Source organism: Martinezella miluonensis (genome assembly GCF_900094545.1).
Classification (GTDB): Bacteria; Pseudomonadota; Alphaproteobacteria; order Rhizobiales; family Rhizobiaceae; genus Rhizobium; species Rhizobium miluonense.
Genome location: NZ_FMAH01000051.1, coordinates 1 through 45,695 on the forward strand (window position 1 = coordinate 1; position 45,695 = coordinate 45,695).

The 45,695-nt window shown below is 59.2% G+C and carries 38 protein-coding genes and 4 pseudogenes; 21 read left to right on the forward strand and 21 right to left on the reverse strand.

What is annotated here, in order from left to right; translation table 11 throughout:
* Positions 1-949: pseudogene (locus tag GA0061102_RS27965) on the reverse strand (IS3 family transposase); the annotation flags it as partial.
* Positions 950-1,178: 229 nt separating this feature from the next.
* Here GA0061102_RS27965 and GA0061102_RS32735 point away from each other — a divergent pair.
* Positions 1,179-1,451 carry a hypothetical protein gene (locus tag GA0061102_RS32735; protein ID WP_139115114.1) on the forward strand — a complete coding sequence of 91 codons (273 nt, stop codon included), beginning with the start codon at positions 1,179-1,181 and terminating at the stop codon, positions 1,449-1,451.
* Here GA0061102_RS32735 and GA0061102_RS27975 read toward each other — a convergent pair.
* The 7 genes from GA0061102_RS27975 to tssH form a co-directional block, all read right to left on the reverse strand.
* On the reverse strand, positions 1,448-1,918 hold the full coding sequence (locus tag GA0061102_RS27975) for an SMI1/KNR4 family protein (protein WP_092855309.1): 471 nt from the start codon (positions 1,916-1,918) through the stop codon (positions 1,448-1,450). The genes GA0061102_RS32735 and GA0061102_RS27975 overlap by 4 nt on opposite strands.
* 9 nt (positions 1,919-1,927) lie before the next feature.
* Positions 1,928-3,508: a PAAR-like domain-containing protein gene (locus GA0061102_RS27980; RefSeq protein WP_092855311.1), complete on the reverse strand. Its 1,581-nt coding sequence runs from the start codon at positions 3,506-3,508 to the stop codon at positions 1,928-1,930.
* Positions 3,508-4,569: a DUF2169 family type VI secretion system accessory protein gene (locus GA0061102_RS27985; RefSeq protein WP_092855313.1), complete on the reverse strand. Its 1,062-nt coding sequence runs from the start codon at positions 4,567-4,569 to the stop codon at positions 3,508-3,510. The genes GA0061102_RS27980 and GA0061102_RS27985 overlap by 1 nt, the downstream gene beginning before the upstream one ends.
* Positions 4,570-4,575: 6 nt before the next feature.
* Entirely contained in the window at positions 4,576-6,900 is a 2,325-nt protein-coding gene (tssI, locus tag GA0061102_RS27990; RefSeq protein ID WP_092855315.1) for a type VI secretion system tip protein TssI/VgrG, read from the reverse strand.
* Between the two features lie 7 nt (positions 6,901-6,907).
* Entirely contained in the window at positions 6,908-7,456 is a 549-nt protein-coding gene (locus GA0061102_RS27995) for a hypothetical protein (protein WP_092855317.1), read from the reverse strand.
* A gap of 117 nt (positions 7,457-7,573) precedes the next feature.
* Positions 7,574-8,050 carry an Hcp family type VI secretion system effector gene (locus tag GA0061102_RS28000; RefSeq protein WP_034477906.1) on the reverse strand — a complete coding sequence of 159 codons (477 nt, stop codon included), beginning with the start codon at positions 8,048-8,050 and terminating at the stop codon, positions 7,574-7,576.
* 63 nt (positions 8,051-8,113) lie between these two features.
* The gene (gene tssH / locus GA0061102_RS28005) at positions 8,114-10,855 is read right to left on the reverse strand and encodes a type VI secretion system ATPase TssH (protein WP_092855319.1); all 2,742 of its coding nucleotides are present in this window, start codon (positions 10,853-10,855) and stop codon (positions 8,114-8,116) included.
* Between the two features lie 228 nt (positions 10,856-11,083).
* Here tssH and tssA point away from each other — a divergent pair, with 228 nt between their 5' ends.
* The 14 genes from tssA (at position 11,084) to GA0061102_RS28075 (ending at position 29,755) form a co-directional block, all read left to right on the forward strand.
* Positions 11,084-12,130 (forward strand): type VI secretion system protein TssA, encoded by a 1,047-nt coding sequence (gene tssA, locus GA0061102_RS28010; RefSeq protein ID WP_092855321.1) that lies wholly within the window; start codon positions 11,084-11,086, stop codon positions 12,128-12,130.
* Between the two features lie 104 nt (positions 12,131-12,234).
* On the forward strand, positions 12,235-12,747 hold the full coding sequence (tssB, locus tag GA0061102_RS28015; RefSeq protein ID WP_092855323.1) for a type VI secretion system contractile sheath small subunit: 513 nt from the start codon (positions 12,235-12,237) through the stop codon (positions 12,745-12,747).
* Positions 12,748-12,859: 112 nt separating this feature from the next.
* Complete coding sequence (gene tssC, locus GA0061102_RS28020) at positions 12,860-14,338, forward strand: type VI secretion system contractile sheath large subunit (RefSeq protein ID WP_092855325.1); 1,479 nt, start codon at positions 12,860-12,862, stop codon at positions 14,336-14,338.
* 47 nt (positions 14,339-14,385) lie between these two features.
* Positions 14,386-15,789: a type VI secretion system contractile sheath large subunit gene (tssC, locus tag GA0061102_RS28025; protein ID WP_092855328.1), complete on the forward strand. Its 1,404-nt coding sequence runs from the start codon at positions 14,386-14,388 to the stop codon at positions 15,787-15,789.
* Positions 15,786-16,610 (forward strand): type VI secretion system accessory protein TagJ, encoded by an 825-nt coding sequence (locus GA0061102_RS28030; protein ID WP_092855330.1) that lies wholly within the window; start codon positions 15,786-15,788, stop codon positions 16,608-16,610. Before tssC (GA0061102_RS28025) ends, GA0061102_RS28030 begins: the two co-directional genes overlap by 4 nt.
* Positions 16,603-17,112 carry a type VI secretion system baseplate subunit TssE gene (tssE, locus tag GA0061102_RS28035; RefSeq protein ID WP_092855332.1) on the forward strand — a complete coding sequence of 170 codons (510 nt, stop codon included), beginning with the start codon at positions 16,603-16,605 and terminating at the stop codon, positions 17,110-17,112. Before GA0061102_RS28030 ends, tssE begins: the two co-directional genes overlap by 8 nt.
* On the forward strand, positions 17,105-18,886 hold the full coding sequence (gene tssF, locus GA0061102_RS28040; RefSeq protein WP_092855334.1) for a type VI secretion system baseplate subunit TssF: 1,782 nt from the start codon (positions 17,105-17,107) through the stop codon (positions 18,884-18,886). The genes tssE and tssF overlap by 8 nt, the downstream gene beginning before the upstream one ends.
* Before the next feature lie 20 nt (positions 18,887-18,906).
* Positions 18,907-19,932, forward strand: a complete 1,026-nt coding sequence (gene tssG / locus GA0061102_RS28045) for a type VI secretion system baseplate subunit TssG (RefSeq protein ID WP_092855336.1) — start codon at positions 18,907-18,909, stop codon at positions 19,930-19,932.
* Entirely contained in the window at positions 19,922-21,115 is a 1,194-nt protein-coding gene (locus tag GA0061102_RS28050; RefSeq protein ID WP_159432220.1) for an FHA domain-containing protein, read from the forward strand. The genes tssG and GA0061102_RS28050 overlap by 11 nt, the downstream gene beginning before the upstream one ends.
* Positions 21,112-22,452, forward strand: coding sequence for a type VI secretion system baseplate subunit TssK (gene tssK, locus GA0061102_RS28055; RefSeq protein WP_092855340.1), 1,341 nt, complete (start codon positions 21,112-21,114; stop codon positions 22,450-22,452). Before GA0061102_RS28050 ends, tssK begins: the two co-directional genes overlap by 4 nt.
* Entirely contained in the window at positions 22,449-23,972 is a 1,524-nt protein-coding gene (tssL, locus tag GA0061102_RS28060) for a type VI secretion system protein TssL, long form (RefSeq protein ID WP_092855342.1), read from the forward strand. The genes tssK and tssL overlap by 4 nt, the downstream gene beginning before the upstream one ends.
* The gene (gene tssM, locus GA0061102_RS28065) at positions 23,969-27,451 is read left to right on the forward strand and encodes a type VI secretion system membrane subunit TssM (protein ID WP_092855344.1); all 3,483 of its coding nucleotides are present in this window, start codon (positions 23,969-23,971) and stop codon (positions 27,449-27,451) included. Before tssL ends, tssM begins: the two co-directional genes overlap by 4 nt.
* 10 nt (positions 27,452-27,461) lie before the next feature.
* The gene (gene tagF / locus GA0061102_RS28070) at positions 27,462-28,847 is read left to right on the forward strand and encodes a type VI secretion system-associated protein TagF (protein ID WP_092855346.1); all 1,386 of its coding nucleotides are present in this window, start codon (positions 27,462-27,464) and stop codon (positions 28,845-28,847) included.
* A gap of 23 nt (positions 28,848-28,870) precedes the next feature.
* Entirely contained in the window at positions 28,871-29,755 is an 885-nt protein-coding gene (locus GA0061102_RS28075; RefSeq protein ID WP_159432221.1) for a protein kinase domain-containing protein, read from the forward strand.
* Between the two features lie 11 nt (positions 29,756-29,766).
* On the opposite strand, the gene GA0061102_RS28080 is transcribed toward GA0061102_RS28075, so the two are convergent.
* Positions 29,767-30,909, reverse strand: a complete 1,143-nt coding sequence (locus GA0061102_RS28080) for a polysaccharide biosynthesis/export family protein (RefSeq protein WP_092855350.1) — start codon at positions 30,907-30,909, stop codon at positions 29,767-29,769.
* A gap of 969 nt (positions 30,910-31,878) precedes the next feature.
* On the opposite strand from GA0061102_RS28080, the gene GA0061102_RS28090 reads away from it, so the two are divergent.
* Complete coding sequence (locus GA0061102_RS28090) at positions 31,879-32,757, forward strand: MBL fold metallo-hydrolase (RefSeq protein WP_092855354.1); 879 nt, start codon at positions 31,879-31,881, stop codon at positions 32,755-32,757.
* Positions 32,758-33,362: 605 nt separating this feature from the next.
* On the opposite strand, the gene GA0061102_RS28100 is transcribed toward GA0061102_RS28090, so the two are convergent.
* Positions 33,363-34,253 (reverse strand): RNA polymerase sigma factor, encoded by an 891-nt coding sequence (locus tag GA0061102_RS28100; protein WP_092855358.1) that lies wholly within the window; start codon positions 34,251-34,253, stop codon positions 33,363-33,365.
* 20 nt (positions 34,254-34,273) lie between these two features.
* The gene (locus GA0061102_RS28105; RefSeq protein ID WP_092855360.1) at positions 34,274-34,582 is read right to left on the reverse strand and encodes a hypothetical protein; all 309 of its coding nucleotides are present in this window, start codon (positions 34,580-34,582) and stop codon (positions 34,274-34,276) included.
* 159 nt (positions 34,583-34,741) lie between these two features.
* Between GA0061102_RS28105 and GA0061102_RS28110 the strand changes: the two genes are divergently transcribed.
* A complete protein-coding gene (locus tag GA0061102_RS28110) occupies positions 34,742-36,148 on the forward strand; it encodes a DHA2 family efflux MFS transporter permease subunit (RefSeq protein WP_092855362.1) in 1,407 nt (468 codons plus the stop codon).
* A 141-nt stretch (positions 36,149-36,289) separates the two neighbouring features.
* Here GA0061102_RS28110 and GA0061102_RS34110 read toward each other — a convergent pair whose 3' ends face one another.
* Positions 36,290-36,658: a DUF4189 domain-containing protein gene (locus GA0061102_RS34110; protein WP_092855364.1), complete on the reverse strand. Its 369-nt coding sequence runs from the start codon at positions 36,656-36,658 to the stop codon at positions 36,290-36,292.
* Between the two features lie 92 nt (positions 36,659-36,750).
* Positions 36,751-37,218 (reverse strand): hypothetical protein, encoded by a 468-nt coding sequence (locus GA0061102_RS28120; RefSeq protein WP_092855365.1) that lies wholly within the window; start codon positions 37,216-37,218, stop codon positions 36,751-36,753.
* Between the two features lie 747 nt (positions 37,219-37,965).
* On the opposite strand from GA0061102_RS28120, the gene GA0061102_RS28125 reads away from it, so the two are divergent.
* A complete protein-coding gene (locus GA0061102_RS28125) occupies positions 37,966-38,514 on the forward strand; it encodes a class I SAM-dependent methyltransferase (RefSeq protein WP_092855367.1) in 549 nt (182 codons plus the stop codon).
* A 78-nt stretch (positions 38,515-38,592) separates the two neighbouring features.
* Here GA0061102_RS28125 and GA0061102_RS34005 read toward each other — a convergent pair whose 3' ends face one another.
* From GA0061102_RS34005 to GA0061102_RS34115, 7 genes and pseudogenes are all read right to left on the reverse strand, one after another.
* On the reverse strand, positions 38,593-38,970 hold the full coding sequence (locus GA0061102_RS34005; RefSeq protein ID WP_342588048.1) for an SDR family oxidoreductase: 378 nt from the start codon (positions 38,968-38,970) through the stop codon (positions 38,593-38,595).
* 3 nt (positions 38,971-38,973) lie between these two features.
* Positions 38,974-39,444, reverse strand: a complete 471-nt coding sequence (locus GA0061102_RS34010) for an SDR family NAD(P)-dependent oxidoreductase (RefSeq protein WP_342588049.1) — start codon at positions 39,442-39,444, stop codon at positions 38,974-38,976.
* Between the two features lie 188 nt (positions 39,445-39,632).
* Positions 39,633-40,667, reverse strand: coding sequence for an AraC family transcriptional regulator (locus tag GA0061102_RS28135; protein ID WP_092855369.1), 1,035 nt, complete (start codon positions 40,665-40,667; stop codon positions 39,633-39,635).
* Between the two features lie 59 nt (positions 40,668-40,726).
* Positions 40,727-41,557 (reverse strand): oxidoreductase, encoded by an 831-nt coding sequence (locus GA0061102_RS28140; RefSeq protein WP_092855371.1) that lies wholly within the window; start codon positions 41,555-41,557, stop codon positions 40,727-40,729.
* Positions 41,558-41,910: 353 nt separating this feature from the next.
* Entirely contained in the window at positions 41,911-42,384 is a 474-nt protein-coding gene (locus GA0061102_RS28145) for a DUF2147 domain-containing protein (RefSeq protein ID WP_092855373.1), read from the reverse strand.
* Between the two features lie 718 nt (positions 42,385-43,102).
* On the reverse strand, positions 43,103-43,360 hold the full coding sequence (locus GA0061102_RS28155; protein WP_092855375.1) for a hypothetical protein: 258 nt from the start codon (positions 43,358-43,360) through the stop codon (positions 43,103-43,105).
* A 173-nt stretch (positions 43,361-43,533) separates the two neighbouring features.
* A pseudogene (locus tag GA0061102_RS34115) lies at positions 43,534-43,734 on the reverse strand (polymorphic toxin type 37 domain-containing protein); the annotation flags it as partial.
* 377 nt (positions 43,735-44,111) lie between these two features.
* Here GA0061102_RS34115 and GA0061102_RS33705 point away from each other — a divergent pair.
* A pseudogene (locus tag GA0061102_RS33705) lies at positions 44,112-44,279 on the forward strand (ISL3 family transposase); the annotation flags it as partial.
* 41 nt (positions 44,280-44,320) lie between these two features.
* Here GA0061102_RS33705 and GA0061102_RS28170 read toward each other — a convergent pair.
* The gene (locus GA0061102_RS28170) at positions 44,321-44,791 is read right to left on the reverse strand and encodes a helix-turn-helix domain-containing protein (RefSeq protein WP_092855381.1); all 471 of its coding nucleotides are present in this window, start codon (positions 44,789-44,791) and stop codon (positions 44,321-44,323) included.
* A gap of 130 nt (positions 44,792-44,921) precedes the next feature.
* Here GA0061102_RS28170 and GA0061102_RS28175 point away from each other — a divergent pair, with 130 nt between their 5' ends.
* Together GA0061102_RS28175 and GA0061102_RS32740 are read left to right on the forward strand one after the other, a co-directional pair.
* Positions 44,922-45,197 carry a helix-turn-helix domain-containing protein gene (locus GA0061102_RS28175; RefSeq protein WP_245298164.1) on the forward strand — a complete coding sequence of 92 codons (276 nt, stop codon included), beginning with the start codon at positions 44,922-44,924 and terminating at the stop codon, positions 45,195-45,197.
* 345 nt (positions 45,198-45,542) lie between these two features.
* Positions 45,543-45,695 (forward strand): annotated as a pseudogene (locus GA0061102_RS32740) (IS256 family transposase); the annotation flags it as partial.

A 45,695-nucleotide genomic window follows, 5' to 3' on the forward strand; every position in this document is an offset into this window, starting at 1 on the left:
GACATAGCCATTCTGCATCGGCTTTCCTGGCGCGATGTAGTGCCATTCGACCTTGTGATCTTTCGACCAGGCGAGGATGGCATTCGACGTGAGTTCGGTGCCGTTGTCGGAGACAATCATTTTTGGCTTACAGCGTCGTTCAATCAGCGTCGTCAGTTCTCGAGCAACACGTCGACCGGAGATAGATGTGTCCGGGATTGCCGCCAGGCATTCGCGCGTCACATCATCGACAATGTTGAGAACGCGGAAGCGTCTGCCGCAGGCAAACTGATCATGGACGAAATCCAGCGATCCCCTTGCCCGGCAGGCGTTGCTTACAACGCCGAGAGGGAGCGGGCATTGGCCTTCGCTTCAACCAGGATCGGCGCACGCGTGCCGACCGCACGCCGCCGTGCTTTCCGCTTGCGAACCGAAAGACCTTCCTCGCGATAGAGCCGGTAGATGCGATTGACCCCGGACGCTTCTCCATCCCGACGAAGCAGGATGAACAGCCGTCGGTATCCGAAACGCCGACGCTCATTGGCGAGGTCACGCAGTTTCGCCCGCAATTCTATCTCCGGCGGTCGACTTGACCGATAACGGATCGTCGTGCGGTCGGCAGATATGATCTGGCAGGCCCGTCGCTCCGAGAGACCCATCACGGCCTTCAGATGCGCAACGGCGTCACGCTTGGCGGCAGGCCCTACCATTTTTTTGAAAGAAGCTCGCGAAGTGCGGCTGCATCCAGCATCTGCTCAGCCAGCAGTTTCTTTAGCCTGGCATTCTCGTCTTCAAGCGCCTTCAGACGCTTCGCCTCGGAGACTTCCATCCCACCATATTTGGCTTTCCAATTGTAAAACGTTGCTTCTGAAATCCCGTGCTTGCGGCAAAGATCAGCGGCCTTTGCGCCTGCCTCCTGCTCCTTCAGTACCGCAATGATCTGCTCTTCTGTAAATCTCTGCTTCTTCATTCGTCCGTCCTCAATGGCCGGACTCTAATTCATTCTGGAGGAAATTCTCAGTGGCAGGTCATCATCACAATAATGTCCTCGTTTGAGCACGACTTCGGCGGCACCGCTTGGCAATGGCCGCTCCCTCGTTCTTCCCGGTGCCGCAAAGCTGGTCTTGGAGCCAACCTGGGCTGTGGCCAGGGAAGCAGCAAGCGCCTTGCATTCCGGAGGACAGTCCGGAATTTCTTGAATGACGCTGAGACTCTCAGCCAGAATAAGCCCCATCGGAGCAATCCCAGGCACAGGGTTTGCAAGGTCCGAGAATCGCTGCCGCAAGACACCGTGCAAGCCATCGCTGTTAATTTTGCGAGGTTTTGACCCTAACGGTGATTTTACGCTGATCCGTCTGGATGAATTTAACGCCTTGAAAAGGTCGGGCTTCGAATTTCTGGTCGGGTCAACGCGACGCGAAAAGCTTGGTCAAATTACCACGCAAATCAACAACCTCAAATTTCAGCGCTAGATCCGCTTACTAACCTCGTCCAAGAAGAACGTGCCAAAACTATCTGCCAGGCGTTCACCCGGATTTGCGACGCTGGTGGCCGGAGTCCATTCAACGACAGGGTACTCGTCTTCCGAGCTCACGACAGAACCATCCAGACAGAAAATGGGACCGTAACCACTGCTCATGATCGTGATATGGGTCTTGGGGTAGCCGGCAAGTTTGCGATCCTCCAAAGTCCGCCAAATCATACTAGGGACCGAACTGCCCGGTATCTTGTTCGCAACGATCCCATAGAATTCGGCATCTTCAAAAGAACCAACGCCCAACGTCGTAAGAAACCTGCGATAGCTAGGAGGAATTCGAACGCCCAGCATCTGTTCTGCCGCGTCGACATTATCGTCCGGTGCCGGACCGAAAAAATCAGAACTCGACGGATTGGCTTGTACGGTCGCAAGTGCACTTTCAAAATCAGTTATCGCTGTCATTCCGCGCTCCTAAAAATCCTTTGCTCTCGTCCGCCAGTAATCGGACTTCCATTGATTGAAGGGGCCTCTGTCCATAGATGGCGGTGCACTACTGTATCTGTGCCAATTGCCAGCACTATCCCGATACATCTTATCATATTGATTTGAATACATATGTAGTACGCGATCATTCTCAGAATGAAAAGTACTCTTCACTTCAGCCATCGCACCCGGCTCATCTTGAGTTAGATGATGCAGGTTAATTTCTTTTCCATCATCGCCAAGGGGTGCGAGCCCTTTTTCCATACGTTGCTTATTAGTCCTGCCCAAATCATCAACCCTGTTCGGATCAATTAAGTCATCGCGTTGATAGACTCTTCGACCATTGACATCTTTTCTCACCCACCGACTAAGGCGAGTGCTGCGTGCGCCTTCCCCGCCGTTTTCAACCGCCCTCCCGACATTGGCTCCTTCTTCGACAATGCCATCGCCGACTTTGGCCGTCTTAGCGATCGTCCCAGCCTTGCCGATCCCGACGGCAATTGTACCTGCACCGCCGCCAACAGCCTGGGTCATTCCGACGACATTCTCAACGGTCTGCGCTGTCTGAGGCGATCCTCCAAGTGCAGTTGTTATTTGCCCGGCGGCCTGGGCGATCGCAGTTGTTTGAGTTTCCCCCGTCCACAGCTGCTTTAGGCCGGTTGAGAAATTGTCGTAGCCGTTGACCGCGAGTGCGGCCCCTCCAATCATGGCAGGAACACCCGGCGCGGCTCCGACGCCGGTAGCAGACGCCGCGCCGCCGACACCGGCTAGACCGGCGCCCGCGACACTCTCCGCAGCACCACCTATGGCCTGCAGCCCGCCCATGCCGCGTGTTATGACGCGACCGTGACTCTCATCAAACTCATGAATGGCCTGCCCGGCGTCATGAAACTTCTCGCCAGTCCAATCCCAAGCCTTTTCGTACCAAGCCCGGTCGTCCTTGTCCTTGCCGTCGGGTGCCTTATTTGCATCGGTCGACTGAACATAGACATATTCACCGTCGGTATTGCCGTTATTCAATGTGCAACGATCATTGTGGCGTTGAACCCAAACACCGTTTGCTCGCACTATTGTCGAGGATGTAACCGGCTCGACGACATCACCAACCGTGCCGGATTTGCATCCCAATCCCACGCCGGGTTCATCGCCGTAGCAGCGTGAAAACTTCGAGTCCTGGCGCTTGATAGCCATACCATTCGAACGAACGTCTAGCGAATAATTCAGATCATCCGAGGCTTTGCCCCAAGACATGTAGGGAACCGGCTTATCCGGTGATTTGCATACGTCCGGCGACAGGCAGACGGCGATTGCCTTGCTATCGTCAGGAATGAGCTCGGGCGGGGCGGGATCGGCAGCAGTGGGACGTGGTTGCTCCGCCGCCTTGGTAGCCTCCTTCTTGGGAGGCGGCCAAGGTCCATCATATTTGAGCAAGGGATTGCTGCCATCCGGCGTCTTAGTAAGCAACGTGCCAGACATCGGCGGACCGATGATTTTGGTGTCTGCAGGGAGCCCGTAATGAGCAGCGAAATCCCCGTCATAGATCGGGTCGGGAAATTGCCTCTCGCCCATTAAGCCACTCCCAGAGTGGAACTTGCAAAATCAAGGCGCGGCAATCCACGGCGCTCCGGCCAAGGAAAGCCAGCCCGCCAGGTCAGGAAAACGCGCCCCACACCGGGCCGCATGTCGAAATGAACGCCGTCGAGCACCATGAGGCCCTGCGCTGGGCCTATACCCCGATCAATTTCGATCTGAAGACGAACGCCAGGGAGGCAGCCGTGGAGCATTCCTAACCCCGGCAGTAGGTGATTCAGCTCGAAGGTTTCATCTCCCTGCAGCCAAGGGTTTGCCACCAGGTCCGGATGCGCTGCTTGCCAGAAGGAGAAATCGAAGTCGCGGGGAAGGAGCGGATGCCTTTCGTTCAGCCAAGCGTCGTCGTAGGTCCCGGCTTTCCGTATCCGATCCTCCCAGAATGGCGAAAGCGGACCAAGACCTGCAGGCGCCGGCCTGTCGCCGACAGAGCGGACTGGTTCGTCCGCATCCTCGATCTGCGGTGCCGGCCATTCCGGTCTTTCACGGAACTGGTCCTGACCGACAAGCCCGATCCCGAGCGGGTTCCGTTCGAATACCTCGCCGCTCTCGATCCTGCCACCGAAGGCAAATCGCCAGTCGATGGGCACGTAGGTCGCCGGCTTTCCAGTGGTCAGCTCCCAACCGTCAAGCGCGTCTTCTTTTTCCCTGTCGATTAGTCCGCGCCACGTCTTGCGGGTCTTCGCCCGCCAGACACGCGGCCCATGAACGCGCAGCCGCTTTTGAACAGGTCCAACTCTCAGACCGCAGGTCCAGGATGGCGCCGCGATACCATCAGGCGCAAAGGCAGCGCCGATAAAGGTTACATCCGTACCCGGTTTGAATGGCGCCAGATCCGTGCAAGCCATCTGAGGCGTCTCGTGCGGATTGCCGTCATAGACATCCGACATGACCAACGGTTGCTGGATGTCAGCCACGACAAGCGGACCGCCGTTCGCGAGCTTGAACGTCCCTCTGGCGACAACGACCCCCAGCAAATCGCCCGCGAGGTTGTATTGCCGGAAGGCAAGCGCCGCAAACGGTGTGCGATTGTCAACCGACATGGCGCCTCAGCCCTGCGCCGTCGTGTCTGACGATGTCGGCGAAGCCTCGGCAAAGCCGCCTCCCGGCTTGTTGAGATCGACGACCTTGCCGTTGATCTGCGTCGGCCCGGATGCGGTGAAGTTGAAATGTGTCCCCAGAATGATAACGGTGCCGTCCTGGCGCATGATGAATTTAGAGGCGCCGCATTCGATGACGAACTCGTCGCCCACGATCACTTTCTTGAACTTTCCGACCTTTTCGAGGGAGGTTTGGCCGACATGCGTGACCTTGCTTACACCGATCTGTTCTGCTCTTGCGATGCCGATAGTGTCTGATTTGAACGACCCGACAACCGTGTTCATGATGCCGGGAAGAGGAAAAAGGCCGCCAGCCGCCTCGCCCAGGCCGCTGCCAGAACCGGAAAGGTTCGTTCCGGCGTCTGCTCTCGGATTTGGCCCGGAGACCACGCCTTCGCGGCTGCCAAGTCCCCCCAATCCAAGGAAACCGAGGGCTGAAGATGCGATCGTGCCCGCGAACGCGGCAAGCCCCTCGCCGCCTCCGCCGGCGATCTGGCCTGCCTGGGAGAGCAATCCGGCCGTCTGTCCCGAAAGCCCCTGCACCGTCCCCATCAGCGCCATCGCCATCGGCCCCGTGCCGCCAACGACAGTATTTACCGACCCACCAATCTCATGCTTCTGGTTGCCGCTCACCTCCACGGCGCGGTTACCGCCGATGGAGGCGACCTCGTGGCGGTCGACGCGTTTGGTGCGGTCGTTGCGGATGCGCGTCGTCTGGTCCTTCTGCGCGTGGAAGAACATGTTTTCGCGGCCAGCATCGTCTTCGAAGGTCATTTCGTTGAAACCTGTACCCTTATGGGTATTGGAGCGCATGACCATGCGGGTCTTGTTGCCGGGTAGGTCGTAGGGCACGCCATTGCTTGGGTTCGGCACCACGCCTGTTACCAATGGACGATCCGGGTCGCCGTCGATGAAGGCGACCATGACTTCCATGCCGATGCGGGGGATGACCTGGCCGCCCCAGGTGCCACCGGCCCAGCTTTGGGCGACACGCACCCAGCACGTATCCGACCCATCCTTCTTGGCGCGGCGATCCCAGGGATACCAGAGCTTGATGCGGCCATACTGGTCGGGATGGATTTCCTCTCCTGGGGGCCCAGCGACGATTGCGACCTGCGTGCCGCGAATGCGTGGCCGCTCGGTGCTGCGATGCGGCGTCATCGGCACGCGCGATGGCATAGCCTCGAATTCGTTGGAGTATTCCGGCTGATCGGTGTTGGTTTCGTAGGATGGATCGACCGCGGAATGGGTCGCACGCACGATGACGTGCTCTTCGTAGACATGGTCAGGATGAGCTATTTCGTAAGGCGTGAAACGGCGGCCGGCCTCAAGGATACGCGATGTCGATTGGCCGACGACGCGATTGTGGTCGGCTTCACTTGCCTGCATGCGCAGCTTCTGCGCCCTTTCCGCCTCCGCGACGGATGAGATGCGGGCTGGGTATTCATAGAGTTCGCGTTTCATCGCTCCCGGCATCTGTACCAGCGAAGGCGTGGTCGTGCCCGGCACCATCTGTGGCGTCTCAAAATTCCAGTCGGCGCCGGCCCGCTGCCCGGGGATGTAGGCGTAGTGCTTCATCCATTCGTTGATATGGTTGCGGTCCGTCGAGCCCTGGGCAAGACGTACCCTGCCCTCACCCTGGGCGGAGGGAGACGGCCCCGCCCAGGAATTGGCGCCGTCGGCAAGGTGCAGCCGATGGCTGCCTTCCTCATGGGAAAACCAGTAGAAAAGCCCATCTTCCTCGAAGCGGCGAGTAAGATAGTCCAGATCCGTTTCGTTCCATTGCACCGAATAGTGCTGCGGCGGAGGCGCCGTCACGACGCCGGAAACATCTGGAGCGGGAATCCCGTGTTCGGAAAAGAGCGTCTCGACGATATCGATGCTGGTCTTGTCCATCCATATGCGGCAGTCCGACCGCTGCGACAAAAGCCACATTTGCGGCTTCAGCACCATCGAATAGGAGCGCAGGCCGCGCGTGATCGGAGGGCCTTCCTGAAGGGAGGTTACAAGAGCGTTGAAGGGGCGGCGAACGCCGTCGTTCCCGTCCTCGGCCTGCTGAACCTCCAATGAAATATCGACCAGGCGACCGATCAGCTCCTCCGGCTTGATGACTTCGCGCTTGGCGCGCACGGAAAGCCGGATGTCGAAGAGCGAAGACACACCTTCGGTGATTGTCACTCGCTCCGGCAGGAGCTGATCCGTGCCAAGCGGCGAGACGACCCGAAGATTTCGGGTCGCCTGGATGAAATCATTGGCCGAAGGCTGGTCGTTCATCGGCGCCTTATCCTACCAGTGAACTTGTCGAGCCAGTCTTGCCGGTGCTGCCGACCGCCTGACTGCGGCCGCCGACGAGATAGGCGATCTGGTACAAGGTACCATTCGGCACCGTTTCGCGTATGCTGGGACCATAGAGCACTTCCGGCGTCAGGATCTTGCCAATGTCGGCGCGCGAAACGACCGTACCTAGCAAATAGGCACCTCGGACCATATACGTCCGGACCTGGCCATCAGTTACCGTATAGTTGAACTGAGCCACGAAGACCGAATGATGATTGATGTCCATCTCCCGGATGATGTGGGGCTCGTTGTTTCGCAGCCACACCTTTAGCCAGTGCGTCAACGACATCTCATTCGCTTTTTCCATAACTGATTGGAGACCAGATGCGAAAGCGCCCGCGGCCTGGTTGCGAGCGGCTAATTCGCGCGGGCCGCTCGGCCACAAGAAGTAATCATAGGAAGGACCGCGCCCTGCGCGCCGCATCGGCGGAAGGTCGGTCTGCTTCACCGGCTCCATTTGCAGCGCCGGTGACGAAACGGAAAAATCTACCATGGCGACCTCGATGAGAAACGTTGTAGAAAACGTGCAGATAGCCGCCACAGCGGCGATCTGGCATCGAACACGGTTCCGGCGCGCCTAACTGCAACGCGCCGGAAAACAGTGTTATCCTCAGGCAGCCTTGGTCGTTGCCAGATCGTAAGAGGCGATCATCGGCGACTGCGGCGCTTGCGAGTCGTCGTAAGGCGTGTACTTCACTTCCATCTTGGTGAAGTTGAGCTTGATCGTCTCGACCGGACGGTCGCCGTTAGAGTCGACCGAATAGCTCGCGATCAGCGTGTTGGTGAGCGTGTATTCGATATAGGTATCGCCCGGATTGCCGGTCGTAACCAGGTGGATGACCGCCTGCTTGCCGGTGCGGCCCGAGCATGCTTCCTGGAACAGCTTGGTCGACGAGGAATCGCTGACCTTCGTCAGGATGACTTCCGAAACGGTAGGCTCGGAAGCTTCGCGGTTCGCTGCGGAACCGGCCGACGTCTTCATGTTGCGCGAGACGTTCCAGTGGATGACTTCAATGTCCATCCACTTCTTGTGCTGCTCGTGAGTGGCGTCGCCCTGAATTCCGTCGATTTGCAGATAAATCGGCATGCTCTCAACTCTCCTGTTGGGATTGAATTCGCCTTGTCGCTGCAAGGCGGTTTACCTTTCCGTCTAATGCCGCATCCGGGCGTTGTGTTCGTCCGGGGCTGCTTCATTCGCCGTGCCATGTTGGTTGAGGCCGGAGAATTCATTGCCGTCCACCGGCCTCTCAGCGATGAGGAACCGGTGATCGTGAAAACTAATAGTAATGCCGGCGACCTTGCGTCCCTCGGCGACAGCGTTGAGGAAGAAGGTCGACAATTCGGGCAGAAGATCGCGCCCGATCATGGCTTCGATGGCGCGCGCGCCCATTTCGCTCGCCTTGGCGCGGCCGACCAATGCTTCGCGGGCCTCCGAAGCGAGCGAAATAGTTGTCCCATATGAGGCTACGACGCGGTCACGTATACGGCCGATCTGGATATCGACGATACCGCTCAGCGTCTCGCCGTTCAGCGGCATGAACGGCAAAACGGTCGTGCGGCCGATGAAGGCGGGCTTGAAGTGCTTATGCAATTCGGGAAGCAGCAATGCTTCCAGCGCTTCGCCCTCGGGCACCGTCTCCGGATCGGCCGCCAGCGCCGCCAGCAGCTCGGAGCCAGTATTGGCGGTCATGACGATGGTCGTGTTTTTGAAGTCGATGTCGCGGCCTTCGCCGTCGCGCAGCGTTCCCTTGTCGAAGACCTGGTAGAATACTTCCTGAACGCCGGGATGCGCCTTATCGATCTCGTCCAGCAGCAGGACGCCGTAGGGGCGGCGGCGGACTGCCTCGGTCAAGACGCCACCCTCGCCATAGCCGACATAGCCGGGCGGAGATCCGAGCAGCAGGGAAACCTTATGCTCCTCCTTGAACTCGGACATGTTGATGGTCGTCAGATATTGGCTACCGCCATAGAGAAGATCCGCAAGAGAAAGCGCTGTCTCGGTTTTACCGGTTCCCGACATGCCGATAAGCAGGAAGACGGCAGGTGGGCGGCGCGGATCGGAAAGGCCGGCGCGAGCAGACCGCATGGCGGCTGAAATTCGCGCGATCGCGGCATCCTGGCCCAAAATACGCTCTTTGAGCCTTGTGTCGAGCGTCTTGACAGTTTCCACCTGATCCGACAGCAGCTTGCCGACCGGAATACCGGTCCAGCGCGCGACGATGCCGGCGATCACGTCCTTGTCGACGACGCGAGGAACCAAAGGCGTCTCTCCAGCAACGTCGGCAAGGTTGCGCTCGGCTTGCGCCAATGCCGCGCGGGCGGCCTCGGAGGAGCCGCCCGGGGGAAACAGCGCGACATTGTCGGCTCGCGCGTGCCCCCCCTCATCGGCTTGCTGCGTGCCGCCGTCACCTAAAGATGCTTCAATTCGGTCAGCCTCTTTCGAGAGACGGATTTCGGCATCGAACTTGGCCTGCAGACGCCCTATTTCGGTTAGTACTTCGCACTTTTCGTTCTCGATGATTGCTAGGCGCGCGGCAAGTTCCGGTGTTGGCGGCTCCGCAGAAAGCGCTTCAGCTTCAGCTGAAAGCATTTCCCGCTCGTTGTGCAATCCTTTCAATGCCTCCGGCACAGTCTGCCGGGCAAGAGACACGGCGGCGGCGGCAGTATCGATCAGGCCGATCGCCTTATCCGGGAGCTGCCGTGCCGGGATATAGCGGGCCGAAAGGCGAACGGCGGCTGCCAATGCCTCGTCGCGAATGCGTACCCTGTGATGTTTCTTGAAGCTACCGACGACACCGCGCAACATGCGTATCGCAGTTTCCTCGTCGGGCTCCAGCACCTGAACGACCTGGAAGCGCCGCGTCAGTGCAGCGTCCTTCTCGATATAGCGCTTGTATTCACTCCAGGTCGTTGCCGCGATCGTTCTCAGTTCGCCGCGCGCAAGCGCCGGCTTCAATATGTTTGCGGCATCGCCGTGTCCGGCCTGGCCACCGGCACCGATCAGGCCATGCGCCTCGTCGATGAACAGGATAATCGGCTGCGCGGAGGTTCGCACCGCCGCTACCACGCCGTGCAGACGCCGCTCGAACTCGCCTTTCACACCGGCACCCGCCTGTAACAGGCTGAGATCGAGGAGGAGTATTCGCACCGGCTTCAACATGTCCGGCACGCGGCCGGCAGCAATCTCCAGCGCAAGCGCCTCGGCGACGGCCGTCTTGCCGACGCCGGCCTCGCCGACCAGGATCGGATTGTTCTGACGACGACGCATCAGAATGTCGATGACCTGGCGCAGTTCGCGGTCACGTCCAATGACCGGATCGATGCGTCCAAGCTTTGCATCCGCCGTCATGTCGCGAGTGTAAAGGCGCAGAAACTCATTCTCACCGGCGCTGGAGACGGCCTCGGAATCCTGCAGGCCCGAAGCCGCTTCGCGGGGAGTTGCCGAATTCAACCGCTTTTCGAGCGCATTGCGATCGAGGCTGCGCAACGAGGGAGCCATGCCACGCGCCATGATCCGCAACGATTGGTCATCGGTGAGCGCCGTCAGAAGATCCGCCAGCACGATGCCGGTGCGGCCGCATTGAAGCGAGGCGACGAGCCAGGCCTCACGCATCAGCGACAGCAGATTTTGGGAGAGCACCAGCGCAGAGCCATCGCCCACCGGCAGCTCGCCAATGGCGCTATCGAGCTCTGTGCGGAGCACCTCGGATGACACGCTAAGTTCTTCAAAGAAGGAGCAAACTTCCGACACATCCAGCAACGCGGCTATCCAATGTGCGACATCGACATTTGCATGCCGACCGCGGGCTGCACGCGACGCTGCAGCCTCGAGACCGACGCGTAAAGCAGGCTCAAGCGTTCTGATCAGACGGTTGAGGTCGATATTCGACACTTTGAAATTTCCTCCTCTGGTTTTGGATCGAGTACACCCTCCATACCGCGGCAACAACTAGGGCGGTTATCTGCGAGCGTCCAGAAGGAAAGCAAAAAAAATTTGCAACTTCGAAATTCGATATTGTCACAAACCCGTTACAGAATAGACATGGTTGACAAAGGAATAGATCATCCTAACTATCACGCCTTCAAGCGATGTAGTTCATAAATTGGAGCCAATCCCCTGTTGAACATTTGCGACATCGAAATTCCATTTGAAGAAAACGCTCCGTGCGGAGAAGATATCCGAACAAATACTTCCATGGTTGAAATATACTATAGAATAAAGGATGCAAGAAACCAGGCTCGCGCTGCGGAGCGAGGTATATCACCAGGTGAAAATATTAGTCTTTCACCTCTCTGGTTAGATGTTAGCAATCTTGGATTGCAGATTATTTCTTCAAAAAGTAAGGACCTCGAAGTATTAGCATGGTTGGCTGAGGCGGAGTTACGTCTGCGCGGCTTCGAGGGGTTAAGGGATGTCTACCTGGCCATCGCGTCGCTTTTGGACAAGCATTGGGAGAAATTTCATTCCGTCGGGGCTGATGATGTCGATGAACGCCTCGCCCCACTCTCGGGTCTCAATGGTGTCGGCGGCGAAGGAACCATCATTCAGGCAATCAGGCTGTCGCCGCTCATTCCGGCAAAGAAATTCGGCCAGTTTTCGCTCTGGGATTTCCAGCTGTCGCAGCGTCCTAACGAGGTGAAGCGGCGTGACGAACTGAGCCAAGCCGCCCTTGAGGCCGGCACGGCCGCCATGAGTTCGCATCTCAACATGGTCAATGGCTGCCTTGCAGCCTTTGAGCGGCTGGTGTCTGTTCTGAACGAGCGCTGCGGGCCGATGGCGCCGCCGAGCTCCAATACCCACAACGTCCTGCAAGAGGCGGCCGTGGCCCTTCGCGCTCTTACAGGCATCGAATCCTCGGCGACCGAAGCCCAGGCCGAGCCACAAAAGCAGGAAGGCTCGGGCGAGCAGACGCAAAGCCGCCTGCGGCCCTTGAATGCGGAACAGATCGGCTCGCGCGAGGAGGCGTTCGAGCTGTTGCTTGCCGTCGCGCGCTACTTCCGCCGCAGCGAACCGCACTCCCCGATTTCCATGGCGATCGAGACGATGGTCAGGCGCGGCCGCATGGATTTCACAGAACTATTGGCCGAATTGCTGCCCGAGCAGCAGGTCCGCAATGCCGTTCTGACGGCAGCGGGCATTCAGCCGAAATCGAACAAAAGTGGGTAAAAAACACAAGCTGCAGCCTGAAGTTTTGCAACCAGCCCTTTCCAAAGCCGAGTTGCGCCACATGTGAAAAGCGAATTTGCCGCTGGCATTGAAGGAGAAGTTTTATGGCGAGTGTTCACGAAAAGCTCGAGCGAGTGCGCAAGCCGAGGGTCCACATCAAGTATGAGGTGGAGACAGAAGGCGCCATGGTCGTCAAGGAATTGCCCTTTGTCGTGGGCGTGCTCGGCGATTTCTCAGGCAATCCGACCCAACCGCTGAAACCGTTCGGCGAGCGCAAGTTCGTTCAGATCGATCGCGACAATTTCGACGATGTCATGCGCCGCATGACGCCGGGCCTCAACATTTCGGTCGAAAATACACTGGAAGGCGACGGCTCACAGCTTCCCGTCTCGCTGAAATTCGAAAGCATGCAGGATTTCGAACCTGGTTCCATCGTCGATCAAGTGCCGGCCTTGAAGGCGCTTCTCGATGCCCGCAACCAGCTTCGTGACCTCATGAGCAAAGCGGATCGGTCAGAAGAGCTGGAGCGGCTGCTCGAGGATATCCTGCAGAACAAGACTGATCTCTCGAAGCTGATGTCTGAGCTCGGATTGGCCGAAAAGCCTGCCGCGAGCTGATCGTCGTTGGCGATCTGCACATGCCGGTCGCCCAATCCCGTTTCAAGCAGCCGATAGCGGCGGGCCTCAAGCTTCACCACTATCGCCTGCAATTTTCCGCGAGGATCGAAAAATGAGCGCTGAAAGCCAACTGAAGACCAAAGAGGCCGAATTTGCGCCTGAGGAAAATCTGCTATCGCAGATCGTGGCTGCAACCCGCCAAACCGAACCAGACCGTGCCCAGGACCTGCTAAGGACGCTGACCGACCAAGCGCTCAAGGGCACCGTCACTTATGATCGCAACCTGACGATCACGCTCAACAAGGCAATTGCCGAGCTTGATCGGAAAATCTCCCGTCAGCTTGCCGCGATCATGCAGTCCGCGGAATTCGCTAGGCTCGAGGGAACCTGGCGCGGCCTGCACTACCTGGTCAAGAACAGTGAGACCAGCGTCAATCTGAAGATCCGCGTACTGAACGCATCGAAGCGCGATGTCTCCAAGGATCTGGCGAAGGCCGTGGAATTCGACCAGTCGCGGCTCTTCAAGTCGATCTATGAAGACGAGTTCGGCACGCCCGGCGGTGAGCCCATGGGCGCCCTGATTGGCGACTACGAGTTCGACAACTCTTTCGAAGATGTGCAGACGCTGCAGGGGATTTCGTCGATCGCAGCGGCAGCCTTTGCGCCGTTCATTTCGGCCGCCAGCCCGCGCATGTTCGGCTTTGACGACTACCGCGAGCTTGCTCGTCCGCGCGATCTCGAAAAGATCTTCGAAACGGTCGAATATGCAAAATGGCGCAGCCTGCGCGACAGTGAAGATTCGCGCTTCGTCACGCTAGCCTTGCCGCGCGTCCTTGCCCGCATGCCATATGGCCCGAAGACCAATCCGATCGACGACTTCGCTTTCGACGAAACCGAACATTCGAAGACCGGCGAGCTCGATCATAACTCCTACTGCTGGATGAACGCGGCCTATGTGATGGGAACGCGGCTAACGGACGCTTTTGCCCAGAACGGTTGGTGCACGGCGATCCGCGGCGCCGAAAACGGCGGCAAGGTGGAAAATCTGCCGATGCACATCTTCTCGAGCGACGATGGCGACCTTGACCTCAAGTGCCCGACCGAAGTCGGCATCACCGACCGTCGTGACGCCGAGCTCGGCAAGCTCGGTTTCCTACCGCTCTGCCATTACAAGAACACCGATTATGCCGTGTTCTTCGGCGCCCAGACGACCCATAAGCCGAAGGTCTATGACAAGCCGGAGGCAACCGCCAATGCGGCCGTATCCGCACGCCTGCCCTACATGATGGCCACCTCGCGCTTCGCGCACTACCTGAAGGTCATGGGCCGCGACAAGATCGGTTCCTTCATGGAAGCGCAGGATTGCGAAAACTGGCTCAACCGCTGGATCGCCAACTACGTCAACGCCAACGACAATGCCGGCGAGGAATCGCGTGCCAAATATCCGCTGCGCGATGCGAAGGTGACGGTCCAGGAGGTTCCAGGCAAGCCCGGCTCTTACAATGCGGTTGCATGGATGCGACCCTGGTTGCAGATGGAAGAGCTGACCACTTCGCTCAGAATGGTCGCCCGTATCCCGACCAAGAACTAGGAGAGGCGGCGCGGCGATCATCTCGCCGCGCGCCTTCTGTCAGCACCATGACCGCGACAACGATGGAACCGAGAGCTGCCTGGCCACATCAGGTGCATCGCTTGATCGCCATGATCGACGATGCGCTTAACCGGCAGGTCAATGCGATTTTGCACCATTGCGAATTCCAGGCGATGGAGGCGCGGTGGCGCGGGCTTGCCATGCTCATGCGCCATACAGGCCGATCGGAAGAGGTGAAGGTCAAGATCCTCAGCGTCAGCTGGCCCCAGCTGACGCGCCATCTTGAGCGGACGACGGAATTCGACCAGAGCCATCTCTTCGAGCTGATTTATAGCCGCGAATTCGGCATGCCCGGTGGAGAGCCCTTCGGTCTGCTGATCGGCGACTATGAGCTATCGCCCCAGGATCCAGCCGGCGGCGATACTGTGGGGGCATTGACCCAGATCGGCATGGCAGCCGCTGCCGCCTTTTGCCCGTTCGTGGCCGCCGCGGCGCCACAGGCAATCGGCCTGCAGGATTTCAGCGAGCTCAATCGCGTCCAGGATTTTTCCTGGCTTTCCTATGATCCCACGCGCATTCGCTGGAACGGGCTCCGGTCGCGCGAGGACTCTCGTTTCCTCGGATTGGTCGCGCCGAGGATTTTGATGCGCGCGCCCTATGAGGCGTTTTCGCGTGAGCGTGACGATCAGTTCCCGTTCCGCGAAAGTGTCGCAGCCGACGGCAGCACCTTGCTTTGGGGCAATGGTGCCTTCGCCTTCGCGATGATCGTCATTCGCAATTTCATCGAATCCGGCTGGTTCGCGGATATCCGCGGTGTAACACAGGACACCATCGATGGCGGCGTGCTGAGCACGGACGAGCTCGCCCCCTACGATCTAGGCATCGAAAGCAATGGCCTGTCGCAACAGGCTCCCGTCGAGATCCGATTGACCAACGGGCAGGAACAGCAGCTCTGCGAGCTCGGCATCATACCGGTAGCGACCACCTACCTCTCCTCTTCGGCAATCTTCAACTCCAACCAGTCGCTGCATGCACCGGCGCATTATTCGAGCGAACATGCACGGCAGAATGCCCGCATTGCCGCCATGCTGCAGTATGTGCTCTGCGCCTCGCGCTTCTCGCACTACCTCAAGGTCATCATGCGCGACGAGATCGGCAAGCTTGCCGATACAATCTCGATCGAGCGCAGACTGAATGACTGGTTGTCGAGCTACACGCTCGGCAATGACGACGCCGACCTTTCGCTGCGCACGCGCTACCCGTTGCGTTCGGCAGGTATCAGCGTCAACGAGATTCCCGGCAAGCCTGGCATGTTCGCCTGCACCGTGCGGCTCCAGCCGCATTTTCAGCTCGACGACGTGTCGACAAGTTTTCATCTGATCGCGGAGACGGCGAATGCGACCTATGCGTTCTCCCGCTCCGCAAACAGCCCGCAAAGGATGTCTGCATGACGCTCTCCGCCAAAATCGCCGAAGCTCTCAGCGAAAACGCGCTCGACGATGCAATCGAGCAGGCGAAGGCGCATGTCAAAGCGGCCCCCACGGACAAGGATGGCCGGCATATCCTGATCGATCTTTTGATCCTTGCCGGCGACTATGCAAGAGCCGACACGCAGTGCAATCTCGCCACGACATTCGCACCGGAAGACGTGATGGGCTTCGCGATGCTGCGCAACCAGCTGCGGGCAATGGCGGCACGGTCTGCCTGGTTCGACGGGGCTGCCGCGCCGGACTTTCCGAACGGCCCGACAACCCTGGATCAGGCGGCGATGAAGGTGGCGGTCGCGTGTCGCGACCATTCCTCGGATACGGCCGCGGCGCTGCAATCCCTGGAGGAGGTTCGAGGCGAACGGCCGATGAACTGGAATGGCCAGCTCGTTTCGGACCTTCGCGATCTCGACGACCGCATTCCGCATGCGATCGAGGTCATCATGACGGGCGGAGCATATCTCTGGGTTGATTTTTCCAGAGTTGCCGCGCTTCGCGTCGAGCCGATTGCGCGTCCGCGCGATCTTGCCTTCCGCAGGGCCGAGCTGGAACTCGTGGATGGCGCGAGCGCGCCGGTGCTCCTGCCTGCGATCTATCACGGCACGACGGGCGCAAAACTGCTGCTCGGCCGCGAGACGGAATGGGTCGACGAATCGACCGGAATTACCACTGGCCGTGGCCAGAAGTGCTTCCTCGCCGGTGACGATCTCGTTTCCTTCCACGATCTGAAATCGCTGGAAATGACTGAGAGCTCCGATCACATGAGGCCTGCCGCTCATGGTTGATCCACTGGAGCGCTATAGGCCGCGGGAAAGGATCGTCGCCAGGTCGATCATCGATCGGTTGATCGACGAAAATCCCGATCGTCTGCAGGATCCGCCGCTGACATCGGCAGAACAGCTGCGCGAACTGCGCGAATGCATTCGACGCGACCTTGAGGCCCTGCTCAATACACGCCGCCGCCCGACTGCGCCGCCTTCGATCTATGACGAACTCGGCGATGCGCTGGTGTGCTTTGGCGTCGACGGCATGGTGTCGGCAAATCTCCTCACCGATGAAGCCAAGAGTCGGCTCGCTCGTCTGATCGAGAGGCGCATTGCTCTGTTTGAAACGCGGCTTTCCGACGTGCAGGTGAGCATTCTCAAGAGCCGCGGCAACGGCGAACGGGCCTTGCGGCTGCGCATTCACGCGACCTTCCGCGTGCATGAGGGCATGCCGCCGATCAGCTTTGAATCGACGATCGATCCGACGACCCAGCGCTTCCTAGTGGAGGCCAACAATGGCTGACGGCTTTCTGCAGCGGTATAACGAAGAGTTGGCCGCCATCCGCCGGCGGGCCGCCCGTTTCGCCGATGCCTTCCCGAAAATTGCCGGTCGTTTGCGCGTAACCGGCGAGGTTGCCGATGATCCGCATGTAGAGCGCCTGATCCAGAGCTTTGCCTATTCGGCCGCCCGCGTCCGCCAGAAGCTTGACGACGAGTTTCCGGAACTGACGGATGGCCTGCTTGAAACGCTCTATCCGCATTATCTGGCGCCGCTGCCCTCGATGAGCATCGTGCGCTTTGCGCCGAGCAACACTCTGGCGTCCGTACAGACTCTGCCGCGTCATACGGAAATCTTTGCAGAGCCGATCGGCGGCGAGAGCTGCCGCTTCCGCACCACGCAGGACACGCAGGTCGCGCCGATTGAGATCGTCTCGGCTTCGTTGACCGGCCATCCGATCAGTGCGCCGCCGTCCCCTCATGCGGGTGCGGCCGGTTGTCTGCGCCTATCAGTCCGGGCGCGCGACACCAACAAGCCGCTCGGCGAGATCGGCCTTGATCGGCTGCGGCTTCACATCGGCTCGTCCTGGCAGCAGGCGGTCGCCATTCACGAGCTTCTGGTCAATCACACGCTTGGCATAGTGCTTGCTTACCATGCAGACGATCGTGCGCCCGTCATGCTGTCAAAAAAGGCATTGCATCCGGTCGGTTTCGAGCCGGACGAAGCGATCCTGCCCTACCCCAGCTCAAGCTTCGCCGGCTATCGTCTACTGACGGAATTCTTCGCCCTGCCGCAGAAATTCCTCTTCATAGATATTCTCGGCCTAAAGGCCTGGCGTGGCGAGACGCTGGAAATCTTCATCTATCTCGACGAGACCAGCGCCAAGTTGGAACGCGCCATTTCGGCCCGCGATTTCGTCTTGAATGCCACCCCGATCGTCAACCTGTTTCGCCAGAACTGCGAACCAATCGCGCTCGACGGTACGCGCACCGAATATCGCGTACTGCCGGACGCGAGGCGGCAGAAAACGCGCGAGATCTATGCGATCGAGAAGGTGTTGATATCCGGGCGCAGCGGAGACGAGGAACAGTGCCAGCCCTTTTTCGGCCGCAGCTTGAAGGGCGGAGCCTCGTCACTGTTCTGGCAGTGCGCTCGCCGTTTCGATGCCGACGACCACACCTCGGATATGGAAATCACCTTCGTCGATCGCGCATGTCGGGCAAGCGGCCCCGTCGACAAAATCGCCAGCGTCGATGCCCTATGCCTCAATCGCGAATTGCCCGAGCAACTGCCCTTTGGCGGCGGCCACCCCTATCTGCAGCTCGCCTCCGGCAGTGAAGCGGTCGCCTCGGTCGAAGCCTTGATGGCCCCTACGCCATCCGTGCGCATGAACGAGCAGCAAGGTCGGAATTGGCGGCTCATGTCGCATCTTCAGCTCAATCACCTCTCCATTTTCGACAACGATGGTGCCGCGCTCAAAGATATCCTGGCGCTTTACGCGTTCAGAGACAGCCGTGAAACCAGGCAACTGGCCGACGCTCTGGTGCGGGTCGAAGCCAAAAGCTCGATGACCAGGCTTGCCAGCGGCGGGATGGTGACCGGCACGGATATCCGCCTGGTGTTCGATCCCGCAGCGATCGACAGGCCGTCGGCCCATCTTTTCGGCAGCGTTCTCGATCGGTTTTTTGGGCTTTACACCTCGATCAACAGCTTCACCCGCCTCTCCATCTCGATGAAGGGGCAATCAAAGCCAATCGCCGTCTGGCCGGCCCGCGCCGCCGAGCGGCCGTTATTGTGACGAAGGGGTACGCAACGACGATGGACCAGTTCCGACCAAGTGATAGTGAAATGCTTGCCGCACTGCTCGAAAGCGATCCCGGCCGCTTCGAGCCATCGACGGCATTTCGCGTTGCACAGCACGCAGCTGGCGATCATTTGACCGTATCGTCCCCCATCGGCGTTTCACCGGCGCCGCTTGCCGTCAGCGGCTTCAAGAAGAAGGGGGCGACAGGATCGGTCCAGGCAAGCATGGCAGGCCTTCTTGGCCCGTTGGGCGCGATGCCACCGAGCTACAATGAGCTTGTCATGCGCGAGGAGCGCAATCGGGCTCATGGCCTTTCAAGCTTTTTCGATCTGTTCACGAGCCGCCTTGCCGAGCTTTTCGTCGATGCTTGTGACAAATATCGTCTTGCTCGGCGGCTGCGATGGAGCGCGGACAGAAACGACAATGCATTCATCAAGACGCTGTTCTCGCTGACAGGCTTCGGTACGGCCCGGCTGAAGGAGCAGGTTCGCGCTGACGACGAGTTGATCCTCAGATTTTCCGGATTCTTTGCGGCCCGGACCCGCAATGCGGTCAATCTCCGGGCCATGCTGCGGGAATTCAGCGGCCTACCCGTTGCGATCGAATCGTTCAAAGGCAGATGGCTCTCCATTCCCGAAGGCGAGCGCAGCCGCATGGGGCAGCAGCAAGGCGTACAACTTGGCATCAATTCAACGGCGGGTGCGGCAATCCATGATTTTGGCGGCAGTTTCCGCGTCGTGATCGGACCTGTCGATTATGAGGACTACCGCTCTCTCGCGCCGGGCAGCGCTAATATCGATGCGCTGTTTGCGCTGACGCGCCTTTATGTCGATCCGTCGCTCGATTTCGACATCCAAGTGGTTCTGAAGAAAGAACACATCCCCTTCTGCCGACTTGGCGAGGGCGGTGATCCGCCGCGGCTCGGATGGAACAGCTGGGCACGCGTCGCTTCAGCTGATCGCGACAGCGGCGATGCCATCATCATCGAGCCACGCAATGCCCAAAGGCAATCCGACCAGGGAGGCCTTCATGCGGCTTGAACTGCGGCAAACGTCTGGAGAAGGTTCCAGCAAGGGATGGTTTTTCGAGCGCGGCAAGCGCACCCTCGGCCGATCGCCGGATTGCGACTGGCAGGTGTCCGATCAGCAGCGGTTGATCTCGAAGATTCATTGCGTGATAGAGCGCGATCGCGCCGGCTTTCTCCTGCGCGACCAGAGTGCCAACGGCACCCGTGTGGACGGTGCAACCGTTCTGGAAGGCGAGACAGCAAGGCTTGCGGACAAATCCAAGATCGTATTCGGCGATCTCGCGTTCAACGTCGTCATTACCGGAGAAGCCGACCGTGATATCGATGATCCGGCCGCCGATCTGCGCCTCAGCGACGAGACTATGACGATCTCCTCGATCCTTGCCGACATCGTGCCCGGCGGCGGCTCGGCAACGGGCGTGCTCGGCCAGCGGAGCGGCGACGACTGGATCGCAGCATTTCCACAATCGCCAAAAATGGAAAAGTCGCCGAGCAGGAACGTCGATATCGGCTGGAATGGTCCGCCTGACATCAACGGCATCAAGCCTGTGCTTCCGGACGACTGGAACTCGGGTTTCGAGCTGGGCACCCAGCTGGAACATGGCGCGGCAACGCATGTCTCCGTCGCCGTTGCCCGCAGTTCCGGCCCGGAGGCGGTCGAGACTACCAAAACGATCATCCCGGCCAATGATGCGCGAGCCGCAGATGATGCGGGTGAAAGCGCGGAGGATACGAGTTTCGCGCTGCAATTCGATCCGCTGCGCCAACTGGAAGCGCTCGTCTCGACACTGGAGCAGACACTCGACGACGAAGCATCCATTTTCGGAATTGAGGACAGCCGTGCTCATTCCTCCGCTTCGCTGTTCAGCCGCGAACGGACGGAGCAGCTTGCCGACCGTCTTCGATTGCTCGTCGCAAGGCAGTCCGCGCTCAACGCCGGCCTCGAAAACCTTGTTCGCGAGGCCGGCCGGATGTTCGAGCCCCGCATGGTCGAGGCTCACGTCGATGCCTCCCAGCGCAAGGGCATCTGGCGCGGCAATGGCGATTACTGGAAGGCCTACCGCGCACGGTTCGAAAAGAGCGGCAAAAGCATTCCGGTCCGCGATCTGTTGGCCGAGGCCTTCCGCGCGGCGGCCGATGACCGCGACGGGCAGGATATCACCAGTTTGGCGGAGAGGACGGGCAGCACCCGATGAAGAACGAAAATCGCGTGGCTTGGAGCGAGGGCATGTTCCTTCGCGTGCAGCATTTCCAGCAGGCTGACCGCTGGACCGAGCGGCTGGTCCGCACGACCGCCCGGGGGCTTGCGCCCTACCCCTGGGGTATTGCCGAAATCGGCATCGATCGCGGCGCGCTCGCGATCGGCCAGTTTGCGCTGTCGAACCTGCGCGGTATTCTGCCCGACGGCACGCCGTTCGAAGCGCCAATCGATGCGGATCTGCCTCCTCCTCTTGAGCTTGACGATTCCACGAAGAACGCCGTCGTCTATCTGGCTCTGCCGACGCGTCAGCCCGGGAGAGCCGACGTCGCCATGAACGGCAGCGCCATGCGCAACAGCGTTCGCATCACCGCCTCGCAATATGAGGCACCGGATGCGAATATGGAGACCGACTTCATGGCGCCGATCGACGTTGGCCGCCTGAGCCTGCGTTATCTGAAGACCGGCGACGAACTCGCCGGATATGATCTGATCGGCCTTGCGCGTGTCATTGAGGTTCGCTCCGATCGTTCGGTCATCCTCGATCCGGACTACATCGCTCCGTCGTTAAATTGCGCCGCCGAAGCGCGTCTGAACGAGCTCATCACCGAATTGCTCGGCATCGTGCGCCATCGCGCCGAGGCGATTGCCGAACGGATCGGCGACCCCACGGTGCGCGGCACCGCAGAAGTAGGCGACTATTTTCTGTTGCACATCCTCAATCGCGCCGACCCGATGCTGCGCCATATCGCGGCAAATGCATCGCGGATGCATCCGATGACCTTCTATGAGGAATGCATCCAGCTAGCCGGAGAGCTGGCCACTTTCACGACCGACCGCAAACGCGCCAGCGATTTCCCACCCTATCGCCACGATGATCTGAAGGCGACGTTTGCGGCTGTCTTTAATGATCTTCGTGCATCTCTGTCGGCAGTTCTCGAGCAGGCTGCCGTTGCAATCGAGCTCATCGAGCGGCGCCACGATGTTCGCGTCGGCACAATCAACGACCGCTCCTTGCTCAAGGACGCCGGTTTTGTGTTGGCCGTGCGCGCGGAAATGTCGGCGGAGGACGTGCGGCGCAAGCTGCCCGCTCAGATCAAGATCGGCCCCGTGGAGCGGATCGCCGAGCTCGTCAATGTCGCGCTGCCGGGCATTCCCGTCAGGCCTCTCCCCGTCCTGCCGCGGCAGCTGCCGTACCGGTCAGGCACGATCTACTTCGAACTCGACACGAAAAATCCTCTTTGGAAACAGCTTGATACCTCCGGCGCGATCGCCCTGCATCTCGCAGGCGACTTCCCCGGCCTGGAGATGGAACTGTGGGCTCTGAGAGAATGAACACAACACGCTCAACACCCTGGCACGAGCTACCGACGATCATCGAGCTGACGGAGGACGGCGCGCGCAAGAACGACGCCGCCCGCAAGATGGCCGATTTGCTGGACGAAGAGCTGGACCGGCAGCCGAGCGGCAAGGCCGGCGATGCAGGCGGCGGCTGGTCCGTCGATTCGCTTATCCGCGGCTTTCGCTTCGGCGGCGAGGATGTTCCGACCGTCGTGCGCTCGGCAGCACCATTGCTCAATCTCGCCCATGGCCTACGCAACACCGAAGAACAGCCCGATATTGCCGAGTTGCGGCGGGTGACGATCGACGCAGTTGGACGCTACGAACGCGACCTTGCGAGCGCCCGTATCAGCCCCGAGCGGGCGCGCGCGGCACATTATGTCATCTGCGCAACCATCGATGATGTGGTTTTGAGCAAACGCTGGGGCGTGCGCGCCGGCTGGGCGCGATCCGGCCTGGTCTCGACCTTTCACATGGATGTCACCGGCGGCGACCGCGTCTTCGATCTCCTTGATCATTTCCAGCAGAGCCCCGGCGCCAACAAAGATCTGCTGCTCCTGATCTATCTCTGCCTGTCGCTCGCCTTCGAGGGTCGCACGCGTGTTTCGCCGCGCGGATCGCTGGAACTCGGGCGCATCCGTGATAGCCTTTATAAAACACTGCTCGGTCAGTACGGCGTCTTCGAGCGCGAGCTGTCGCCGGATTGGCGCGGGGTTTCCGCGCGCCACAAGCCGTTGCGCACGGCCGTTGCGCTTTGGACGATCCTTTCCGTGCTCGCGCTTCTCTTTGCGCTCGGCTACATGTTCTTCACGCTTTCGCTGAACCTCGCCTCGGACGCGACCTTCGAGCGCCTGGCCAACCTGCCGCCACGCGATACGCCGAGCGTCCTGATCGAGAAGCCGAAGGAGGTCGCTGCACAGACGCCACCGGTGATGAAGCAACCGGACATACCGCCGCCGGTCGTCAGGCCGCAGCCGACGCCGCTCGACAACCTGCTCGCCTTCCTACAGCCGGAAGTCGATCGAAAGCTGGTGACACTTTCGGACTCCAATGGAAGGTTGTTGGTCCGCATCAACAATTCCGGCCTGTTCGATACAGGCAGCGCGGAAGTCAGCGATAAATTCCGCGATCTCCTCCAACGCATCGGCGGTGCGCTCGCCTCGGAAAAATTCCGCGCCGTTGTCGTCGGCTACACCGACAATGTACCGATCCGCACCGCACAGTTCCCATCGAACTGGCATCTTTCCGAGGCACGTGCTCGCGCCGTCGGCGATATCCTTGCGGCCTACACGGGCAAAGAGGCGATCCTGACGGAAGGACGTGCCGATAGCGACCCGCTGGCAAGCAACGACACGCAGGAGGGCCGCGAGGCAAATCGCAGGACTGAAATCCTGGTGCTGACCGACCCGACGCAGCGCCTCGGCGAGGCGGCCCTTAACCCGCAAGCAACACCTCAAACGCAGACAGGCAATAGGCCGCCGGCGTCTGCCACGACGACGGGAGGAGCCAGATGAATCCGCTCGGCGCGTTTTACACGCTTCGCTCCTACGTCTCGGTCTATGCCGGTCTTCTCGGACAACGCTTCATATCGCTGATCTGGGTTGCGGCGATCTGCGTCGTCATCTGGTTCTACGGCTCGATGGCCGGCTATGGCAGCTTCAAGCCGCTAATGAGTGCTGCCGCTCGGATAATCGCGATCGGCGTGGTCATTGCGGGCTGGCTGATCTACCTGCTGATCACAACGCTACGCTCCCGCAGGCGCGACAAGGCGCTCGTAGAAGGTATTGCCGACGATGCCGCCAGCCAGCAGGCGGAAGTGGGCGAAATCCATAGCCGCCTGAGAGAAGCGCTGCTGCTTCTGCGCCGCATCAGCAAGAAGCGTTTCGGCTACATCTATGAGCTGCCCTGGTATGTCATCTTCGGAGCGCCGGGGTCGGGTAAGACGACGGCACTGACCAATTCGGGGCTGAAGTTTCCGCTTGGTGATGCGATGGGCAGCAATTCCGTCCAAGGCGCCGGCGGCACGCGCAACTGCAATTGGTGGTTTGCCGACGAGGCGATCCTGATCGATACAGCCGGCCGCTATACCACACAGGATGATTTGAACGGGGCGTCGAAGGCCGGATGGGAAGGCTTTCTCGGGCTGTTGCGCAAATACCGTCGCTCGCAGCCGATCAATGGCGCCCTCGTCACGCTCTCGATCGGCGACCTTCTCAGCCGTGATCATGAAGTGCAGCTCGAGGAGGTCCGCTCCATTCGCAAGCGCCTGTCGGAGCTCGACGAGTTCCTGCATGCGCGCGTGCCCGTCTATGTCGTGCTGACGAAGGCCGATCTTTTGACCGGTTTCGTCGAGTTTTTTGACGGGCTTGCCAAGACCGATCGCGAGCAAGTCTGGGGCACGACCTTCGATCTCGACGAGAGCTATAAGGGCCAGAACCTGCCCGAGCGTTTCATGGAAGAATTCGCACTGTTGCAGCAGAGGGTCGATGCCATGCTGATCGAGCGCCTGCAACAGGAGCCGAATGTCGAGGTCCGTGGCCGCATCTTCCGCTTCCCCGCAGAGCTTGCCTCCTTGGGCGAGCGTCTGCAGGAATTGCTGAGTGAGCTCTGCGCGTCTTCCAATCTCGTCGAATCCCCGCTTGTCCGCGGCGTCTATTTCGCTTCCGGCACACAGAGCCGGGAGACGGATACACCGCGCACGCGCCGCAGCTATTTCCTGTCGCGACTGTTCAAGGAAGTCATTTTCGGCGAGGCGTCGCTGGTCGCGCGCGACAGGCGGCTGTCGGGCCGGCAGGCCATGATCCGACGCATTGCCTACGGAGCGGCGGCCGTCGCGCTTGCAATCGTCTTCACCGGCTGGACGGCGAGCTATTTTCAGAACTCGCGCGCGATCGCTGCAGCCGAACGGCGTATCGACAATTATGAGAAGCTTGCGAATGGCATTCAGGTACGCGACGTCACGGATGCGGATTTCCTGCGTATCTTGCCGGCGCTCGACAATCTGCGTGCGGTCACCGGCGGCTTCGACGAGGTGCGCGTCTGGCCGACGAGTTTCGGCCTCGACCAGGAAGACAAGATCGCCAGCCGCCAGCGCGGAGCCTATCAACGCGCCTTGAACTCTCTTCTACTTCCACGCATGCTGGTGGAGCTTCAAAATGAACTCAAACAGACATCGGATGTCCAGAAGACCTTCGATGCCCTGAAACTCTACGGTATGCTTGGTGGGCTGGGGCCGGTCGACAAGGATTTCGTCTCGCAGCAATCGGAAGATATGTTTGCAACACTTTATCCCGGCGAAGGCCGGTCTGCCGCGCGCAAGGCACTTCTCGCCCATGTCGAAGCGATGGCTGGTGGTAGCTTGCCAGCGATCGAGCTCGACACCAGCCTGATCGCCAAGGCTCGGGAGGCGATCCATACGCAAAGTCTCGCAGCCCGCGCCTATGATATCGTGATTCATTCCCGGCAGGCCCGTCAGCTTGACACCTGGCTTCCCGCCGATGCGTTGGGGCCGCTTGGCGCCCAGATCTTCCAGCGGAAATCGAAGGCGACGCTACGCGATGGCATTCCCGGGATCTTCACGGGCAAGGGCTACCGCGACGTGGTATTGTCGACAGTCGCTGCTGCCGCTTCGGAAGCGCTCAAGGAGCAATGGGTTCGCGGTGGCGGCGACGCACCTCCCTCGGGAATGACCACTGACGCGATTTCGCAGGCGGCGCTGCAGCTCTATTCCGATGCTTTCCAACAGCATTGGTCTTCGCTCCTTGCCGATCTGCAAATACGCCCGTCGAGCAACCTTGCGGATGCGACCGAAACGGCGCGCATCCTGGCGGCAAACCCGAACCCAATTGAGATGGTGCTGAAATCCATAGCGGCCGCAACGGACCTGCGGCCGAAGGCGGGTACGGAAATTGCCTCCGTTGACGTTCCGGACGCCGCGTTGAGAGCCGCCACGGCAAGTGCTGCAAATCCGCCGGATCCCTATGGTCCATTGCGGGCCGCACTCGAGGCGAATGCCGCCAATGCGCAATCGGTATCTCAGGACGGAAAGGCTGACAACGGCAGCGGTAAGCCCCGCTCCCAGATCCAGAGCCTGCAACCGATCCTGCAGAATATTTATAGCCAGCTGTCACGCGCCGCAAATTCGACTGTGGAAGTCGCGCGTGTCTTCGACGCCGGCGGCCAGCTTACAAACGCCAATCAAGACCTCTTGCAGCAGGCTCGCGGGCTGCCCTCGCCCGTGGATGCGTGGATGGTCGCCGTTGCCGCCGATATCGGCTCGTTGGCGGTCAAGGCCGCGCGCGTGCGTATAAACGATCTTTGGGCAAGTGAAGGCGCGGATCTTTGCGCGCGTATCGTCACCGGCCGCTACCCCTTCGATAGGGCGTCCGGTCAGGATATCGCCATGGCGGATTTCGTCCGGCTGTTCGGGCCGCAAGGCCTGCTCCAGACGTTCTTCAAAAACCGGTTGGAAGTATTTGTCGATACAAGCGCCCAGCCGTGGGGTTGGCGCGGCACCTTCGGCGGCGACAGCATCCCGAGCCAAGCGATTGCGCAATTCGAGAATGCGAGCAAGATCGAACACGCCTTCTTCCCGGCCGGCAGCGAGAAACCGGCGATATCGATCAATATCAAGCCTGTCTCCCTGTCGGCGTCTGCCAATGCCGTGATCGTAGATATCGTCGGCGAGCACGTCCTTTATAATCATGGCCAAATAGTTCCAAAATCCATTGCCTGGCCGGCGGCCGGTGCGGAGAACCAGTCCAAAGTCAGATTTTTTCCCGGAGATTTGCAGCCGGCCATCACACAGACCGGGGACTGGTCGCCTTTCCGCCTATTCGATGCTGCCAAGGTAACCGTTCAAGCCCCCGATCTCTTCCGTGCCAGATTTGAAGACAAGGGTCAGACTGCGGAATTCGACGTGCAGTTCGGTTCGGTGCTCAATCCCTTCCGGCTACCGGCATTGTCCGATTTCAGCTGCCCGGCGCAGTTCTGACGGTCCGCCGATGAATGAACCGCTCGCCCGCACCCAATCGCCGATGCAGGCCGACACAATCGGCTTCTTCGGAAAATTGCCAACACATGGCGATTTCGTTTCCTCTACGCTTAGCCTGCGTCTGCAAGGCGAGCTCGATCAATGGATTCGCAGCGGCCTGATCGCGCTCGAAGCGGCATTGGGATCGGATTGGCGCGGGCTGTTTCACGCCATGGCAGCCTGGCGCTTCGTCGTGGGCAAGGGCGTCTGGGCACCATTCGCTATTGCAGGCGTTCTCCTGCCCAGCCGTGATCGCGTCGGCCGAAGCTTCCCCTTGATTATCGCCGCGCAATTGCAGCGCTTCTCCGGTCCCTTGCGCGATCTTTGCGAGGACGACAGCTGGTTTATCGCCGCCGAAGCATTGGCCGAGACCTCGAGCAAAGCCGATTTCGAGATGCAGCGTTTCGCAGAGAGCATCAAGCGACTTCGCCCGCCATTCATCGACCAGAAATCAACAACGACGCAACCGGCGACCACGGGCGATGCCCAAACGCCAGCCTCGCTCTGGTGGCGCATCAATCCCGGCACCCGACACGGCAAAGGGTTTCGCACCATGGCGAGCCCCACTGCACGGGATTTCGTCAAGCTCGTCACGACAGAAGCTCCCCAATTACCTGCAACTGACGCACCGCTGGCACGATCTGCTGTCGCTGTTCCGATGCAAACACAGCAGACGACGGCAACAATCCGGCCAAAGCTCGCTATAGCGGACAGCCATGCCAGCCACGCTGGAACGCGCCTTTCATTGAATGCCGATGCACTCCTTGTCAGCGATAGACCGCAGATTTTTGCAATCGCCGATGGTGTCGGCGATGGCATCGGCGCCATCGAAGCAGCTCGGATCACAACCGGAATACTCGCCGGTATTCCTCAACGTGAAGCACTGCAAACTTTGGTGCAGGATATCAGGAGCAAGCTCAGCCATGCTCATGCGATCCTGCGCGCCAAAGGCGCCAACGTCGAGAGGGAGCTTCCCGTGGCCAGCGTCGTGACCGCCGCGCTGCTTGATGGGAGATTTGCAGTCACATGGGTAGGCGATGCTCGATGCTATCTGCTGCGCGACGGGACGATGCGGCTGCTGACCCATGACCATGTCAACATCGGACTTCGCCGAACACTCGGCCGCGGCCTTGGGCTATCGGATCAACTCGTCACGGAAACGGTTGGAGATCCGCTTCACCATGGCGACCGCCTCCTGCTTGCCAGCGCGCCCCTTTCTCGCACGCTTACCGATCGCATCATTGCCGAGATCCTGATCGAGACGCCGCTGGAACAAGCTGCGGAGGCGCTGATCCAGGAAGCGCTCATCGCCAACTGTCGCGAAAATGTCAGCTCCATCGTCATCGGCGCGACATGATGGGAGATCCAAGCGCTGAGGATATGAGGAAGATTGCAAGAAGCTTTGCGGAACTACTGCATCTTTTAACGCATGATGGCGAGATAGAGCGGTCGAAGCATATCCGCGATCTCCTGATCGATCGATTGCGCGATACGCTGGACCGGCGCCTCTCTTCGCTGGCAGAGATCGAACCGACCTTCATCGGAAATACGTTTCTCGTCGAGGCGGTCATGCATCGCAACGACCGGACGGAAATCAGCCGATTGCGCCATCGCGATCTCGGCACGCTCCATGCCATGAAAACGATCAGGGTGGATCGGGCGAACGAGGCGACCGCCAAAGCCTTGCTGCTGCGCGAAGCACACATCGGAATGGTGTTACGCGACCGCAATCTTGCTTCTACCCAATCCGTCATCCGCTTGCCCGACGGCCGTCTGGCGATCGTCATGGAATGGGTCGGGCCATCTTTGTCGCAACGATTGGCTGAAGGTTCTCTTTCATCCGCCGATGTCCGAGCGGCGACAAGATCCATGCTCATCGGGTTGAGCGCAATCCACCAGGCCGGCCATGTTCATGGCGATATTTCTCCGGCTAATATTTTGCTTGGCGACGGCGACTTCAATCAGCTGAGGATAGCGGACTTCGGCACGGCAGTAGAATGCGGAACGCGATACAGCGATCTCGATATTGCCAAGGCCGCGACGCCGAACTTCACTGCACCCGAGGTTTCAGCCGATACCCCCATGCAGTTCAGTGCCGATCTCTACTCGGCCGGCCGTCTGATGAACCTGCTTCTTGAACATTGCAACGAGACTGATGAATCGATCATCGCACTAAAGGCGGTCGCCCGGCATCTGTCGGACCTCACCCCTTCCATGAGGCCGCCGAACGCAATGGCAGCCCTTGCTTTGATCGGTGAGGTCTAGTTGAAACCTCGTCAGTTCGAAGCCGAGCTGCCTGGAAGAGGCGCAGCGGCCGTCGGCACACTCTTCTGATAGACAGTCAACAGCTTGGCGGCATCGACCATGTCGGCATTGCTGGCGTAAATCGTGTCGCCATCCTGCATCTTGAACTGCTGCATCAGCACGAAATTCGAGACTTCCTTCAGGTTGACGCTGTAAATGACGGGCTTGACCGAAACGACGGCCGACCCGCTGGCGCCCTTGGCCACTGTCGATGCAGCCTGCGAATAGACCTTCTGATTCCGAAATAGATAGAAATTGCGGGAATCGGCTCGATCATCAAGCAGGCCGCCAGCGCGGGCGAGCGCCTGCGCCAAGGTGGTCTGGCCCGGCTCCAGCGGGAACTCGCCAACGCTCTTGAAGGCGCCAAGTGCAGTGAAGCTCTGTGACGCGCCTTTGACGAACAACTGATCGCCGGGCACGAGCCGCACGTTCTGCTTATCGTCCTGCAGGATGCGATCCAGGGGTGCCGTCGCCCTTTGCGATCCGCGGGTCAGCGTCACGGCCGTGTTTGCCGGCGCGGAGGATGCGCCGCCGGCAAGGGCAAGCACGTCAAGCACGCGCTCCTTGCGTGCCGTCAGCGGGAAGCGACCGGCGGAGCGGACCTTACCATCGACCGTTACGGCGCTGGAGGGCTTATCGACGACCGTCACGACAGCCTGAGGATTGACGGAAGAGCCTTTGAGGGCAGTGACGATCTGCGACTGCAAACCTTCTGGAGTGGAATCGATGACGCGCTGCTTACCGACATAGGGCATGGTGACAAAACCACGAGAATCCACCGTGAAGCGGCCGAGATTGAGCGACTTGCTCTGGGTGGCAGACGGTAATCCGTCCTCGCCGGTATCGAGCACCGTCACATCGAATACGTCGCCCGGACGCAGGCGCGCATCCGAAAAGCCGCGCGAACGGAGGCTTGCAAGCCCCTGATCGGTGGGCTCATAGGGTGGCGCAACAACCTGCGCGGCCATCGGCGCCTCGGAGAGTGGTACGACCGGAATCTTTCGCTGCGTGACGGGCATCGTTGCATTGCGAATATTGAGGGCGCTTGGTCCATCAGACGGCCTCGCACAGGCACTGAGGACAACCAAGGGTAAGACCGCCGCCCATTTCCGCATTCCGGAATCTCCTTCGGATGTTACAAGCAAGGCAGAAATATCAACCATAAGGCGGGAGGCAATATGCCAGGTTGATAAATAATGAACTGTGACAGTTCGGTTGTTTACCATTGTGTCCAAAAAGCAACCGATGGCCAGTTCAGCGCCATAGGGGCGCCCCACGCGGGGCGGCGAAGCCAGGGGGCTCAAGCACTTGAGCAGTGCGAATCAGCAAGGCAATGGGACTTTAAGAATTACACGAGCATTGATCGAAACGACGGTAGCTTAATCGCCCCATCCGTTGGATTTCCCCATGCGGCCGGACATCGGCATGGTCTCGAGACACCTCAACAGCCTCGGAATCGTTGGTCGTTCCCATGTTGCTCTTGTCAATCGCTTGTCCGTGGATGACCGCCCGATACTGAAAGCTATCTTGGGTAGACCGTTTGCTCTTGAAGGGATTAGGATCGACGCTCCTCTTATCGCAAAGTCCCTCTGCGACAAATTCGTTAGGCGAGCCAAGAGCTTGGCCAGGCAGGAACGACCAATTTGGGTCTGTTTGCTGAAAGTCCGTTGTCTGGCAGAATGAGGCAAATAGCCGTGGCGGCTTTCGCAAATGCTAGCGATCTTATGTCGAAGGAAGCGATAGCTGACGGGTGGTCGCGGCGATCACTCTGGCGGATGTTCCCGCAATCATCGGTGCGGCAACCGGCCTCGGTTTTCCAGGGCAAGCCAGGATGCGCGAAATCAGGCGAGCGCCGCGGTGCGGCCCCTCAAAACACGCGAAAGCGACAGCAGATGGGCGAGCCGACTGAATCTGGCCACCGTTCGCCAAACAGCAGCACTCGGTTTCAAAGTCGAGAGAGCAAAGGATGCAGATAAAAATATCCTCCCGGATTGAATCCTTTCGCTGGGGCTGAGCGTTTTGCATGAGCTCGGACTACCACGCATCCGATTGGACAGCTCTTCCCGCCACTATGGAGGGTAAGGATGAAAAACCTGCCAACTCATCAGACGCTGGGCGCTTATCGTCGAAAGATCGGCGATCTCGTCCTTACGACACTATCAGACGGATATTTGGACGTATCGTTTGACTTGCTTTCCAATATCGCGCCAGAGGAAATCGACCAAATCCTCGAAGCAGCCGCCGTGCCGAAGCGCGCGCGGGCGACGATTCAAAGCTATCTGATCCAAAGCAGTACAAAGACGGTATTGATTGATGGAGGTGCCGGCGGCATGAACGGTTGGGGCGGAGAACTTCAAAACTCGCTGGCATCCGTTGGTGTCGCCAAGTCGGACATTGATTTGGTGTTGCTCACGCATGGTCACCCGGACCATCTCGGCGGCCTCGCAACGGAAAACGGAGAACCGGTCTTTCCCAATGCTGAGCTGGCACTGAGCGAGGCGGAGCTGGCTTTCTGGACAGACGACGCAATTATAAATGCGACCCCGGAAGGGTTTCGCCCATTCTTTCTAGCGGCCCGCAAGGTGTTCGACGCCTACGATGATCGCCTGCGGATGTTGGATTCCGGAAAGGAGGCGGCCGCCGGCGTTGAGGCCATTGCGCTGCCAGGGCATACACTGGGACATACAGGCTTTGCCGTCCAATCGGGGCGCGATAAGCTCTTTATTTGGGGTGACATCGTGCACTTTCTCGATATTGAGGTCGCTCGACCGGACGTCACGATTGCCTTCGACGTTGACGCGAGTATGTCGGCCCAAACGCGCAAGCGGACCTTCGACATGCTTGCTACGGAGGATCCCTTAATCGGTGGCATTCACACCGGATCGCCCGGCTATCTCAGGCTGCGCCGCAACGACGGCGGTTACGCAGTCGTGAGAGAGCCATGGCTGCCAGCATTAGATTAAGACACGAGATCCTCTGCAAGATGATCCTAGTCGCAGGCGCCACAGGCATGGCTCCCACCACACTGTAGTTCTTTTGCACGAGTAGGAGCAACACCATGAGCCGCGCGATCGTATTTGATGCCTACGGGCCGCCTGACGTTCTGAAAATCATCGATCTGGACGTCGGCGTCCCCAGGCGGGAAGAGGTCAAGGTAGTGGTCCGCAGCGCTGGCGTTCAGCCATTCGACTGCCTTTTCCGAAGCGGGGGTGCCGGACAAGCTGGGCGCCAGACGCATCAACACCCAGCGGTCTCAAACCCAGTTGTGAATGCTGATCCAGTTATATGAGGCAGAACTCCTTCGCAGTCCGATCCAACGAAGCTCACCGAGAAATGGAAGCCGGCCACGTCTGCGGCAAGCTCGTCCTGATCAATGGGGATTGACTGACATTCTCGTTTCCAAATCGGCCTCATGCAACGAGTTTCAGTCCGAGACGATCGATGTACGCGATCGTCAGGCGCTGTGCGGCGGGGCTGAAAACGCCACGGGTCTCATCAGCAGCAACTAGCGCCAAACGAACCCATCTGGGAATGCGTGCCAATATAATCGGCGGCTAAGTCCGCTCACTCACCCTCTATCAGCCACGCAATCTGCACCATCGATAACATACTCCGCGTAACGAAAGTCCCTGATCGCGGCGAGCTTATCGGCAGACCAGTTCAGAAGCATAAAGTATTTCGGCCGTCCATTCGGCTCATTCGGATCGAACACTAGGATCGCCGGACGTCCCTCCACCTGCCCGGTCACCAGGTGCCAGTCACTGACCTTCGAGTAATTGCCAAAGTATTTCGAGACCTCGGCCTTACCGTTCAACTTCTTCCGGTTGACCAAATCGAGCCTGATGTCGTCCGCGATCATGGCGCGGATGGCGTCGAAGTTGCGGGCATTGAATTGGCCCACATAGGCGTTGAGCCTGGTGCGATCGGCCTCCGACAAGCCAGATTGCGGCGCGTCGTCCGGCTCCTCGGCGAACTCGCGCAGCTGCGTGCGCCCACGATGCAGCGCGGCCTTCACTGCCGGCAGGCTGAAATCCATGATGTCGCAGATCTCGGCAAGCGAGCAGCCGAGCACGTCCATCAGGATCACGCTGGACCGCTGCGCCACCGGCAGCCGCATGAATGTGCGCAGGCTGGTCGCAGCGATCTGGCGACTTTCCACGTCATTGAGCCGGTCGGCAATCACCTCAACCTCCTCAGCCGAACGCAGCGCCTCCTGCCGGTTGCGGCGGCGCAGGAAATCCAATGCGGTGTTGTGGGCGATGCGGAACAACCAGCCCTCCGGATTGTTGACGGGCGTGACCGATTGCAGCGCTTCCATGGCCTTGATCAACGCATCCTGCAGCACGTCCTCACCGTCGACGACAGAGCCGACCATGCGTGCGCAGTAGCGATGCAGCTTCGGTCGCATCCCCACCAGCAAGGCCCTAATATCGATGATGGCCAGCGGGTCTGGCGCCATTGTTACTCCCCCTCGCCCGTTCAGGATTCGTCCAGCATACAGTAGTTACCGACAACCCTCATATCACGAACCAGCGGCGGTTCGGCGCAGCGGTCGCGGATGCCCTCCTGGAATGCCTGAAACGCCTTAAGTTTCGGGATTGGGCTCGAGCCGTCCCCGGCTGAGGTTTCGACGATATGGATAAAGGTGTCATCCTCCAGCCGCAGCGTCAGATAGCGCACGCTGTCGGGCCCGGCCCCCTTTAATTCCGCAAACACCGCCGCAACCAGCTCGGCGTTCTTGTCGGCCAACTCCGGCTTGGTCTTGTATCTGATCAATGTCCTTCTCATCGCGCGCTCCTTGCTGTTGTCGAAACCTAGGACGTTTGCCGGCCGCCGAAGGATGCGGCCAGCAAAAAATTATTTTGGGGTGCATCCTTTGCCCCTCCCTCCTCGTCTAGCCCGCAGAACGCGCTGCGACAGGGTGGCGCGACACAGGGAGAATGGGCGATGCAGACCCCGACCGATCGTGCCGAGCAGAAGTGGGTGCTTGGCGTCACCGCGCTGGCATCCTTCATGATGGCGCTGGATGCCATGATCATTACGACAGCGTTCGCGGCCATACGCGCCGAATTCGGCAGCCCGGTCCAGACCCTGCAGTGGACCGTTAACGCCTTCAACCTGACCTTTGCTGTGCTGCTGCTGACCGGTGCCGCCCTGGGCGACCGCTTCGGGCGCCGCCGCATGTTCGCAGCTGGGATCGCGCTGTTCGTCTTTGCATCGACGGCCTGCGCCCTGGCCGGCAATGCCACCGCGCTGATCGCCGCCCGCGCGCTGCAGGGCGCCGGCGCTGCGCTGGTGATGCCACTTGCGATGGCGATCCTGAGCAGCACGTTCGGGCCGAAGGAGCGCGCCCGTGCGCTCGGTATTTTCAGCGGCATCACCGGATGCGCGCTCATCGTAGGCCCTGCCATCGGCGGCTTCATCACCGAACACCTCGGCTGGCGCTGGGTCTTCTGGATTAACCTCCCGATCGGCATGATAGCGATCGGGCTGGTACTGGCACGTTTGCGCGAAAGCTTCGGACCGGCCGCCGCAATGGACCTCCCCGGACTGTCGCTGGTCGCCCTCGCAGCGCTAGCCCTGGTCTGGAGCCTGTTGCGTGGCAACGCTGTGGGGTGGGCGAGCGCCGAGGTCATGGGCATGCTAATATCAGGTCTGGCGTTGGCAACCTGCTTCGTGTTCTGGGAATTGCGCGCGGCCGCGCCGATGGTGCCGATGCGGCTGTTTGCATCACGCGCCCTCGCCTCCGGCATGTCCGCAAGCGTCCTGTTCTACGCCGCGATGTATGGCGTATTGTTCCTGCTGCCGCAGTTCCTTCAGACTACGCTCGGCTTCGATGCCTTCGGCGCCGGACTTCGCCTGCTGCCCTGGACAGCGACGTTGTTCGTCACCGCCCCGGTCGCCGGCGCGGTGGTCAACAAATTCGGCGAGCGGCCGCTCGTGGTGACGGGATTGCTGATGCAGGCGATCGGGCTTGGCTGGATCGCGAATGTCGTGAGTCCTGCGGTTGCCTACTCCGCTCTGGTCGCGCCGCTGGTGTTGGCTGGCGTTGGCGTATCAATGGCGATGCCAGCGGCGCAGAACGCCATCTTGAGCTCGGTCGCGGTGACCGAAATGGGCAAGGCGTCCGGCGTGTTCAACATGGGCCGCTTCCTCGGCGGCATGTTTGGTATCGCCGCGCTGGTGGCAAGCTTCTCGGCCAGCGGTTCGGTCGATTCGGCCGCGCATTTCGAGAGCGGATTTGCTGCCGCGATGGGGCTTGCCGCAACGCTGTCGTTGGCCGGCGCGATTGCAGGGTTTTTCCTTCCGGCACGACGACACATCGCCAGCGCAGCCGCGCCGCAAGATGGATAGGATAGATGTGATGCGGATGTTCGATCAAGCCGACATACATCGGGTCTCCGCGGAATTCAGTAACGAAGATAACAGCACATCTCGTGTCTTCGTCGAGTAGCATACCGTAGAAACGCCCCGATTTAAAAAGTGCGTCGAGCGCTATTTCGAGCAAGTCCAGCTCACGACGTGGCAGCCGCTATCATTTTCTTCACAGTTCGCGATCGCGATGTTTCGTGCTTGGTTGCGTCTTGCGCTCCAACCCCAGCCGTAGCCCCGTTCACTGCCGACAGCGAGTGCGCCGCACGCGTTGCGGAAATAGACGACCACCCTGCAATCATCAGCATAGGAAGAACACCCCGACAACGCTTCCTCCTCAGCACCAGCTCGCGAAGAATAATTATGAGAAGAGCCGTAGGAGCCTGTGTCTCTCGAATAGGCAATCGCCCCAAATTGGGCCGCGGAAGCAATGCCCGTGCTAAGAGTGATTGCCAGCGCAGTGGTTGCTGCAGTCAATTTCAAAGATGTCATGTTTTTGGGTCCCAAGTGAAGGTGGACGGTCGCCAGACCCGTTTGTAAAGTGCGTCTCGCCTACCCCCATATCATTCGCAAATGGGTGCGGCCTAGTTAGCAGTCTGCGCCGCCTGGGTGGTCATGCATTCGGACAGGCCCATGAAGGCCTTCTCGCCGCCCGCGAGGCTGAAATCGGCAGTCGTGCTGTTGGCGGTCAGGCTCAGCGACTTGCCGCTGGTCAGCGCCATGACGGCCTCGGTCGTGTTCGGGACGTCGATCGTTGCCGTTGCTGCCGTGTCAGCAGTCGACGAGAAATTTGTGGCCGTGCCACCATCGATCGACCAGGAGCCGGTCACCTGATCGCCCTTGGCGAAAGTGAACTTCGAAGAATTGGCAAACAGGACGACCTTGTCGCCAACGGCGAGAAGACCGACGCCTGTCGCGGGGTTCTGAGCGAGGCAACCGATGAAGGTGTCGCCGTCTTTCACCGGCGTGACGGAGAAATCGGCAGCATCGACGGACGCAGTGGTCAGAAGCATGGTGGCGAGGGTCATGGTTGTCAGGTGAAGTCTGTTCACGGCATTTCCTTCATGAGCGGGGAAAGCGATTAAGCGCTTGGTTACAAAAAACCTGCGACTCCGGTTTGGACGGGACGGAGAATCTACGTTCAACGAAGCGGAAGCCTCGCCAAAACCCTCAGCGGCTGTCGCATGGATTGTTATTTCCACTTCTAACCCCGGCGAAATTGTTGCACTCCATCCTTAAACAGAAAGTACCGGATATTTTCGCGGTTCATTTCTGGGCTGATTTGCTATTCTTGAGCGTGGAACGTTTCTCCAGGTAACCGCGAGCAGGAGCCTCTATGGATTGCCGCTGCATCGCCAAATTGATCGCACAACACACCTAAATCCTCAGCAAAATCCGACATAGACCGAGAGCGCAACCTGTTGTCGCTTCTAGTTCCGGATTTCAACCGGCGAAATATCTTGAAGCAGTGGGTTTAAACGTCAAAGTCGGCTCGATTTTCTGCTAAGGATTTCAATTTCAGTTTGCGATTGCAATCGTAGGCGCGCCCAGGATCACGATCCCATCTCAAGGGCGGAGATGCTGTCCGATTTTCAGCTTGGCATTTCAATAAAATCCTCAGCTGGGAAATTACGATCCCGGCCCGCACGAAACATTTTGGCGCCGCCAATCATCATCTTGGCAGCTGAGGCCACTGCCGAGAGCCCAATTTTGTGCAATTGTTATCATATTCCCTACGGCCAGCCGTATCGGGTCATTGACCGCTGATAAGAAAATGGAACGAGGTTATCGCATAAACGATGCTCGATCTTCCTTCACTCGTTCCGATCATCATGGCGCTATCGCTGTGTCTGTCGATCCTCCTAGTCCACGGTCTGACGGGCGTTCCACCAGTGCCATCCAGCGCAGCCGAAATCGCCGATGTCATCGAGTTGTTGCGGAAGGCGAATTTGCCGAAGCGTGCAATCATCTACGAGCTCGGAAGTGGCTGGGGCTCACTGGCGATCGCACTTGCTCGCGCGTTTCCGGATGCTGAAATCCGCGGGATCGAAATCTCGCCGGTGCCCTACTTGTTCTCCAAGCTGCGGATGTGGCGCTTCGAGAACGTGACCATCCGCTGGGGGAACTTCTTCAACCGAGATATAAGTGATGCCGACGCCGTGACCTGCTATCTCATGATCAAGCCGATGCCAAAGGTCAGCAGCTTCCTCGACCATATGCTCAAGGACGGCACGGCAGTGGTTTCGCTGACATTCTGGTTTCGCGACCGAAAGGTCGAAGCGGCGCGGGAAGGACCGGGATTGCGGGGTGGTGCCGCACTTTATCACTGGCCCGCCCGCAAAGTTTAAGAACGTCCCGACGGCGACCTATTTCGATTCGCCGCTTGGGGCGTGTGACACCGGACAAAACGTCCGGAGACGTGGCATTCACGGCGAAGCGATTTCCCGAACCTTCGGCTCGCCCTGAGCCGCGTTCGAGACGCTTTCCCAAGCCTCCCAGGTTGCTAGACGTGCCGCATAGGCCGCGCGTACGACCAGAAGTCCCTCGGTGCCGAGGAACAACCGCAGCGGCGGGGCATCCAGGTCGACGATTGTCAAAACAGCCTCCACCGTTGCCTCAGGATCGCCAAAGGCGATGCTGGCCGCGCGCGCGAAGATTCCGGTCCTGAGATCCGAGTAAGCCTCGAGACCAGCCGAGACTTTGAGAGAGGTCTGGTTGGAGAAGCCGGTGGCATAGGCGCCGGGTTCCAGCATCGTGACCTTGATGCCGAGGCCGGCAACTTCCTGGGCGAGACTTTCATGCATCGCCTAGAATGCCCATTTCGAGGCGTGATAGAATCCGATGATCGGGCTCGCGACGAGGCCAGCGACGCTGGATACGCCGATGATATGACCGCTACCCTGCTTGCGCAGCAAAGGCAGAGCCGCCTGGATCACGCACAGTGTCCCGAAGAAGTTGGTTTCGAACTCCGCCTTGATATCGGCTTCGGCGGTTTCCTCGACGGCGCCCACAAGCGCGTAGCCGGCGTTGTTCAAGACGACGTCCAGCCTGCCGAAATGATTATGACCGCGCTCGATCACGCTGCGAACCTGGTCAGTATCCGTGACGTCAAGCGCCAGCGGCAGAACTGCATCGCCATATTGTACGCTGAGGTCGGCAACACTTTCGAGAGAACGCGCCGTAGCCACGACCTTGTCGCCGCGCTTCAGAGCGGCCTCCGCCCAGATGCGACCGAAACCGCGGGATGCGCCGGTGATGAACCATATTTTGCCAGACATTTTAGTCTCCTTGAACTGATAGAGGCTTTGGATCTCCCCGGCATCTTTTGCTATCAGCAGCGGCATGCCGACGCAGTGGCAGACGATGCCAATCGCGTTGCAGCAGGCGCCAAAGGATTTGTCTTAAGTGGCTGGAAATACCTCCGACGCTCGCCGCTACGGCGGGAGGAGGTGGGGCCTGATCTGTGTCAATGCAGCGAATTGAAGTGCGACGCGTCCCGTCCGTTCAACTCGCGCCATTGCAGAGGCGTCAGCCCCTCCCAGTCGCGAAACGCGCGATAGAAGGAACTGCGATCCTGATAACCGAGAAGACATGCGACCTCGTCGATGTCGGTGGACGGGTTGGACAGGAGTTGCCGTCCGAGTTCCTTGCGTGCTTCCGACAGAAGCTCGCGGAAGGTCTTGCCCTCTTCGGTGATGCGCCGTTGCAGCGTTCGCTCGCTCATGTTGAGATCCTGCGCTATCTGCGACAGCTCCGGACGTCCGCTTGCAAGCGACCGTTTCAGGACGACTTTCACCTGATCGCCAATGGAACTGCGCGCCTGCAGTTCACCCATAGCGGCGGCCAACGCAGGTGTGAGGATTTCCAGAAGCTCGGGATTGTGCCCCGGAAACGGCCGGTCAAGATCGGCGGATTTCAGGACGAGCTTGTTTTGCGGAGCGCCATATTTGACGGGACACCCGAAGAAGAGCTGGTACAGATCGCTCTTTGGTCCGGCGCGCATGAACTCGACCCGAACCGGCGTCAGGGGCTGGCCGGTTCCGCGGCGACCAAGCTCGACCAGGAAGGCGAAGGCAACGTCGGTGGCGATCCCGGGCTCGAGCTCGGTCGCGTAAACCCAGCTGCTCGTGATCGAGACTTCGCCTTTCTCCTCATGGAAAGTCAACTGCTCAGGCGTGCAGAGCCGCTTGAAGCGCGCGACCCGGTAAAGTGCGTCGCGATAATCCCTGGCGTGAAAGGCGGCCAAGGTCGATGGTGGATGAACCGCCGTGTCCGCCTCACGAACGAGCCGAAGTCCGAGTGCAGGCTCCGGCACCAATTCCTCAAGCGCCCTGAAGATCGCAAAATACTGCGCCGTCGTCACCATGCCATTCTCGCCAAGGTGCAGCGTGGCAGGCAAACGGGCCTGCCGCAGAACCGCGGACGGCGGCAGGCCGATCCGCTCGACCGCACGCCAGAAGGCCTGCGGCACCTTGCATTTATCTGCTGGCATCACACTCATCTCCGTCGACCCTTCAAGCCTGATCTCGCAGGAGTACGCGTCATCCGCTTTCGGGAATGTCAGCGCATCTGGCTCATGATGATACGATCGAACATCCGATCCCCGAACCATTCGCGGATTGCAATCATCGGCTTGGCATATTTGCCGGCGACGTAGCGCGTCCGCGGCCTTCTCGCATGCACAGCAGCCGAAACGACATCTGCGATCACTTTCGGATCCGTACCGCGCCCATGGCCATAGGTCGCCCTCGTGGTCTTGGCGACGACTTGCGAGACCTTCGCATAGGGGCCGGTTCCGGAACGCTTCACGAGACCGTCGGCGACCACGTCGCCGAATCCCGTCTCGATCAAGCCTGGTTCGACGACAACGACATTGATGCCGAATGGAGCCAGCTCCAGTCGCAGGCTATCCGACCAGCCTTCGAGCGCATGCTTGGTGGCATGATACCAGGCACCGAGCAATGTATAGATCTTGCCGCCCATCGAGGTGATATTGACGATGGTGCCCGAACCTCTCTGGCGCATCGCCGGCAACAGAAGCTGAGTCAGGCGAGCCGGGCCGAAAACATTGACCTCGAACTGATATCTCGCCTCATCCATCGCGATATCTTCAACAGGTCCATACAGTCCGAAGCCTGCATTGTTGACAAGGACATCGACGCAGCCGCTTTCTGCCAGAATGGTGCTAACGGCGGCGTTGATCTCGTCGTCCTCGGAAATATCCATTTGTAGGGCACGCGCGCCGATCTTCTCCAGATCACGCATCTTATCGACGCTGCGCGCCGCCACATAGACCCTGAAGCCATCGCTGATGAGGCGCTTGGCGATTTCCTTGCCCATACCGGAGGATGCGCCGGTCACGAGTGCTGTTTTCTTGCGTGTGTTACTCATATTTGCCTCATTGTTCGCAAGATCACAAATATAAGGTCGCCGGTGCCTGTTCATTGACGGAAGATGCCGTCACTGTTGCATATTACGCCAATGTGGGATGCCGCCTCTTCAGGAAAACTGCTTCCCGGCCGAGCGGTGGCGTGTATAGGCGACCAGCCCGAAATCAAGCAACCAGTTCAAAGGCAGGCTGTTCATGGCCAACGGTCTCCGTGGTCGCTGCAAGAGGCAAATCGGGCGAGCACAGCCTCATGCTGCACCCGCCCGACGCCAAGCCACCTGACCACGACCGATTTGTTGGGGGCGCCTCAGTTGGCAAAAGATGGTGGCTTGTCCAGGTAATCAATGATTGCGGGCTACGCGCCCACGCGATGGAAAGCCCTGGTCTGGCCGAGTGCGGAAATGCCGATATAGCCTCTCAGGTTCATTTTACTACCCTGCATCGTGACTTGGCAGTTATACGTGCGGCCCGACGAGCCGTCGTAGAGTGAGCCACCTGTCCAACTCCCCGCATCCCAGCGCAAGCCGGTGATAAACACGACGTTCTTCATCGACCGGGAACGCAAGGAGGGATCGGGATTTTTCGCGTCCTTCTTGAAGGTGACGTTGTCGGCTTCCACCAACTGATTGCCGTAGAGTAGCCGTGCACGGAACTCCGTTCCCGCCTTGAACATATCGAGCTTCACGCTGCCATCGTCCGCCTGCCACACACCGACGATGGCGTCGGCTGGCGAGGCTTGTTGCGCATAGGCTGCCGGCACGGCGGCCAGTCCGACCGTTGCCAATGCCAGGAATACGGCAGATCGCCTTGAGACCTTTGACACGTCCATAAAGTGAAACCTCTCGAATAAACTAATATTGATGCAATCCGCAAAGGAAGGGCCACGGGCTGGAACGGTCCGTGCCCTCAGTCTCGCGCAACTGCATTGCAGACCAACTTGCATGGGTCTGGCGACACGTCCGGTGTGATTGCTATCTGCGGACGGAAAGAAGGCTAACGGCAGGCAGGCAATCCTGCAGTGACAGAACACGTCAATCGTGTTGCACAATCCGCCAATGCAAAGCTCTTCGCCTCAGCGAGTGGTAATCCGATAGACCGCGGCCAGCGGGAGATTCAGGAGGGTACGGCCCACCAACGTTGCCCTCAGGTCGAGTTGATCAAGGATCCGCTGAGGCACCGGGCACTTTCTCATGTATCCTCGAGCTCACGGCCGACGACGAAGCCGACGAAACCTGCGGTCTCTTCCACGTCGAGGGCTTGCTGGAGAGAAGGTTGATTGCGGGCCGGGCTGGTCGCAACCTGGCGCCGATCTCAACGAGACGATCCGCATCTTCATCAATGCCCTTCTAATTGCTGCATTGGAAGCGCGGAACGCAGACCGCACCAATGAAATGCTGGCCACGAAAGTTGCACGATTGCGTCCCGAGAGCGTCATTCATGATAATAATCTTCAGTGACGCCATTCGGATCAACACCCTCACGAGGGAGCCTTGACAACATGAGGCGGCCGCCAGTCGTGCAGGCTCCTCGTGCCGTGAAGCGATTTTCTAATCAAATTGTTCACCGTGGCCGATCTGTTCGCGAACGGCGTCGACAATTGGCAGATCATCTGCGAGGCCAGGATCGGCGCTTTCAGCGTGCTTTAGATGCAGTGCAGCGTCGACCAGCGCGTCAGTAATCTCCCAAGTATTCCAGCCGGCTTCGTTGGCGGCTGCGACAACCGCTTCTAAAGCCATTCGGGCGGCCAGCCTTGATTCCTGCAAGCGCTGGGTTGCTTCTTCTGACCGAGGCGGTGGGAAGGACATGGAGAATCTCCTTTCGATGTCGCTCAAACCCTTTAGCCCACCGACTGTTTCGGATGGGCCTTCTGTCGGGCCAGATCGCATTTCATCTACATCGTATTGAGCAAAGTAGCAGCACCGAACCAGATATCGAGCTTCCGGGTGCTCTCATGCAAGCGGACCTGCGTAACAGTGTCTTAAAACTTTCGTTCAAAGACCACCACCTCGTCCGCATCCAGCAATCTGATAACATAGGGGCGTCGGGGCATCGACTCCACAAGATCGCGTGCCTGGACACTCAAGAGCCCGCCTTTGCCCGTTGGAATCCGTACATTCCCATCTTTATCCTTCCATCCGTAACCGGAGCCGTTCGGGTTTGGAACCCAGTCTGGACCGCCTTTAGGATCATCATAGTCTGGATGATCACCTCAACGAGGCCAACTTGCTGCAGCTTGACGTTACGAACTTGTCCCCAGTGGAGGCGGCGACCATCACTCTCTGAAAGGTTGTTGGCAGTCCTTCCGCCCGCAGATCTCATCAATGTTTTATCAGCCGACGCTATGTGGCTCCGTCGTTCAACCTACGGAGATTATTTTGACACAAACGACTATTGTTGGGCTGGCTCGATGTCGTCGGAGGGCGCCATCCACCACATCAGGTTAACGGAACGGCGATCCAGCTATGGAAATATGGCATCGGATCGTGCGCCTTCGCGCCGCTTAAACCAAATCTGAAGCCATGGTTAAATGACGCAATGACCGGACCGATGTCTTCGTTTGCGCGCGGGATCTGTCGGGACGTCGAGGCAGTTCATGCTGCATTGACCTTGCCTTGGAGTAGCGGCCAGGTCGAGGGGAAGATTAATAAGCTAAAGCTCATCAAGCGCTCTATGCACGGAAGAGCTGGGATGGACCTCCTGCGCTCACGCATCATCGGAAACTGAATTGCACCGAAATTGCGGAAGAGCCCGCTTCTGACGGAAATTCACGCAGCGTCGACAGTCAAGACCTGGATCAGGGCAAAGGCTCGGGTCCTAAGCCGCGGTGGAAGCCGCAGGATCTCTTCGACGAAGCGTCGGCCTTCGCTTGTTGCCAGGTAAGCGATGCGCTCGTCTATCTCAGGCAAGCCGCTGTTCACCGGCTCTGATCCCAGCTGCGGCAGACCGTCGTAGAAGCGCGAGACCGGAACGTTCAGACAGTTGGCGATCTCGTAGAGCACCGAGGCACTCATACGGTTCTTGCCGCTCTCGTATTTCTGTATCTGCTGGTAGCTCAGATTGACCAATTTCCCGAGCTCGGTCTGCGACAGGTTCGAATGTATCCGGATGATCCGAAGCTGCTGGCCGACATGCCGATCGATCGGATGGATCGAGGGAGTGTCTGGAATAACCCCCATACTCTTGACGGATTGCCGTTGCGGGTTTCCGATTAAAGCTTTCGGGACTCGATCATCCATCAGTTGCATCCCCGCATTGAAGAGGTTCACACGGCATACAGCCAATCAAAAATGTGATCATTCATCCCTCGCCTGCTGGCGTGCTTATTCTCTATATACCCTATTTTGGGGTATCCGAAAACCGGGTTTATTGAAATTGCTGGTTTTAACCAACTGGCTATCAAAATTGTCCTCGTTTCATGCGATTGTTTACCGCCGACTGATTGATGACTTGATCGCGGCTCGCAAGGCTGCAAACCTAACCCAAGCGGAGTTGGGCCAGCTGATTGGGCGCCGGCAAACCTTTGTCTCCAAGGTTGAATTGGGAGAACGGCGGCTCGACGTCGCTGAATTCATCAAGATGAGCAGGGCAGTGGGCATCGATCCCTACCAGCTCATGCGGGAAGCCGAGCTCGAGCAAGACTAGATCCCTGCGCACGTTTTTCCGCGCAAGCCCTTCGCCGCCGCTGGCCTGTTGTGATTTCTCATCAAGCAATGATGAAGGAAGCGTCTCAATCTGATGGCCACGCCAATTATCTCCGGTGAGATAATGAGACAAGCAGAGAGTTGGCCCCAGCACGAAGGACCAAAATTTAATCCGATGCTATGAGGATTGTGTCCCGGCACGTGGTGTAGGTGACGGAAGATAGCAAAGCCGAGCGCCCGCGCGCTTTTCATAGCGCTGTAGCGGGTGATCGGCTTTGCGGGCGGCCATCAGTGTTTTCCGCTAGGGTCGGGTTGTTCAAGACACAACCTGACGGAAAGATCACTGATGACCGATGACATGATGAACGTGCGTTCGCTTGTTGAGAAGAGTGCGGACGCAGATTTGTTGCGTGAGATGATCGGCTTTGCGGCCGAACGGCTGATGGAGCTGGAGGTCAGCTCGGCTACGGGTGCAGGGTTCGGGGAGAAGAACCCGCTG

Bases quoted from the DNA above. Each gene is read 5' to 3' on its own strand.
- GA0061102_RS32735 (WP_139115114.1), top strand. From the start codon at position 1,179: ATGACGCTGAGACTCTCAGCCAGAATAAGCCCCATCGGAGCAATCCCA.
- GA0061102_RS27975 (WP_092855309.1), bottom strand. From the start codon at position 1,918: ATGACAGCGATAACTGATTTTGAAAGTGCACTTGCGACCGTACAAGCC.
- GA0061102_RS27980 (WP_092855311.1), bottom strand. From the start codon at position 3,508: ATGGGCGAGAGGCAATTTCCCGACCCGATCTATGACGGGGATTTCGCT.
- GA0061102_RS27985 (WP_092855313.1), bottom strand. From the start codon at position 4,569: ATGTCGGTTGACAATCGCACACCGTTTGCGGCGCTTGCCTTCCGGCAA.
- tssI (WP_092855315.1), bottom strand. From the start codon at position 6,900: ATGAACGACCAGCCTTCGGCCAATGATTTCATCCAGGCGACCCGAAAT.
- GA0061102_RS27995 (WP_092855317.1), bottom strand. From the start codon at position 7,456: ATGGTAGATTTTTCCGTTTCGTCACCGGCGCTGCAAATGGAGCCGGTG.
- GA0061102_RS28000 (WP_034477906.1), bottom strand. From the start codon at position 8,050: ATGCCGATTTATCTGCAAATCGACGGAATTCAGGGCGACGCCACTCAC.
- tssB (WP_092855323.1), top strand. From the start codon at position 12,235: ATGGCGAGTGTTCACGAAAAGCTCGAGCGAGTGCGCAAGCCGAGGGTC.
- tssC (WP_092855325.1), top strand. From the start codon at position 12,860: ATGAGCGCTGAAAGCCAACTGAAGACCAAAGAGGCCGAATTTGCGCCT.
- tssC (WP_092855328.1), top strand. From the start codon at position 14,386: ATGACCGCGACAACGATGGAACCGAGAGCTGCCTGGCCACATCAGGTG.
- GA0061102_RS28030 (WP_092855330.1), top strand. From the start codon at position 15,786: ATGACGCTCTCCGCCAAAATCGCCGAAGCTCTCAGCGAAAACGCGCTC.
- tssE (WP_092855332.1), top strand. From the start codon at position 16,603: ATGGTTGATCCACTGGAGCGCTATAGGCCGCGGGAAAGGATCGTCGCC.
- tssF (WP_092855334.1), top strand. From the start codon at position 17,105: ATGGCTGACGGCTTTCTGCAGCGGTATAACGAAGAGTTGGCCGCCATC.
- tssG (WP_092855336.1), top strand. From the start codon at position 18,907: ATGGACCAGTTCCGACCAAGTGATAGTGAAATGCTTGCCGCACTGCTC.
- GA0061102_RS28050 (WP_159432220.1), top strand. From the start codon at position 19,922: ATGCGGCTTGAACTGCGGCAAACGTCTGGAGAAGGTTCCAGCAAGGGA.
- tssK (WP_092855340.1), top strand. From the start codon at position 21,112: ATGAAGAACGAAAATCGCGTGGCTTGGAGCGAGGGCATGTTCCTTCGC.
- tssL (WP_092855342.1), top strand. From the start codon at position 22,449: ATGAACACAACACGCTCAACACCCTGGCACGAGCTACCGACGATCATC.
- tssM (WP_092855344.1), top strand. From the start codon at position 23,969: ATGAATCCGCTCGGCGCGTTTTACACGCTTCGCTCCTACGTCTCGGTC.
- tagF (WP_092855346.1), top strand. From the start codon at position 27,462: ATGAATGAACCGCTCGCCCGCACCCAATCGCCGATGCAGGCCGACACA.
- GA0061102_RS28075 (WP_159432221.1), top strand. From the start codon at position 28,871: ATGAGGAAGATTGCAAGAAGCTTTGCGGAACTACTGCATCTTTTAACG.
- GA0061102_RS28080 (WP_092855350.1), bottom strand. From the start codon at position 30,909: ATGCGGAAATGGGCGGCGGTCTTACCCTTGGTTGTCCTCAGTGCCTGT.
- GA0061102_RS28090 (WP_092855354.1), top strand. From the start codon at position 31,879: ATGAAAAACCTGCCAACTCATCAGACGCTGGGCGCTTATCGTCGAAAG.
- GA0061102_RS28100 (WP_092855358.1), bottom strand. From the start codon at position 34,253: ATGGCGCCAGACCCGCTGGCCATCATCGATATTAGGGCCTTGCTGGTG.
- GA0061102_RS28105 (WP_092855360.1), bottom strand. From the start codon at position 34,582: ATGAGAAGGACATTGATCAGATACAAGACCAAGCCGGAGTTGGCCGAC.
- GA0061102_RS28110 (WP_092855362.1), top strand. From the start codon at position 34,742: ATGCAGACCCCGACCGATCGTGCCGAGCAGAAGTGGGTGCTTGGCGTC.
- GA0061102_RS34110 (WP_092855364.1), bottom strand. From the start codon at position 36,658: ATGACATCTTTGAAATTGACTGCAGCAACCACTGCGCTGGCAATCACT.
- GA0061102_RS28125 (WP_092855367.1), top strand. From the start codon at position 37,966: ATGCTCGATCTTCCTTCACTCGTTCCGATCATCATGGCGCTATCGCTG.
- GA0061102_RS34005 (WP_342588048.1), bottom strand. From the start codon at position 38,970: ATGCATGAAAGTCTCGCCCAGGAAGTTGCCGGCCTCGGCATCAAGGTC.
- GA0061102_RS34010 (WP_342588049.1), bottom strand. From the start codon at position 39,444: ATGTCTGGCAAAATATGGTTCATCACCGGCGCATCCCGCGGTTTCGGT.
- GA0061102_RS28135 (WP_092855369.1), bottom strand. From the start codon at position 40,667: ATGAGTGTGATGCCAGCAGATAAATGCAAGGTGCCGCAGGCCTTCTGG.
- GA0061102_RS28140 (WP_092855371.1), bottom strand. From the start codon at position 41,557: ATGAGTAACACACGCAAGAAAACAGCACTCGTGACCGGCGCATCCTCC.
- GA0061102_RS28145 (WP_092855373.1), bottom strand. From the start codon at position 42,384: ATGGACGTGTCAAAGGTCTCAAGGCGATCTGCCGTATTCCTGGCATTG.
- GA0061102_RS28155 (WP_092855375.1), bottom strand. From the start codon at position 43,360: ATGTCCTTCCCACCGCCTCGGTCAGAAGAAGCAACCCAGCGCTTGCAG.
- GA0061102_RS28170 (WP_092855381.1), bottom strand. From the start codon at position 44,791: ATGGATGATCGAGTCCCGAAAGCTTTAATCGGAAACCCGCAACGGCAA.